General features: G+C 72.0%; 53 protein-coding genes (1 of these 53 running past the window's edge). 19 read left to right on the top strand and 34 right to left on the bottom strand.

Annotated elements, in window-relative coordinates; genetic code table 11:
* Nucleotides 1-55: 55 nt before the first annotated feature.
* Nucleotides 56-1,492: an adenosylhomocysteinase gene (gene ahcY / locus KUV85_RS01680; RefSeq protein ID WP_219961486.1), complete on the bottom strand. Its 1,437-nt coding sequence runs from the start codon at nt 1,490-1,492 to the stop codon at nt 56-58.
* Nucleotides 1,493-1,831: 339 nt separating this feature from the next.
* On the opposite strand from ahcY, the gene KUV85_RS01675 reads away from it, so the two are divergent.
* Nucleotides 1,832-3,166, top strand: a complete 1,335-nt coding sequence (locus tag KUV85_RS01675; RefSeq protein WP_219961485.1) for an HNH endonuclease signature motif containing protein — start codon at nt 1,832-1,834, stop codon at nt 3,164-3,166.
* 79 nt (nt 3,167-3,245) lie between these two features.
* Here the strand turns inward: KUV85_RS01675 and KUV85_RS01670 are convergent, their stop codons facing one another.
* From KUV85_RS01670 to KUV85_RS01645, 6 genes are all read right to left on the bottom strand, one after another.
* Nucleotides 3,246-4,184 carry a DUF808 domain-containing protein gene (locus KUV85_RS01670; protein WP_219961484.1) on the bottom strand — a complete coding sequence of 313 codons (939 nt, stop codon included), beginning with the start codon at nt 4,182-4,184 and terminating at the stop codon, nt 3,246-3,248.
* A gap of 63 nt (nt 4,185-4,247) precedes the next feature.
* Entirely contained in the window at nt 4,248-5,312 is a 1,065-nt protein-coding gene (locus tag KUV85_RS01665) for an acyltransferase family protein (RefSeq protein ID WP_219961483.1), read from the bottom strand.
* 37 nt (nt 5,313-5,349) lie between these two features.
* Nucleotides 5,350-6,375: an SIS domain-containing protein gene (locus tag KUV85_RS01660; RefSeq protein ID WP_219961482.1), complete on the bottom strand. Its 1,026-nt coding sequence runs from the start codon at nt 6,373-6,375 to the stop codon at nt 5,350-5,352.
* Entirely contained in the window at nt 6,372-6,548 is a 177-nt protein-coding gene (locus KUV85_RS01655) for a Trm112 family protein (RefSeq protein WP_237690181.1), read from the bottom strand. The genes KUV85_RS01660 and KUV85_RS01655 overlap by 4 nt, the downstream gene beginning before the upstream one ends.
* Complete coding sequence (locus tag KUV85_RS01650; protein ID WP_219961481.1) at nt 6,545-7,918, bottom strand: phosphomannomutase/phosphoglucomutase; 1,374 nt, start codon at nt 7,916-7,918, stop codon at nt 6,545-6,547. Before KUV85_RS01650 ends, KUV85_RS01655 begins: the two co-directional genes overlap by 4 nt.
* 30 nt (nt 7,919-7,948) lie before the next feature.
* Nucleotides 7,949-8,308, bottom strand: coding sequence for a DUF3499 domain-containing protein (locus KUV85_RS01645; protein ID WP_219961480.1), 360 nt, complete (start codon nt 8,306-8,308; stop codon nt 7,949-7,951).
* A 50-nt stretch (nt 8,309-8,358) separates the two neighbouring features.
* Between KUV85_RS01645 and KUV85_RS01640 the strand changes: the two genes are divergently transcribed.
* The gene (locus KUV85_RS01640) at nt 8,359-8,811 is read left to right on the top strand and encodes a metallopeptidase family protein (RefSeq protein WP_219961479.1); all 453 of its coding nucleotides are present in this window, start codon (nt 8,359-8,361) and stop codon (nt 8,809-8,811) included.
* 28 nt (nt 8,812-8,839) lie between these two features.
* Here the strand turns inward: KUV85_RS01640 and KUV85_RS01635 are convergent, their stop codons facing one another.
* The 3 genes from KUV85_RS01635 to KUV85_RS01625 form a co-directional block, all read right to left on the bottom strand.
* Nucleotides 8,840-10,216 carry a DUF5719 family protein gene (locus tag KUV85_RS01635; protein ID WP_219961478.1) on the bottom strand — a complete coding sequence of 459 codons (1,377 nt, stop codon included), beginning with the start codon at nt 10,214-10,216 and terminating at the stop codon, nt 8,840-8,842.
* Complete coding sequence (locus KUV85_RS01630) at nt 10,213-13,080, bottom strand: glycosyltransferase (protein WP_219961477.1); 2,868 nt, start codon at nt 13,078-13,080, stop codon at nt 10,213-10,215. The genes KUV85_RS01635 and KUV85_RS01630 overlap by 4 nt, the downstream gene beginning before the upstream one ends.
* Before the next feature lie 95 nt (nt 13,081-13,175).
* The gene (locus tag KUV85_RS01625; protein ID WP_237690180.1) at nt 13,176-13,436 is read right to left on the bottom strand and encodes a WhiB family transcriptional regulator; all 261 of its coding nucleotides are present in this window, start codon (nt 13,434-13,436) and stop codon (nt 13,176-13,178) included.
* Nucleotides 13,437-13,632: 196 nt separating this feature from the next.
* On the opposite strand from KUV85_RS01625, the gene cofD reads away from it, so the two are divergent.
* From cofD to KUV85_RS01610, 3 genes are read left to right on the top strand one after another with little or no spacing between them, the layout of a single operon-like run.
* Nucleotides 13,633-14,646, top strand: coding sequence for a 2-phospho-L-lactate transferase (cofD, locus tag KUV85_RS01620; protein WP_219961476.1), 1,014 nt, complete (start codon nt 13,633-13,635; stop codon nt 14,644-14,646).
* Complete coding sequence (gene cofE / locus KUV85_RS01615) at nt 14,643-15,590, top strand: coenzyme F420-0:L-glutamate ligase (RefSeq protein ID WP_219961475.1); 948 nt, start codon at nt 14,643-14,645, stop codon at nt 15,588-15,590. The genes cofD and cofE overlap by 4 nt, the downstream gene beginning before the upstream one ends.
* Before the next feature lie 43 nt (nt 15,591-15,633).
* Nucleotides 15,634-16,533 (top strand): DUF3105 domain-containing protein, encoded by a 900-nt coding sequence (locus KUV85_RS01610; RefSeq protein WP_219961474.1) that lies wholly within the window; start codon nt 15,634-15,636, stop codon nt 16,531-16,533.
* A gap of 27 nt (nt 16,534-16,560) precedes the next feature.
* Here KUV85_RS01610 and KUV85_RS01605 read toward each other — a convergent pair whose 3' ends face one another.
* A complete protein-coding gene (locus KUV85_RS01605; RefSeq protein WP_219961473.1) occupies nt 16,561-17,646 on the bottom strand; it encodes a mannose-1-phosphate guanylyltransferase in 1,086 nt (361 codons plus the stop codon).
* A gap of 54 nt (nt 17,647-17,700) precedes the next feature.
* Here KUV85_RS01605 and KUV85_RS01600 point away from each other — a divergent pair, with 54 nt between their 5' ends.
* Nucleotides 17,701-18,423: a TIGR03089 family protein gene (locus KUV85_RS01600; protein WP_219961472.1), complete on the top strand. Its 723-nt coding sequence runs from the start codon at nt 17,701-17,703 to the stop codon at nt 18,421-18,423.
* 28 nt (nt 18,424-18,451) lie between these two features.
* On the opposite strand, the gene KUV85_RS01595 is transcribed toward KUV85_RS01600, so the two are convergent.
* The 7 genes from KUV85_RS01595 to KUV85_RS01565 all read right to left on the bottom strand — a co-directional run bounded on the left by KUV85_RS01595 (nt 18,452) and on the right by KUV85_RS01565 (nt 27,440).
* The gene (locus tag KUV85_RS01595) at nt 18,452-20,575 is read right to left on the bottom strand and encodes an N-acetylmuramoyl-L-alanine amidase (protein WP_219961471.1); all 2,124 of its coding nucleotides are present in this window, start codon (nt 20,573-20,575) and stop codon (nt 18,452-18,454) included.
* A 152-nt stretch (nt 20,576-20,727) separates the two neighbouring features.
* The gene (locus KUV85_RS01590) at nt 20,728-21,492 is read right to left on the bottom strand and encodes an ABC transporter ATP-binding protein (protein ID WP_219961470.1); all 765 of its coding nucleotides are present in this window, start codon (nt 21,490-21,492) and stop codon (nt 20,728-20,730) included.
* On the bottom strand, nt 21,493-22,416 hold the full coding sequence (locus KUV85_RS01585) for an ABC transporter permease (RefSeq protein ID WP_219961469.1): 924 nt from the start codon (nt 22,414-22,416) through the stop codon (nt 21,493-21,495).
* The gene (locus KUV85_RS01580; RefSeq protein WP_219961468.1) at nt 22,409-24,400 is read right to left on the bottom strand and encodes a glycosyltransferase; all 1,992 of its coding nucleotides are present in this window, start codon (nt 24,398-24,400) and stop codon (nt 22,409-22,411) included. The genes KUV85_RS01585 and KUV85_RS01580 overlap by 8 nt, the downstream gene beginning before the upstream one ends.
* Nucleotides 24,397-25,617 carry a UDP-galactopyranose mutase gene (gene glf, locus KUV85_RS01575; RefSeq protein ID WP_219961467.1) on the bottom strand — a complete coding sequence of 407 codons (1,221 nt, stop codon included), beginning with the start codon at nt 25,615-25,617 and terminating at the stop codon, nt 24,397-24,399. Before glf ends, KUV85_RS01580 begins: the two co-directional genes overlap by 4 nt.
* 6 nt (nt 25,618-25,623) lie before the next feature.
* A complete protein-coding gene (locus KUV85_RS01570) occupies nt 25,624-26,508 on the bottom strand; it encodes a glycosyltransferase family 2 protein (protein ID WP_219961466.1) in 885 nt (294 codons plus the stop codon).
* On the bottom strand, nt 26,505-27,440 hold the full coding sequence (locus KUV85_RS01565; protein WP_219961465.1) for a glycosyltransferase family 2 protein: 936 nt from the start codon (nt 27,438-27,440) through the stop codon (nt 26,505-26,507). Before KUV85_RS01565 ends, KUV85_RS01570 begins: the two co-directional genes overlap by 4 nt.
* 35 nt (nt 27,441-27,475) lie before the next feature.
* On the opposite strand from KUV85_RS01565, the gene KUV85_RS01560 reads away from it, so the two are divergent.
* Nucleotides 27,476-28,240, top strand: coding sequence for an inositol monophosphatase family protein (locus tag KUV85_RS01560; protein WP_219961464.1), 765 nt, complete (start codon nt 27,476-27,478; stop codon nt 28,238-28,240).
* A gap of 9 nt (nt 28,241-28,249) precedes the next feature.
* Here the strand turns inward: KUV85_RS01560 and KUV85_RS01555 are convergent, their stop codons facing one another.
* Nucleotides 28,250-29,731: an LCP family protein gene (locus KUV85_RS01555; RefSeq protein WP_219961463.1), complete on the bottom strand. Its 1,482-nt coding sequence runs from the start codon at nt 29,729-29,731 to the stop codon at nt 28,250-28,252.
* 95 nt (nt 29,732-29,826) lie between these two features.
* On the bottom strand, nt 29,827-30,765 hold the full coding sequence (locus KUV85_RS01550; protein WP_219961462.1) for a threonine ammonia-lyase: 939 nt from the start codon (nt 30,763-30,765) through the stop codon (nt 29,827-29,829).
* An 84-nt stretch (nt 30,766-30,849) separates the two neighbouring features.
* Here KUV85_RS01550 and KUV85_RS01545 point away from each other — a divergent pair, with 84 nt between their 5' ends.
* Nucleotides 30,850-31,743 carry a LysR family transcriptional regulator gene (locus tag KUV85_RS01545; RefSeq protein WP_219961461.1) on the top strand — a complete coding sequence of 298 codons (894 nt, stop codon included), beginning with the start codon at nt 30,850-30,852 and terminating at the stop codon, nt 31,741-31,743.
* 21 nt (nt 31,744-31,764) lie between these two features.
* On the opposite strand, the gene KUV85_RS01540 is transcribed toward KUV85_RS01545, so the two are convergent.
* Nucleotides 31,765-32,274, bottom strand: a complete 510-nt coding sequence (locus KUV85_RS01540; protein ID WP_219961460.1) for an acyl-CoA thioesterase — start codon at nt 32,272-32,274, stop codon at nt 31,765-31,767.
* Nucleotides 32,275-32,299: 25 nt separating this feature from the next.
* On the opposite strand from KUV85_RS01540, the gene KUV85_RS01535 reads away from it, so the two are divergent.
* Nucleotides 32,300-33,430, top strand: coding sequence for an LCP family protein (locus KUV85_RS01535; RefSeq protein WP_219961459.1), 1,131 nt, complete (start codon nt 32,300-32,302; stop codon nt 33,428-33,430).
* Complete coding sequence (locus KUV85_RS01530; RefSeq protein ID WP_219961458.1) at nt 33,427-34,302, top strand: crotonase/enoyl-CoA hydratase family protein; 876 nt, start codon at nt 33,427-33,429, stop codon at nt 34,300-34,302. The genes KUV85_RS01535 and KUV85_RS01530 overlap by 4 nt, the downstream gene beginning before the upstream one ends.
* 34 nt (nt 34,303-34,336) lie before the next feature.
* On the opposite strand, the gene KUV85_RS01525 is transcribed toward KUV85_RS01530, so the two are convergent.
* The 6 genes from KUV85_RS01525 to purE all read right to left on the bottom strand — a co-directional run bounded on the left by KUV85_RS01525 (nt 34,337) and on the right by purE (nt 38,930).
* Nucleotides 34,337-34,480 carry a DUF1059 domain-containing protein gene (locus KUV85_RS01525; RefSeq protein ID WP_219961457.1) on the bottom strand — a complete coding sequence of 48 codons (144 nt, stop codon included), beginning with the start codon at nt 34,478-34,480 and terminating at the stop codon, nt 34,337-34,339.
* A 54-nt stretch (nt 34,481-34,534) separates the two neighbouring features.
* Nucleotides 34,535-35,095 (bottom strand): LPXTG cell wall anchor domain-containing protein, encoded by a 561-nt coding sequence (locus KUV85_RS01520; RefSeq protein ID WP_219961456.1) that lies wholly within the window; start codon nt 35,093-35,095, stop codon nt 34,535-34,537.
* Between the two features lie 105 nt (nt 35,096-35,200).
* A complete protein-coding gene (locus KUV85_RS01515) occupies nt 35,201-35,941 on the bottom strand; it encodes a class E sortase (protein ID WP_219961455.1) in 741 nt (246 codons plus the stop codon).
* Nucleotides 35,942-36,017: 76 nt separating this feature from the next.
* A complete protein-coding gene (locus KUV85_RS01510) occupies nt 36,018-37,193 on the bottom strand; it encodes an acyl-CoA dehydrogenase family protein (protein WP_219961454.1) in 1,176 nt (391 codons plus the stop codon).
* 10 nt (nt 37,194-37,203) lie between these two features.
* On the bottom strand, nt 37,204-38,403 hold the full coding sequence (locus KUV85_RS01505) for a heparan-alpha-glucosaminide N-acetyltransferase domain-containing protein (protein ID WP_219961453.1): 1,200 nt from the start codon (nt 38,401-38,403) through the stop codon (nt 37,204-37,206).
* A 2-nt stretch (nt 38,404-38,405) separates the two neighbouring features.
* Nucleotides 38,406-38,930, bottom strand: coding sequence for a 5-(carboxyamino)imidazole ribonucleotide mutase (purE, locus tag KUV85_RS01500; RefSeq protein ID WP_219961452.1), 525 nt, complete (start codon nt 38,928-38,930; stop codon nt 38,406-38,408).
* A gap of 54 nt (nt 38,931-38,984) precedes the next feature.
* Here purE and KUV85_RS01495 point away from each other — a divergent pair, with 54 nt between their 5' ends.
* A complete protein-coding gene (locus tag KUV85_RS01495) occupies nt 38,985-39,731 on the top strand; it encodes a hypothetical protein (RefSeq protein WP_219961451.1) in 747 nt (248 codons plus the stop codon).
* Between the two features lie 5 nt (nt 39,732-39,736).
* On the opposite strand, the gene KUV85_RS01490 is transcribed toward KUV85_RS01495, so the two are convergent.
* The 3 genes from KUV85_RS01490 to KUV85_RS01480 are packed head-to-tail and all read right to left on the bottom strand — an operon-like array spanning nt 39,737 to nt 42,729.
* On the bottom strand, nt 39,737-40,918 hold the full coding sequence (locus KUV85_RS01490) for a 5-(carboxyamino)imidazole ribonucleotide synthase (RefSeq protein WP_237690179.1): 1,182 nt from the start codon (nt 40,916-40,918) through the stop codon (nt 39,737-39,739).
* A gap of 6 nt (nt 40,919-40,924) precedes the next feature.
* Nucleotides 40,925-41,890: an adenylate/guanylate cyclase domain-containing protein gene (locus KUV85_RS01485; protein WP_219961449.1), complete on the bottom strand. Its 966-nt coding sequence runs from the start codon at nt 41,888-41,890 to the stop codon at nt 40,925-40,927.
* An 8-nt stretch (nt 41,891-41,898) separates the two neighbouring features.
* Complete coding sequence (locus KUV85_RS01480) at nt 41,899-42,729, bottom strand: biotin--[acetyl-CoA-carboxylase] ligase (RefSeq protein ID WP_219961448.1); 831 nt, start codon at nt 42,727-42,729, stop codon at nt 41,899-41,901.
* Between the two features lie 40 nt (nt 42,730-42,769).
* On the opposite strand from KUV85_RS01480, the gene KUV85_RS01475 reads away from it, so the two are divergent.
* Both KUV85_RS01475 and KUV85_RS01470 read left to right on the top strand, forming a co-directional pair.
* Complete coding sequence (locus KUV85_RS01475) at nt 42,770-44,398, top strand: acyl-CoA carboxylase subunit beta (RefSeq protein ID WP_237690178.1); 1,629 nt, start codon at nt 42,770-42,772, stop codon at nt 44,396-44,398.
* Nucleotides 44,395-44,658 (top strand): acyl-CoA carboxylase subunit epsilon, encoded by a 264-nt coding sequence (locus KUV85_RS01470; protein ID WP_219961447.1) that lies wholly within the window; start codon nt 44,395-44,397, stop codon nt 44,656-44,658. The genes KUV85_RS01475 and KUV85_RS01470 overlap by 4 nt, the downstream gene beginning before the upstream one ends.
* Nucleotides 44,659-44,672: 14 nt before the next feature.
* On the opposite strand, the gene KUV85_RS01465 is transcribed toward KUV85_RS01470, so the two are convergent.
* Complete coding sequence (locus KUV85_RS01465) at nt 44,673-45,941, bottom strand: HNH endonuclease signature motif containing protein (protein ID WP_219961446.1); 1,269 nt, start codon at nt 45,939-45,941, stop codon at nt 44,673-44,675.
* Nucleotides 45,942-46,188: 247 nt separating this feature from the next.
* Complete coding sequence (locus tag KUV85_RS01460) at nt 46,189-46,983, bottom strand: hypothetical protein (RefSeq protein WP_219961445.1); 795 nt, start codon at nt 46,981-46,983, stop codon at nt 46,189-46,191.
* 97 nt (nt 46,984-47,080) lie between these two features.
* On the opposite strand from KUV85_RS01460, the gene KUV85_RS01455 reads away from it, so the two are divergent.
* The 3 genes from KUV85_RS01455 to KUV85_RS01445 are packed head-to-tail and all read left to right on the top strand — an operon-like array spanning nt 47,081 to nt 50,496.
* The gene (locus KUV85_RS01455; protein ID WP_219961444.1) at nt 47,081-48,748 is read left to right on the top strand and encodes a DUF885 domain-containing protein; all 1,668 of its coding nucleotides are present in this window, start codon (nt 47,081-47,083) and stop codon (nt 48,746-48,748) included.
* Nucleotides 48,749-48,781: 33 nt separating this feature from the next.
* Nucleotides 48,782-49,864 (top strand): DNA glycosylase AlkZ-like family protein, encoded by a 1,083-nt coding sequence (locus KUV85_RS01450; RefSeq protein ID WP_219961443.1) that lies wholly within the window; start codon nt 48,782-48,784, stop codon nt 49,862-49,864.
* A gap of 32 nt (nt 49,865-49,896) precedes the next feature.
* Nucleotides 49,897-50,496, top strand: coding sequence for a Maf family protein (locus KUV85_RS01445; protein WP_219961442.1), 600 nt, complete (start codon nt 49,897-49,899; stop codon nt 50,494-50,496).
* Here the strand turns inward: KUV85_RS01445 and KUV85_RS01440 are convergent.
* The gene (locus KUV85_RS01440) at nt 50,482-51,693 is read right to left on the bottom strand and encodes an acyl-CoA dehydrogenase family protein (RefSeq protein ID WP_219961441.1); all 1,212 of its coding nucleotides are present in this window, start codon (nt 51,691-51,693) and stop codon (nt 50,482-50,484) included. The genes KUV85_RS01445 and KUV85_RS01440 overlap by 15 nt on opposite strands.
* Before the next feature lie 120 nt (nt 51,694-51,813).
* Here KUV85_RS01440 and KUV85_RS01435 point away from each other — a divergent pair, with 120 nt between their 5' ends.
* Nucleotides 51,814-53,592 (top strand): acetyl/propionyl/methylcrotonyl-CoA carboxylase subunit alpha, encoded by a 1,779-nt coding sequence (locus KUV85_RS01435; protein ID WP_219961440.1) that lies wholly within the window; start codon nt 51,814-51,816, stop codon nt 53,590-53,592.
* A 44-nt stretch (nt 53,593-53,636) separates the two neighbouring features.
* Here KUV85_RS01435 and KUV85_RS01430 read toward each other — a convergent pair whose 3' ends face one another.
* Complete coding sequence (locus tag KUV85_RS01430) at nt 53,637-54,332, bottom strand: TetR/AcrR family transcriptional regulator (RefSeq protein ID WP_219961439.1); 696 nt, start codon at nt 54,330-54,332, stop codon at nt 53,637-53,639.
* Nucleotides 54,333-54,459: 127 nt separating this feature from the next.
* On the opposite strand from KUV85_RS01430, the gene KUV85_RS01425 reads away from it, so the two are divergent.
* Together KUV85_RS01425 and KUV85_RS01420 are read left to right on the top strand one after the other, a co-directional pair.
* A complete protein-coding gene (locus tag KUV85_RS01425; protein ID WP_219961438.1) occupies nt 54,460-55,401 on the top strand; it encodes an NAD-dependent epimerase/dehydratase family protein in 942 nt (313 codons plus the stop codon).
* Nucleotides 55,402-55,481: 80 nt separating this feature from the next.
* Nucleotides 55,482-56,485: the beginning of a pyruvate carboxylase gene (locus tag KUV85_RS01420; RefSeq protein WP_219961437.1), read on the top strand. The gene runs 2,380 nt beyond the window's last position; only the first 1,004 of its 3,384 coding nucleotides appear in the window; it begins with the start codon at nt 55,482-55,484; its stop codon lies beyond the right edge, outside the window.

The raw sequence follows: 56,485 nt of genomic DNA, 5'->3' as shown, positions 1-56,485 counted from the left end.
GGAACAGCACGAACCGCCGCCCCGGTGGCCGGGACGGCGGCTCGTGCCGTGGTGCTCAGTAGCGGTAGTGGTCGGACTTGTAGGGACCGTCCACGGGGACGCCGAGGTAGTCGGCCTGCTCCTGGTTGAGCTCGGTGAGCTCGACCCCGAGCGCACCCAGGTGGAGCCGGGCGACCTCCTCGTCGAGGTGCTTGGGCAGCACCGTGACGCCGACCTCGTAGTCGGCGGCCTTGGTGAACAGCTCGATCTGGGCCAGCACCTGGTTGGTGAAGGAGTTCGACATCACGAACGACGGGTGGCCGGTCGCGTTGCCGAGGTTGAGCAGTCGGCCCTCGGACAGGACGAGGACCTTCTTGCCGTCGGGGAACACCCACTGGTGCACCTGCGGCTTGATCTCCTCCTTGACGATGCCCTCGACCTTCGCGAGACCGGCCATGTCGATCTCGTTGTCGAAGTGGCCGATGTTGCCCACGATGGCCTGGTGCTTCATCCGCTCGAAGTGCTCGACCCGGATGATGTCGAAGTTGCCCGTGGTGGTGATGAAGATGTCGGCGTCCTCGACGACGGACTCGAGGCGCTTGACCTCGTAGCCGTCCATCGCGGCCTGCAGGGCGCAGATGGGGTCGATCTCGGTGACGATGACGCGGGCACCCTGGCCGCGCAGCGAGTCCGCGCAGCCCTTGCCGACGTCGCCGTAGCCGGCCACGACGGCGACCTTGCCACCGATGAGGACGTCGGTCGCGCGGTTGAGGCCGTCGACGAGGCTGTGGCGGCAGCCGTACTTGTTGTCGAACTTGGACTTGGTGACCGAGTCGTTGACGTTGATCGCCGGGAAGAGGAGCGAGCCCTCCTTGAAGCGCTCGTAGAGCCGCAGCACACCGGTGGTGGTCTCCTCCGAGACACCCTTGATGCCGTTGGCGATCGTGGTCCAGCGCTGCGGGTCGTCGGCCAGCGAGCGGTTGAGGACGCGCAGCACCTCCTTGAACTCCTCGTTGTCGGTGCTGTCGGGGGACGGCGCCTCGCCGGCCTTCTCGAACTCCACGCCCTTGTGCACCAGCAGCGTGATGTCGCCACCGTCGTCGAGGAGCATGTTCGGGCCCTCGCCGTCGAAGTCGAAGACCTGCTCGGCCAGGTCCCAGTACTCACCGAGGGTCTCGCCCTTCCAGGCGAAGACGGGGGTGCCCTGGGGGTTCTCGGCGGTGCCCCCGGTCTCGGGACGGCCGACGACGACGGCCGCGGCCGCGTGGTCCTGGGTGGAGAAGATGTTGCACGAGGCCCAGCGCACGTCGGCGCCGAGCGCGACCAGGGTCTCGATGAGCACCGCGGTCTGGATGGTCATGTGCAGGGAGCCGGCGATCCGCGCTCCCTTGAGCGGCTGCGCGTCGGCGTACCGCTCGCGCATCGCCATCAGACCGGGCATCTCGTGCTCGGCCAGGGCGATCTCCATCCGGCCGTAGTCGGCCAGGGAAAGATCAGCAACCTTGTAGTCCATGGAGATTTCCTCACTACATCGCTGTCGGTCTCTGCAGTGCGTCTGCACTTCTTCGGGGTCTCCCGCACAGGACGTTGAACAGGTTACAAAGTCCACGCCGCCCACGTGCAATCCTCGTCACGCGGGCTCCGCGTCGCACCCCGGGACGCACCACAGGAGTCGCGTCCTCTTGCAGGTCGAGCCGGCGCGGTGAGGGGCGCGGCCCCTTGTTGGTCGAGCCGGCGCCGCGAGGGACGAGCGGCGTCGAGTCGAGACCCCGTCGAACCGCTCCTCGCGACCCGTCCACAGGTCCTTGTTTCATCGGGTCGAGATGTCGGTGGCCGGTGATCTACTGAACCCATGACCACCCACCCGCACCCGCACCGCTCCACCGCGGAACTGCTGGGCTCGGTGCGGGCCGAGGCGGCGCTACGGCGGGACTCCGAGGTCCGCGAGGCCCGCGACATCGTGGCCTGGGCCGGACTCAACACCGTCCAGGAGTCGGCGGATGCGGCCACGATCAGTGATGGGTACGTCGACACCGGCGTGCCGATCGCCGGCGAGGGTGCACCGTTGGTGAGTGAGTTCGCGTTGATGGAGCTGTGCGCCGTACTGGGCCGCTCGACCGTGGGTGGGCGGGACTACGTGGGGAAGGTCCTCGAGACCGCCCACCGGCTGCCCTCGATCTGGGAGGCCGTGCTCGCGGGACGGGTGCCGGTGTGGCGAGCACTCAAGATCGCCGAGGGCACCCGACTGCTCCCGGCAGACGCTGCGGCCCACGTCGACCGGCACCTGGCCACGTTCGCCGCGACCTGCACCTTCGCCCAGGTCGACCGGCTGGTCGAGGAGGCACTGGCCCGGTTCGACCCCACCGCCGCCGAGCAGCGACGCCGGGAGGCCGCCGACGGGCGCCGGTTCGACGTCCACACCCACGACGCCGGGACTGAGGGCACCGTCGCCGTCGACGGGATCCTCGACACCGCCGACGCCCTCGACCTGGACGCCGCGATCAGCGACCGCGCCCGAGAGCTCGCCGACCTGGGCTGTGACGCCTCACGCGACGTACGCCGCTCCATGGCCGCCGGCGACCTCGCCCGCGGCAACCAGCCCCTGGGTCTCGACACGCGCTCGCTCGTCCCTCACGAGCACGGCTCGACCACCAAGGACCCCACCTCCAGGAAACGCCGCACGGTCGACCTGCACGTCCACGTCACCGACACCGCCCTCACCACTGACGGCGAGACCATCGGACGGTTGGGCAACACCCGCAGTCCCGTCACCACCGGGCAGGTCCGCGACTGGTGCGGCACCCCGGGCACCACCGTCATCGTCCGGCCCGTCATCGACCTGACCGGCCACGAGCCTGTCGAGGCCTACGAAATCCCCGACCGCCACCGCCGCCACGTGCAGCTCCGCGACCCCCACTGCGCCTTCCCCCACTGCCAACGCCGCGCCACGCGTTGCGATCTCGACCACGCCACACCCCACGCCGCGGGTGGCTCGACATGTCCCTGCAACCTGGTCCCGCTCTGCCGCAGTCACCACCGGGCCAAGACCCACTCCACCTGGGGCTACACCGTCCTCGACCCCGGCCAGTACCTCTGGACCAGCCCCCACGGCCACCAATTCCTCGTCGACCACCACGGCACCTGCACCCTCGACAGGCTCGACCACCGGCAGACCCACCGACGATGACCCCGCCACCACACCCCGCCCACGAGCGGGGCCAGTGGCCTGCCGAGCGGAGTCACGCCGACTCGGCGACGGCGGTGGGTCAGTGCTCCTTGCGGAACGGCAGCAGGTGCATGACGACCACGACCACGGCGCCGACCGCCAGGCCGATCAACGCCGAGACGAGGGTGTTCACGCACCAGGCGAGGAACCCGCCGATGCCGGCCACCGCGTGGTGGATGTCCTCCTCCAGGTGGTGCACCCAGTCGTACGGCGCCTCCCACCAGCCGAGGTCGTGGACGTTGACCAACAGGAGGTGACCGCCGACCCAGAGCATGGCGACCGTGCCGACCACGGTGATCACCGCCAGCACCCGCGGCATCGCGGCGACCATCCCCCGGCCGAACCGCTCGCGGAACCCGGTGGCGCCGTCGGCCAGGGCGAGCCCGATGTCGTCCATCTTCACGATCAGCGCCACCGCCCCGTAGACGCCCGCGGTGATGACGACGGCCACCACCAGCAACGTGAACAACTGGAGCCAGAAGCCGCCGTCGTCGGCGATCGTCGACAGCGCGATCACCATGATCTCCGCGGAGAGGATCAGGTCGGTGCGGATCGCCCCGGCCACCATCCGCTTCTCCGCCTCCGGACCGACCTCGGTCACCGGAGCGGCGTGGGCGTCGTGGCCGGCGAGCTTGCCCCAGATCTTCTCGGCGCCCTCGAAGGCGAGATACGTGCCGCCGAGCATCAGCAGCACGGGCAGTGCCGCGGGCAGGAACGCCGACAGGAGCAGCGCCGCGGGCAGGATGATCAGCAGCTTGTTGCGGATCGACCCGATCGCGATCTGCTTGATGATCGGCAGCTCGCGCTCGGCGGCCAGCCCGTGGACGTACTGCGGCGTGACGGCGGCGTCGTCGATGACCACGCCCGCGGCCTTGCCGGTCGCCCGGCCCGCGGCCGCGCCGACGTCGTCGATCGACGCCGCGGCCAACCGGGCGATGGCGGCCACGTCGTCGAGCAGCCCGAACAGTCCCGCGCTCATGGCGACGAGGTTAGAGCATCACCGGCACGAGCACGCGCCGCCCGACCCGTCGCGTCGACGAGGTCAGACGCGCTCGGCGACCGGCGCCCCTTCATCGCGCTCCGGCTCCCGGCGGGCCTCGCGCCGGCGGGTCCGCAGGCGTTGCCAGGACCCGACGGGATCGACGAGGACCTCCAGCCGCCGGGTGACCGGCGACCAGGCCAGGAACAGGGCCACGAGGATCGCGCCCGCGGTGCCCAGCAGCAGGCCGAGCCACGGGTGGCTCTCCGACCAGCCGCCGAAGCCGGCGTACACGGCCGTCTTCACTGCGAACCCGTGCACCAGGTAGACCACGATCGAGGCCGACCCCATCCGGGCGAACCAGCCGTCGCGCCGCGGCATCAGCGCCAGGCAGGCCAGCGCACCCACCAGGCCGATGCCCAGCAGGGCCAGTCGGGTGAGCATGCCCTGGTCGTCCGCGGCGCCCATGTCGTCGTACGCCGTGCGGTAGTAGAGCCACTCGGTGCTCGCGAAGCGGTCGGTGTTGGCCGAGACGAGTGCGATCGCCGCGAACGCCACCAACGCCAGGACCCGCGGAGCCTGCCCGCGCAGCGCCTCGAACCGCTCCGGCGTGGCCACCAGCCCGATCACGAAGAAGGGCAGCAGGCCGAAGATGCGGGCGACATCGAGGGTGTCGCTGGAGGCCCACATGCCCGCACTGAGGCTCAGCAGGACCGCCACCGGGACGGCGCCCGGCATCGAGCGGAACACCGGTGTCATCAGTCGCCAGCAGAACAGCGCCACGAGGAACCACATCGGCCAGTGCGGGTCGAGGAAGAGGTTCTCCATCTCCTCGCCACCGACCTGGGTCCGGTAGAGGGCGAGCAGGCCCTCGAAGACGAGGTAGGGCACGGCCACGGTCCGCACCAGCGCACGCAGTCGGCGCGGCGAGTAGTCGAAGGACCGCGACAGGTAGCCCGCCACCAGCACGAACGCCGGCATGTGCCACAGGTAGACGAAGTCGTAGAGATTGCGCGTGAGCGCGGTCTGCGGCAGCACCGCCCAGACGTGGCCGATCACGACCAGCGTGACCAGGGCCATCTTGGCGTTGTCGAACCAGGGGTCCCGTGAGGCAGTGGGGGCAGACATGACCCCGTTGATACCGAATCGCGCCAAGGAATGCGATTCAGGAAGGCACCAACCCCAGGCCCAGGTACTGCGCCGCATAGGTGCCTTCCAGCAGCAATGAGGCGTATCGGGCGACATCACCCTCGGCGTCGGACGTGATGGATTCCACACGTACGTCGTGGTCCCGAGCGGCCTCGAGCAGCACCGAACGCTGCTCGGCGACCACCGGGTCGTCGTCCCGGTCGTCGAGCAGCACCAGCACCGGTCGCCCCTCCCCGACCTCGTCGGCGAACGGGTCGGCGAAGACGTCGCGCGGCCGAGCGGCCTCGATCACCGGCAGCAGGTGCTCGGCGTCGCCCGCGAGCGCGGTGCGCCCGGCCGAGCGCCGGATGTTCTCGGCGACCCGCCGTGCCGCACGCGCGGCCAGCACCGACCCACCCCACAGCAGTGGACTGGCATCGGCGAGGGAGATCGCGAGCATCTTGCCCTGGTTGATGGAGATGTCGCGGTGGGGCGAGCAGTCCATCGCGACCGAGTCCAGGGAGGCGGCGACCTCGGCCGGCTGCGCCTCGGGGCCAAGTGCGACCTGGTGGAGGAACCCGAGCATGACCACGGCCGTGGCGAGCTGGTCGCCGGTGACCGTCGGCAGGACCGTGCTCCAGCGCCCGGCGGCGTGCTCGGCCACCATCGACGACGCCGGACAGGCGACCACCACCTGGCAACCGCGCCGCACCGCCTCGGCCACCGCCGACGCAGCACCGGCGTCCGCGCCCTCGGGCGCCAGCACGACCACGAGGTCCAGGCTGCCCGCCCAGCCGGGCAATCCGGGGTTGGGCCAGGCGACGAAGGGCACCGGGCACCACGGCTCGAGCACGGCCCGCAACAGGCGGGAGTCCGGGCCCGCGGCGATCACCGCGCGCGGACGTGCGTCCGACGCCCGCGCCACGGCCTCGCCCAGTGCCTCCTCGGCGGCGGCCGCCTCACGGCGTACGCGCGACCCGGACTCGGCCAGGGTGCGGAGCCGGAGGTCGACCGTGCCCAGCGCGGTCTCGTCGTCGAGGCGGGACTCGTCGAACCAGTTCATGGGGTGGGGCGGGTCGCCTCGTCGACGAGGAGGACCGGGATCTGGTCCCGGATCGGGTACACCAGGCCGCAGCCGGTGCAGGTCAGCGTCGAGGGGGCGGGGGTCAGGGCACCGTGGCAGTCCGGGCACACGATGATGTCCAGCAGCTCCTGGGGCAGCACGGACTCGCTCATCGGCCACTCCTGATGATCGCCAGCGCCTCGTCGCGCACCTCGGTCATGGTCGCTTCGTCCTTCCCCTCCGCGTTGAGCCGCAGCAGCGGCTCGGTGTTGCTGGCCCGCACGTTGAGGGACCAGTCGGCGTGGCTGATACTGAGCCCGTCCAGGTGGTCCAGGCTGACGCCGTCACGGGCACCGTAGGTGGCCTCCAGTTCGGTCAGGACCGCCTGCTGGTCCTCGACCTCGGAGTTGATCTCGCCGCTCATCGGGTACCGCTCGTACTCCGCGAGCAGGGCCGACAGCGGCAGGTCGCCCTCGGCCAGGGCCGCGAGCGCGTGGAGCGCGGCGAGCATGCCGGAGTCCGCGCGCCAGAAGTCGCGGAAGTAGAAGTGTCCGCTGTGCTCGCCACCGAAGACCGCGTCGGTCTCGGCCATGGTCGTCTTGATGAAGGAGTGGCCGACCCGGGTGCGGACCGGTGTGCCGCCCTGCTCGGCGACGATCTCCGGTACGGCGCGCGAGGTGATCAGGTTGTGGATCACCGTGGCCCCGGGCTCCTTCTCGAGCTCGCGGGTCGCGATGAGTGCGGTGAGCGTCGAGGGCGACACCGCGCGACCCCGCTCGTCGATGACGAAGCAGCGGTCGGCGTCGCCGTCGAAGGCCAGACCGGCGTCGGCGCCCTCGGCGACCACCCGCTCCTGGAGGTCGACGAGGTTGGCGGCCTCGATGGGATTCGCCTCGTGGTGGGGGAAGGTGCCGTCGAGCTCGAAGTACATCGGGACCACCTCGATCTGGTCCGCGATGCGCTCGAAGACCGCGGGCGCGGTGTGACCGGCCATGCCGTTGCCGGCATCGACGACCACCTTGAGCTGGCGTCCCTTGATCGGGGCCAGCGAGAGCAGGTGTGCGGCGTAGGCGTGCAGCACGTCGTGGGACTTCACCGACCCGGTGCCGGCGACGGTCGGGGCCTCCCCCGCCGCCATCCGGTCGCGGATCTCGGCGAGGCCGCTGTCCTGCCCCACCGGCTGGGCCAGGGCACGGCACAGCTTGATGCCGTTGTACTGCGCCGGGTTGTGGCTCGCGGTGAACATGGCTCCCGGGAGCTCCAGGTGCCCGGAGGCGAAGTACAGCTGGTCGGTCGAGGCCAGGCCCACCATGGTGACGTCGGCGCCGGCGGCCGTCGCACCGTCGGCGAACGCCCCGGCGAGGTCCGGCGAGCTCGGGCGCATGTCGTAACCCACCACGATCGCCGGCGCCTGCAGGACCTGGACGAAGGCCGCGCCGGCGGCGCGCGCGAAGTCGTCGTCGAGTTGGTCCGGGACGGTGCCGCGCACGTCGTAGGCCTTGAAGACGGCCGCGAGGTTCTCCGGGGAACAGGTCGACGCCATGGGGGGAGCCTAGACGATGGTGACCCCGGCTCAGTCGGAGGTCAGCACCCGCAGGTGACCCTTGCGGGCCACCTCCCGACCGGTCTCCCGGACCGGCGGCGGGGGCGGCTCCTGGATCGGCCGCGCCGCCTCGCGCACGGCGTTGGCCAGGGCCAGCAGGTCGTCCTCGCTGGGCTCGGGCTCGCCGGAGTCGATCGCCAGCCGGAGCACCTCCCAGCCACGCGGTGCCGAGAGCCGCTCGCTGTGGGTCTCGCACAGGTCGTAGGCGTGGGGCTCGGCATAGGTGGCCAGCGGACCCAGCACCGCGGTCTTGTCCGCATAGACATAGGTCAGGGTCGCGATCGCGGGACGTGCACATGCCGTCCGGGAACACCGTCGGGCCAAACTCACGCGGGCGACGCTACCGTCCGGTGCCCGACGTGGCCGATAGGCTCGCGGGCGTGCAGCCGGACGATTTCGACGCCACCGACCACGTCCGGCGGGTCCGACGCGACCGGCGGGCGCGCGGCATGCGGGGCCCCGCAGTGCTCCCCCTCCGCCCCGGTCACCGGCCGCCGCGCCCACGCGGCAGCCGCGAGTACTTCGACCAGCTCGTGCTCGACGTCGTCGCCGAGGTCGACGGCCAGTGGTCCGAGGAGCTGGGGCTGGTCGAGTACGCCGTCGAGGACACCCCGCAGCTGCCCGACGACTGGACGACGCGCTCCGTGCCGCTGTCCTCGCTGGTCCGCGGCACGGGGGCGCGACCGACCCGGCTGGTGGTCTTCCGCCGCCCGATCGAGCGGCGGGCCCGCGATCGCGCCGACCTGGAGGCGATGGTCCTGACGGTGGTCGTCGAGCAGGTGGCCGAGCTGCTCGGCATCCCCCCGGAGCGGGTCGACCCGCGCTACGGCTGAGTCGGTCCCCACCGATCCGGCCGGAGCCCTACCGGGCAGGCCGGACGTCGGGGACCTCGGCCTCGACAGGTGCCGGCGCCAACCGCACGGTGCCCCTGCCCCGTCGGTCGTCGACCAACACCGTGGCGGCCACCGGCGTCCGCCGACCGACCACCTGGACCCGCACCGCCGGGTCCGGGAGCTCCACCCGCAGGGCCTGGTCGGCGGCGATCTCGAACCGCTTCCCGTCCCAGATGGTGCGTCCGTCCGCCGCGGTCGCGGTCACCCGGACGACGCCGGTCCGGCTCGCGCCGCCGGCGATCAGCGTCTTCTGGCCGGTGGGCACGACCGCCGTCATCGGCTCGTCGTACGCCGTCGCGGGCCCGACCGCGACGAGGTCCCGGTCGACCAGGCCGCGGGCTCCCGCGACGACGGGCGCCGTGGACTCCACCAGCAGCCCGAGCGCACCCTCGGCGGCATCGGCGTCGAGCAGGTCGGCCAGCGGGAACTGGACGTGGGCACGCGGTGGCACCGTGATCCGTTCGGTCCCGCTGGGCACCAACGTCGACTGCTCGGTGACGATCCGCACCGTCGCCCGTACCTCGTCGTCGCCGGGGTTGGCCAGGAACAGCGACCGCTGCGCGCCCCGCGTCGGTACGCCGAGCAGCAGGTTCTCCTCGGCGGGCTGCTGCTGGGCGTGGAGGTAGTCCGTCGTGGCCGTGCCCTGGCCCAGCCGGTCGAAGGTGTGGCGCGCGAACGCACGCACCCGGCCCTGGTCGACCTGGACGTGCGCCGCGATCGCGCGGCGTGCCGGGCGCTCGGCGAGCCGGACCCACCGCACGCCGTTCCCGGGCACCGTGACCCCGCTCCACGAGGCGTCCTCGATGGGGCCGGTCGGGCCGTGGACGTCGATGTTGACCACGGCCGCCGACGCGTCGGGGTTGACCAGCTCGATCACGGTCGCCTGCCGCGCCGTTGCACCGGCGCCGACGAACCAGTCGTCGTACCAGGGGCTGCGGCACTCCGGCACCGCGCCGGCCTCGTCGCGTCCGGCGACCAGGCCCGGTGCCGCGTCGCCGCGACCGGTGGCCACGGCGGCCCCGCCACTGTCGGGAGCCTCGGTGACGCCGTCGTCCACACGGACGCGGTCGCGGGACTCGAGGCGGTCGTCGCGGTTGACCCGCAGCTGGACGGGCCCATCGCCGCCACCGGCTCCCCGGGTGAGTTGGAGGTCCCCGGCCGGGCGCTGGACCGGGGTCGGGCAGGCGACCGAGAGTCGGTTGAGCGCTGCCGAGCTGGGTCCGGTGACCGTCTGCTCCGGGGCGGTCGGCTGCAGCAGCGCGACGCTGAGCAGCGCGAGCAGCGGCAGGAGGACCGCCAAGGCGATCACGGGGTCGAGCCGACGGGGTGCGCTGCGGCCGGTCATGGGCGGGCCCTCCGGATCGTGGGCAGGCTGAGGACGACGACCACCGGCAGCGCGAGGCCCTGCAGCAGCAGGAGCGCGGTACGGGAGGGCGAGCCCTCTGCGACGACGGCGTCGGCCGCGGGTTCGTCCAGCAGGCGCCAGGCGCGGGTGGACCGGTCCTCGGCGCTGGCGCGGCGTACGCCGCCGGTCGCGTCGATGCCCACCGCGACGGTGCCGTCCACCGGGGCGGGCATGACGATGAAGGCGATGCCACGCTCGGCCAGCTGGCCGATCACCTCGCGGTTGGGGGCGGTGGCCAGCTCGGTGACCATCGCGGTGACCTCCGGGTCCTCCGCGGTGAAGGCGGCGACCTGGTCGCGGCCGAGGGTGAGACCCTCGTCGCGGTACACCCGGTAGGTGACGCCGTCGGCGACCGAGCCCTCCACGACCAGCACGCCGTACTGGTCACCGGACTCCGCACGCTCGGCCATGTACGCCGGGATGTCGGTGGGACGCTCGTCGCGCAGCTGTGCGCCACCCCAGCCGACGAACCAGGCGGCTCCCAGCGCCGGCGCGGCCAGGCCCAGCACCACGCCGCCGATCAGGACGCCACGACCGATCGCGGGCAGGCGGGTCGTGAGCAGCGCGTGGCCGGCGAGCACGGCGGCGGCGACCCAGCTGGCGTGTGCCAGCAGCATCGGGACGCCCAGGCCGGGCTGCTGGTCCAGCGGCGCCACGCGCAGCGAGCCGAGGGCGAGCCCGGTGACGAGCGCCAGCGTCGCCACGACCCAGCACAGCAGGACCGGGAGGCGGGTGGGACGCGGCACGAGGGCGAGCAGCGCGAGGACCGGGGCGACGAGGCCGAGCCATGCCGGGGCGCCGCTGTCGCCGAACCGGCCGAGCCCGAGCCCGGTGCCGGTCAGGTCCGGCGTCGGCCAGCGACCGACGTCGAGCAGCAGCAGGCCGGCGGAGTCGGTGACCAGTGCCGGCAGCCACCACGGGGCGAGGAGCACCGCCGGGACCAGCAGCGCCACGACGGGCGGCAGCCACGCGGTGCGGTCGGCCAGCACCGGTCGCGCCGCCGTCGCGACGACGACCAGTGCCACCACCAGCAGCAGGAGCCAGCACCACCACAGCACCGGCGCCGCGGCGGCGCCGACGGCCAGCACCAGGCCGCACCGCCAGCCGGCCTGGTGGCGCCGGTCCGGGGCGGGGTCGGCGAAGCCGAGGGCGGCGTGGGCGAGCCACGGCAGGAGCGCGGCCACCACGACGATCCCGAGTCGACCGGTGTCCCAGGCGCCCGAGACCAGCGGCAGCACCGCGTAGCCCAGCGAGCCGCCGAGCAGCATCCAGCGCGGCGCGCCGTAGCGGCTGAGGAAGCGGGTCCCGACCCGCAGGAAGCGCCACGCGCCCCACAGTGCGATCGGCACCGAGAGCAGGAACGTGAGCGACACCGCGGCGGCGGGGCCACCGGTCACCGTCGCGAGCACGGCCAGCAGGGGCACGTGCGCGGGTGCGGGCACCTCGCTGCCGAACTCGACGGGGTGCACGGCCGAGGTGTGCAGCTGCCACCAGGCACCGGTGTCGGTGGGCGCCGCTGACAGCGCCTGACCGACCACGGGACCGAGGACGTCCCGCGCACCGACGAGGTAGGCCAGGCCGAGCACGGCGAGGAGCACCGCGATCGGGTCGGTGAGGAAGCGCACCACCCAGCCGGAGTCGACGAGGTCCTCCTCGTCGCTGCTGTGTCGGGGCGCCTGTTTGGCGGGGTCGCGCTCGGCCGCGGCGATGCGGCGACGCTCGGCCACGTCGGCCGCCTGGTTGGAGGCGGCCGCCACGAGGTCGACGACGAAGTCCAGCCCGTGGCGGTAGGGCAGCCACCACGGAGCGAAGAGTCGTCGGACCCGGTCGAGGTCGGGCGGGGCGTCACCACGGGCACGACGTCGTGCCCGGCGGCCGGCGAACACCTGTCCGGGGCGGGCGTAGACCGCGGCCAAGGCCGCGAGCTCGTCGGCGGCCTCGCCCGGGGACCGGACGACCAGGAATCCGAGCACCCGCAACAACGAGGCGAGCACCAGGCGTACGGCGCGCCACCAGAACCGCCAGCCGTGGGAGTTGACCAGCAGCGTGTGGAGTGCGGCCCGTCGTTCCTGGAAGTGGGTGTGGCGGCCGGTGAGCGGGGTGGAGCGGATGCCGCGATGGGCGGCCTCGGCGTGGAAGACGACCGCGTCGGGGACCGCGAGCGTGGTGTGGCCGGCCGACGCGGCACGCCAGCCCAGGTCGAGGTCGTTACCGAAGATCGGCAGGTGCTCGTCGAAGCCGCCGAGCTGCTCCAGCACCCGGCGCCGGACGAGCATGCCGGCGGAGTGGACCGCGAAGACCTCGCGGACCTCGGCGTACTGGCCCTGGTCGTACTCGCCGCGCTCCAGGCCGGTCTCGCGCCGACCCGTGCCGCTCATCGTCACGCCGAACTCGAGCAGGCGGCGCAGCGAGGGCCACTCACGGAGCTTGGGACCGAGCAAGTCGGCGTCGGGCCGGTCGGCGGCGGCCGCGAGGAGGGCCGCCAGGGCCGTGGGCGCCGGGCGGGAGTCGTCGTGCAGCAGCCACACCCATTCGGGCTGCTCGCCCTGCTCACGCAGGTGGGTGAGGGCGGCGTCGACGGCCTCCGGGTAGGCGGTGTGGCGCTGGACGCCCAGCACCGAACCCGGGTGGGCCTCCTCCAGCAGGCGGCGACTGTCGTCCTTGCTGCCGGTGTCCACGGCGACGACGCCCGACGGGGCGTGCGTCTGCTCGGCGAGGCCCGCCAGGACCGAGGGCAGCCACGTCGCCCCGTCGTGGCTGACGAGGATCGCCACCACGTCGGTGGCAGGTACGGCGGCGGACACGATCGGCCAGCCTACCGACGCGACCCCATGCCTCCTCCATCCCCGGGTGACGTGGTCCTGCCCGGGGGTGGGGGAAGCACGTGGTCAGCGGCGCATCAGACCGCGGTGGCCTGCTTCTTCAGCTTGCGACGCTCACGCTCGGACAGGCCGCCCCAGATGCCGAACCGCTCGTCGTTCTCCAGTGCCGCCTCGAGGCACTCGATGCGGACCTCGCAGGTCTGGCAGACCTTCTTCGCCTCGCGGGTGGACCCCCCCTTCTCGGGGAAGAACGCCTCCGGGTCGGTCTGCGCGCACAGTGCGCGCTCCTGCCACCCCAGCTCTTCGGTGCCGTCCTCGACCAGAAAAAGTTCCCTCACGGCTGTGCCCCTTTCGACCCCGTTGTGTCGTCCGATGACGGAACGACATGTGTGAAATTACATGCATGTCATACCCCTCCCGTCAAGTGGTCATCTGGTATGGGATCGCACGACGGGAGGAGACGGGCGCCCCCGCGTCCGGGCGCGTCCCCCGGCCGCCGGTTCCGCGCCCCGCCTCCTGAGGCAGAGTGGCCCCATGGTTGGCACCGTGCAGAAGTTGACCGTGCTCTCCGGCGGGATGGGCGGCGCGAGGTTCCTCGAGGGACTGCGCCACGGCGTCCGGGCGGGCACCCTACCCGGCGTCGCCAGCGACGCCGAGGTCACGGTGGTGGCCAACACCGCCGACGACTGGTGGATCCACGGCCTCAAGGTCTGCCCCGACCTGGACACCGTGATGTACACCCTCGGCGACGGCATCGACCCCGAGCGTGGCTGGGGACGCCGTGAGGAGACCTGGAGCGTCAAGGGCGAGCTGGCGGCGTACGGCGTGGAGCCGACGTGGTTCGGGCTCGGCGACCGCGACGTCGCCACGCACCTGGTGCGCACCCAGATGCTCGACGCGGGCTACACGCTCTCGGAGGTCACCGAGGCGCTGTGCCAACGCTGGCAGCCCGGCGTCCGGCTCCTCCCGATGACCGACGACCGCGTCGAGACCCACATCGCCATCGCCGACCCGGACTCCCCCAGCGGGCAGCGCGTCGTGCACTTCCAGGAGTACTGGGTGCGGCTGCGTGCGCAGGTGACCGCCGAGACCGTCGCGGTCGTCGGCCTGGACCGTGCGACGCCGGCGCCCGGCGTGCTCGAGGCGATCACCGGAGCCGACCTGGTGATCGTGCCGCCCTCCAACCCCGTCGTGTCGGTCGGCACCATCCTGGGTGTGCCCGGGATCCGCGACGCCCTCCGCAGCACCCCGGCGCCGGTCGTGGGCATCTCCCCCATCATCGGCCGCCGCCACGTCCGCGGCATGGCCGAGCAGATGCTCAACGCCGTCGGCGTCGAGGTCAGCGCCGCCGGCGTCGGCACCATGTACGGCGCCCGGTCGGCCGAGGGCATCCTGGACGGCTGGCTGGTCGACGAGTCCGACGCCGGGGACGTCGCGACCGTCACCGAGGCCGGCATCGCCTGCGCCGCCCGTCCGCTGCTGATGGCCGACCCCGAGACGACCGCGGCGATGGCGGCGGACGCGATGGCCCTCGTCACCACCCCATGAACCTCACCGTCCACGCTCCCGACGGCGTCCCGGAGGTCGGCCAGGGCGACGACCTCGCGGCGCTGCTGCTCGCGGTGACCGACCTCCGCGACGGGGACGTCGTCGCCGTCACGAGCAAGGTCGTCAGCAAGGTGGAGGGACGCGTCGTGGCCGGCGACCGTGACGACTGGGTCGCCGCGGAGACCGCTCGGGTGGTGGCGACGCGCGGACCGACCCGCATCGTGCGCAACCGCCTCGGCCTGACCCTCGCCGCGGCCGGCGTGGACGGCTCCAACGTGCGTCGCGGCTCCTCACTGCTCCTCCCCGAGGACCCCGACGCCTCCGCCCGGCGGCTTCGCAAGGCACTGCACGACCGCACCGGCGCCACCGTGGGGGTCCTGGTCACCGACACCGCGGGACGGCCCTGGCGCAACGGCCAGACCGACATCGCCATCGGGGCGGCCGGCGTACGGGTCGTGGAGGACTTCGCCGGGCGCCACGACCCGCAGGGCAACGAGCTGGCCGTCACCGCACCGGCCGTGGCCGACGAGCTGGCGGGCGCGGCCGAGCTCGCGTCGGGCAAGCTCGGCGGCCGGCCGTTCGCGGTGCTCCGGGGGCGCCCCGACCTGGTCCTGCCCGCCGGCGAGGACGGCCCCGGCACCGCTCCCCTGGTCCGGGCCGTCGGCGAGGACCTCTTCGGCTACGGCGCCCGCGAGGCCGTCGTCCGCGCCGTGCGGGCCGACGCCGAGGACGCCGCGCCGTTCGGGCACCCCGTGCCGGCCGCCGAGATGGCAGCCGTGCTCCGGCGCGCCGGTCTCGGCGAGCCCACGAGATCGACGGACGGGTCGTTGGAGGTCGCCACCACCCGCGAGGACGCGCTGGCCGCCGTCGCATTCGCGCACGGGTGGGCGATCACGGGACGCGCGCAGGGCTCCGGTCACCGGTTGCTCCCGCGCACTCCGTAGACTCGGCCCGATCGATCGCAACCGACACGAGGTACCTCCCACCGTGGCCAAGTCCAAGAAGCCGGCGCGCAATGACCGTCAGAAGGTCATCGACGACATCCGACGCAAGCAGAAGCGCACGGAGAACCGCCAGGGTGCGATCATCATCACCGTCTGCGTGGGCATCGCGCTGGTCATCGTGCTCGCCGCGGCCTGGGGCCCCGCCTCCGCATGGTTCCGCAAGCAGACGATCTCGGCGGACTCGCTGGCCGACATCGGCGCGGCGCCCTCGGTGTGCGAGGACCGCATCACCGAGTCCCAGGAGGGCAACACCCACGTCGACCAGGGCCAGCAGGTCCAGTACCAGACGGCGCCTCCGGCCACCGGCGACCACTGGAACGTGCGCAACGTGGCCCCGGTGCCGATCACGCAGCGGTTCTACGACGTCGACGACCGTCCCGAGCTCGAGCAGCTGGTGCACAACTCCGAGCACGGCTACACCATCCTCTGGTACGACCCCGACGCCGTCGACGGCGGCGACGTCGCCGAGATCCAGAAGATGGCGGACTTCCTCAACGACAACGACACGAACTTCCGGTTCAAGTTCAAGGCCGTGCCGTGGACCCAGGCCGACGCCGAGGAGGTCGCGACCAACCTCGACCGGGCCGTCGCCAGCGCCGAGTCCCAGGTCGAACAGGCCCAGACGGCAGTCGACGAGGCCAAGCCGAAGGACGAGCAGTCCGCGCAGCAGCAGCTGACGTCCGCACAGGAGGCCCTCGAGTCGGCCCGGGAGAAGGCGGAGAAGGGCGGCGAGCTCCCCGAGGGCACGCCGTACGTCTTCACCCACTGGACCGCCGACGCCGAGGGCGTGTGGCAGTACTGCTCCGAGCCGAGCGGCGAGGCGCTGCAGGAGTTCATGTTCGACTACCCCTACTCCGACTCCCCCGAGCCGTACGCGATGTGACCGCGCCGGCCGACGGCCGGTGCCGGCTCAGGTGAGGTCGTCGCGGCCGCGCTCCTTCAGCGCGGCCACCACCTGCTTGACGTCCTGCGCGCGTTCGCGCGTGGTCACCAGCAGGGCGTCGGGGGTGTCGACCACGACCACGTCGTCGAGCCCGATGAGTGCGATGGTGCGCCCCGACGCGGGTACGACGACACCGCTGGCGTCGCGTGCGAGGACGGCGTCGCCGTCCCCGAGGACCTGCACCCGGTCCTGGTCCCCCAGCAGCGAGCCGAGGGCGTCGAAGTCACCGACGTCCTCCCAACCGAAGTCGCCCGGCACCGTCGCGACCCGCCCCGCCGCGGCGGCCGGCTCGGCCACCGCGTGGTCGATCGCGATCCGCGGCAGCCGCGGCCAGAGCTCACCGAGCCGGTCGGGCTCGGCGGCGATGGCCCGCAGCGTCGCGGCGAAGTCCGGGTCCTGCTCGGCGAGCAGGTCGAGGAGGACCTGCGGACGAGCCACGAACATGCCCGCGTTCCAGCGGTACTCCCCCGAGGCGACGTACTCCTCGGCCACCGGCACCGACGGCTTCTCCACGAACTGCCGGACCCGGTGGGCACCGGCGCCGCCCGGCAGCGGCTCCCCCTGCTGGAGGTAGCCGAAGGCCGGGCTGGGGAAGGTGGGCTCGATGCCGATCGTCACCAGCCAGCCCTCCCGCGCGGCCGCGGCGGCGCGACGTACGGCGTCCTGGAAGATGTCCGGCTCGGTGATGACGTGGTCGGCGGCGAAGGACCCCAGGACGAGGTCCTGGTCGTGCTCACGGGCCTGCCGCTCCAGGTGCGCGGCCGCCAGTCCGATCGCGGCCATGGAGTCCCGCGGGGAGGGTTCGGCCAGCACGGCCTCGGCGGACAGGTCGGGCAGCTGCGCGCGCACCGCCGCCCGGTGGCGCTCGCCGGTCACGACCAGCACCCGGTCCTCGGCGAGGGGCGCGAGGCGCTCCCGGGTCTGTTCCAGCAGGGTCCTGCCCCGGCCGGTGAGGTCGTGCAGGAACTTGGGGGAGCCCGATCGCGACAACGGCCACAGGCGCGTGCCTGCGCCCCCCGCCGGCACGACCGCCCAGAAGCCATCGATGTGCATGGCCGACCACCCTAGACGAGGCCGCGCCACCCGCCGGAACCTATCCTCGGCCGTGTGAGCACCACCTTCACCGAGATCCTCGCCCGCCGCCTGCGGTCGGACCCCGCACAGCCGCTGGTCACCTTCTATGACCACACCAGTGACGAGCGCGTCGAACTGTCCGTGGCGACCTACGCCAACTGGGTCGCCAAGGCCGCCTCGTTGCTGGTGGACGAGCTCGACCTCGAGCGGGGCGACCGGATCCGCATCGACCTGCCTCCCCACTGGCTCAGCACGGTCTTCCTGGGCGCGGCCTGGACCGCCGGCCTCGTCGTGACCGACGAGGACGACCCCGACGCCGTGGTGTGCGGCCCCGCCGGGTTGGCGACGTGGGCGCCGCAGGCAGCGGAGCGCGTCGTGCTGGCGTGCGCGCTGCTGCCCCTGGGCGTGCGGTTCCCCGAGCAGGTGCCGGCGGGCGTCCACGACGTCGGGGTGGAGATCTGGTCCCAGCCCGACGCCTTCACCCCGTGGGACCCGCCGGAGCCCGACGACGCCGCACTCGCGCGGGCCGGGATCCGGCTCACCCAGGCGGACCTGGGAACGGGACCGGCGGCCGCCGAGCCGGTCGTCCCGGTCGGCGGCCGCCTGCTCACCACCGCGAACCCGGCCACGGAGCCCGCGGTGTTCACCGACCCGCTCCGCCAGGAGGGGTCGGTCGTCCTGGTCGCTCAGGCCGACCGGGACCGGCTCGAGGCGACGTACGCCGCCGAGCGGGCCACCGTTCGCTTCCCCGCCTGAGCGACCAGGCGTCGGTGTGACCGCGTGATCAGCTGATCTTGCGGTAGTCCGCGAGCTTCTTCCCCAGCTGGATGCGGCTCTTGAACGAGCCGCTGTAGCTGGCCGGGATGAAGTACAGCTCGTGAGTGCCCTTCTCCCGCGCGATCACGTCCGAGTGCGGACCCTTGCCGAAGTTGTGCACCCCGACGAAGGCGTTGTAGCGGCTCGGGTCGAAGTTGACGTTGCGGCGGGCGACGTAGCCCCCCGGCCCGTTGCCGAGGTAGGCCGTCAGGCTGCTCCCGTTGCGCAGCAGCACGTCCGGCGCGCCGCCCCGGTTCCACCGGCCGATCGGCACCGGCGAGCCGCTCACGGCGCGGTAGATCCGGTAGCCGGAGTGGACGCCGTTCATCCCGTTGCCGCGGTAGAGGTTGACCTTGCCCGCGCCCCACGGCTTGCCGATGAGGTCCGGCCGGCCGTCACCGTCGAAGTCGCCGACGGCGGCGAGCTTGCCGATGCGCTGGAAGCCGCCCGCGATCACCGTGGCACCGGAGAACTTGCCCTTGCCGTTGCCGCGGTGGAGGTAGAGCTTGTCGTCGCTCTTGCGGCGGATGATCAGGTCGCCGTGGCCGTCGCCGTCCCAGTCGCCCACCTTGAGCACGTCGCGGGCGTTGCTGAAGCTCACGCCGGTGTTGATGGGCGAGCCGGCGTAGTACCGGGTCTTGGTGCGGTGCAGCGGCAGGACCATGCCCTGGCCGTCGCTCTTGCGCATCATCACCAGGTCCGGCGCGCCGCCCCCGGCCAGGTCGGAGTCGAGGTTCCGGCCGCCCCAGCCACTCTGGTAGGAGCGCGCCTTGTTGCGGATCTGGTCCAGCTGCGCGTAGAGGTACCGGCCCGGGCACGCGGTCGAGCCCGCGTCGCGGTGGCCGCTGATGGCCTGGAACCGGTCCCCCGCGATCCAGACCTTGTTGGTCTTGGCATTGACGCCGTGCAGCGACAGCTTCCAGGCGAACAGCCGGGCGAAGGCGTCGATCATCTTCCCCGACGGCCGTCCGCTCTCGAAGTTGCCGATCGCGGAGCCGGCGAAGGAGTGGGAGTTGTAGCCCAGCGTGTGGGCACCGACGACCGGACGGTCGACACCGCCGGCGCGGCCCTCCCAGATGCGGCCGAACTTGTCGACCAGGAAGTTGTAGCCGATGTCGCTCCAGCCGCGCGACCTGGTGTGGTACGCGTAGATCGAGCGGATGATGTCGTCGACCTGGTTGGCCTTGTAGTTGTTGGAGTTCACCGTGTGGTGGACGAACCCGCCGTGCACCTCGTAGTAGCTCAGCGACCCGCGGTCACGCAGCTCCTCGTTGGCGCCCCACTGGCGGCGCGAGAAGATCTTGGGCTTCGCGGTGGTCGCGGCTGCCAGCTCGACGGCGTCGGTGTCGGTGTCACCCTCCTCGCCGGCGTCGCCCTCGCCCTGCGAGTCGTCGGTGGTGGCGGCGGTCCGGGCGGTGTCGATGCTCGGGGCCTGGTCGACGGTCTTCTTCTCGGTGCCGGGGTCGATGACCGCGACCTTGAGGTCCTCGGGGGCGCTGCCCTTGGCGTCGACACGCACCTGCACGTCGTCCACGTCACCGACCACGACGGGCTCGGTGCCCGGACGCGTGCCCGCGCCCTCGGCCGAGTCAGGGTCGGGGCCGTGCTCGTCGTGGAAGGGCACCTCGCTCCACGCCGACCACTCGCCGTCGACACGGCTGCGGACCTGGAAGCTGGCGTCCTCCTCGTGGAGGTCGGCCTTGCCGTCCCAGGTGACGCCGATGGTGGCGTAGCCCGTGGCCGACATGGGCTTGCTCTCGACCCGCTGGACGCCCTTGACCCGGGAGACGTCGGCCCGCAGCGCGGTCCGACCGCGTACGCCGGCGGGCGCGGTCAGCGGGACCTCCTCCACCGTGGACTCCACCTCGCCGGCGGGGACCTCGGAGGTGCCGCCGGTCTGCTGCAGGCCGGCGTCGGCGGTCGCGGCGCTGTCAGGGCCGCTGGGGCGCACGTCGAGGGAGATCGTGCGCGCGGCGGGGGTCAGGACGGTGGCGACCACGGCGAGCACCAGCAGCTGCTGGCACAGGGTCACGAACCGGGTGCGGCCGTGGTGGTCTTCGGTCAGGGGGGCGTCGCCCGAGTGGCTGTCCATGCCGGTTTCTCCAAACGCGAGTGTGCGGGGAAGTTGTCACACGAGCAGCAACTTTCACATGCGTCACAGCGGTTGGGAAGGGTTTCTGAGTAACTACAAACGTGTAATTTCCACTCGACACGCCGAGGTGATCCCGAAACCTCCGACGAGGCTCAGATGTCGTCGCCCGTCTCCTCGTCGGTGACGTCCTCGTCGCCGTCGTAGTGGAGGTAGGCGATGCCCTCCTCGACCTCGCCGTCGAAGGCGAGTCGGCCCTCCTCGAGGACCAGGACCCGGTCACACATCTTGCGCACCTGCCCGGCGGCGTGGGTGACGTAGAACATCGTGCGACCCTCGGCGCGAACCTCGTTCATCTTCGCCAGGCACTTCTTCTTGAAGGGCTTGTCCCCCACCGCGAGCGCCTCGTCGGCCAGGAAGATGTCGGAGTCGACGTGGATCGCCACCGAGAACCCGAGCCGCGCCTTCTGCCCGGACGAGTAGTGCCCGACCTCGGTGTCCAGCCGGTGCTCGAGGCCGGAGAACTCCACGATCTCGTCGAACTTGCGCTGCGTCTCGGCCTCGCTCATGCCGAGGATGGCGGCGTTGAGGATCAGGTTCTCGCGGCCAGAGAGCTGGGGGTGGAAGCCCGCACCGGTGGCGATCAGGCCCGCGATGGTCCCCCGGGTGAGCACCTCGCCGGAGTCGGGCCGCATCACGCCGCTGATCATCTTCAGCAGCGTCGACTTGCCAGAGCCGTTGAGGCCCATCAGCCCGATCGACTCCCCCTCCTCGACGGTGAAGGAGACGTCGTCCACGGCCGGGAAGGTCTCGGCGATCTTCTGGCGGCGCGCCAGCGCCACCGTGACGTCCTTGAACGTGCGGTGGTACTGCTGCGTGAACGTCTTGGTCGCGTTCTCGAGCTGGATCGTGGTGACCATCTAGAGCCGCTCCGGGATGCGTTGTTCGAGTCGGGTGAAGATCAGCTGGGCGATGACCAGCAGGATGGCGCTGAGGGCGATGAAGAGCAGGCCGCGCTCGAGGAGGTAGGACGGCAGCTCGGTCTCGGCCAGGTTCTCCTCGGGTGCGGTGCCGGTCCAGAAGGCCCGTTGCACCAGCAGGACCGCGTTCGCGAGCGGGTTCCACAGGTAGAAGTCCGAGCCCGGATGGCCGAAGACCTCGAAGTCGAAGCGGTCCTCCACCATGCTGTAGGGGTAGATCATCGGGACGCTGAAGCGCACGAAGAGCTGCATGACGTTGACGATGTTGCCGAAGTCGCGCAGGTAGACGTTGGCCACCGAGAACATCAGCGCGGACGCGGTCCCGAGCAGCACGATCATGGTGATCGCCAGCAGCAGGGCCAGCAGGCCGATCGGGTCCGGTACCCATCCGACCGCCAGGCAGGCCACGAGCAGGATCACCAGCTGCGGGCCCATGTGGTAGAGCGAGGTCAGCATCGTGGCGACCGGGAACATCTCCCGTGGCACCGGCATCCGGTTGACGATCGAGCCGTTGCGCACGATCGACCGGGTGCCGGCACCGAAGGTCTCGGTGAAGAAGCCCACCACGACCAACCCGGCGAAGAGGTGGATGCCGTACCACGGCAGGTCGCGCAGGTTGATGATGATGCCGATGACGACGAAGTAGATGAAGAACTGCGCCGCCGGGTTGATGTAGGACCACATCAACCCGAGGAACGACCCGCGGTAGCGCGCGCTGATCTCGCGACGCACCAGCAGGCGGAGCAGGTAGCGCTCCCGGAAGACCGCGGCCAGCCCCTTCCCCGCCGTCGGCGGCGTCAGCGGGATGGTGGAGAGGTCGCGCCGCTCCCGGGCGGGTTCGGCGGGTTCGGCCGCCTCACTCATCGGCACCGCCGCCCGGCAACCACGGCGCCAGGGTGCGCTCCCACGCCTCCGGCGAGGTGACGTCGGAGAGCTGGGCCCGGTACTCCGCCGCCAGGCGCGGCCACTCCCGGAGCAGCTGCTGGTGCAGCTCGGTGCTGCGCCGCATGAGTTCGCGGAACTGCTCGGGACGGCGCTGGTACATCGCCGCCGAGGTGCCGTCGTTCATCGAGACCACCGCGGAGTCGAAGCGGCCCAGGCGGTACCACTTGGCATCCATGGCCGCGACCTCCGCCTCGGGGTACTCCCGCGACAGCGGCCGGGGCTTGCGCACCTGGCGCAGCGGCATCAGCGCCGCGCTCACCAGCTGCGCGGACCGGCTCGGCACGTCGGTCTCGTCCTTGCGGCTCGGCTTGCGCCGCCGCACCGGCGGGAAGGCCTCCCGCTCGGTGGCGAGCTGCGCATCGGGGAACTGCTTGACGAACTCGCGCACCTCGCCCAGCTTGGTCGGCAGGGTGTCGTGGAGGCCCTCGGGGCCCGCCAGCACCTCCTCCATCGCGCGCAGCCGCAGCTCGGCGGTGGAGTACTGCATCGAGACCAGGTGCATGATCTGGTGGTACATGCTCTCGCGGACCATGCGGCCACCGCGCGGGTACGGCGAGTGCAGCAGTGCCGCGACGAGCCGGTTGCGGTGGTGGAAGTAGGACTGCCAGTCCACGGCGTCGTTCTTGTCCGTCCACGGCACGTGCCAGACCGCGGCGCCGGGGAACGTCACCGTCGGGTAGCCGGCCTCGCGGGCCCGCAGTCCGTACTCGGAGTCGTCCCACTTGAGGAACAGCGGCAGCGAGAGGCCGATCTCGGCGATGACCTGCCGCGGGATCAGGCACATGAACCAGCCGTTGTAGTCCACGTCGATGCGACGGTGCAGCCACCGCGTCGAGCGCAGGTTGCGGGCCCCGAAGTCCCAGTCCTGCAGCACGCCGGGCGCGGACTGCCACCAGAACCGCCAGGACTTCACGACCTCGCCGAAGCTGTGCAGGCGCGACCGGCTGTAGATGTTGAACATGTGGCCGCCGACGATGCTGGGCCGCTTGGCCAGGTCGCCGAACGTCACCGCGCGGATGATGCCCTCGGGCTCGCAGACGACGTCGTCGTCCATCATCAACGCGTACGTCGCCGTCCCCTTGCGCAGCGACTCCAGCTGCCCGCGGGCGTAGCCGCCCGACCCGCCGAGGTTGCCCTGCTCGAGGACCTGCAGCGTGTCGCCGAGGGCGTCGCGGGCGGCGTCGAAGTGGGTGGAGTCGACGACCTTGTCGGTGCCCTGCTCCATCACGAAGACGGTGTCCAGGTAGGGCCGCAGGCCCTCGTCCTCGGCGATCTGGCCCAGCAGCTTGGCGCAGAAGTCGGGCCGGTTCATCGTCGTGATCGCCACGTCGACGGTGCCGTGGGCGAGCCGGTCCTCGGGGACCTCGGCGGTCCACTCGGCCGACTCGACGACCACGTCCTCGTCACCGGCCAGGACGTCGTACCAGTACCAGCCGCCGTCCACGAACGGCTTGAGCGTGAGGTCGAAGGTGAAGGTGCCGCCGTCGTCCTCGCCGGTCTCGGCCGACCCCACCCGCTGGGAGTGGCCCGCGGCCATCGACTTGTGCACCACCACGCTGGCGCCCCGGCCGCGCACCGTGATGGTCAGCGTGACCGCGTCGACGATGGTGTGGCGGCGCCAGTAGGAGGCGGGGAAGGCGTTGAAGTAGGTGCCGAGGCTCAGGTGCTCCTGGGCCGGCACCCGCAGCGCCGTGCGGGACTCGATCTGGTCGGGGTGGAACTGGCGTCCGGTCGTGGTCGACTGGCGCATCGCCGCGTGGTTGAGCTCCTTCGCGGCACGGCTGCCGCCCACGGAGTACTTGTCGGCGTCGAGGACGGCATCCTCGACGTCGACGTAGAGCGGGACGACGTCCAGGTCACGGTCGAGCGGCAGGATCTGCCGCTGCAGCAGTCGGGTGCTCACTGGTCGACTCCTCCACTCTTCAACGGCTCCCCCTCGGCGAAGTGGGGCTTGAGCTTGTTGTCATACATCGACAGCGCCGACCCGATGGCCATGTGCATGTCGAGGTACTTGTAGGTGCCGAGCCGGCCACCGAAGAGGACCTGCGGCTCCTTGGCCGCCAGGTCGCGGTACTTCAGCAGCTTCTCGCGGTCCTCGGCGGTGTTGATCGGGTAGTACGGCTCGTCGCCCTCCTCGGCGAAGCGGCTGTACTCGTGCACGATCACCGTCTTGCCGGGCAGGTGGGTCTTCACGCGCTCGGGGTGGAAGTGCTGGAACTCGATGATGCGGGTGTAGGGGACCTCTTGGTCGTTGTAGTTGACCACGCCGGTGCCCTGGAAGTCGTCGACGTCCTCCACGCTCTCCTCCAGGTCCACGGTGCGCCATGACAGGCGCCCCTCGCGGTGACCGAAGTACTCGTCGACGGGTCCGGTGTAGACGATCGGGACCCGGCCCTTGACCTCGTCGACGCTGAACTCGTGGCCGGCCTCGAAGAAGTCGGTGTCGAGCCGGACCTCGATGTTGGGGTGGTCCGCCATCCGCTCCAGCCAGGCCGTGTAGCCGTCGACCGGCAGGCCCTCGTGGGTGTCGTTGAACCACCGGTTGTCGAAGGTGTAGCGCACCGGCAGCCGGGTGATGATGTCGGCGCTGAGCTCGGTCGGGTCGGTCTGCCACTGCTTGGCGGTGTAGCCCTTGATGAAGGCCTCGTACAGCGGGCGACCGATCAGGCTGATCGCCTTCTCCTCGAGGTTGGTCGCCTCGTCGGTGTCGAACTCGCTGGCCTGCTCGGCGATCAGCGCGCGCGCCTCGTCCGGGGTGTGGGAGTGCCCGAAGAACTGGTTGATCAGCGCCAGGTTCATCGGCAGCGAGTAGACCTGGCCCTGGTACTTGCCGAAGACCCGGTGCTGGTAGTTGGTGAAGGAGGTGAACCGGTTGACGTACTCCCACACGCGCTCGTTGGAGGTGTGGAACAGGTGCGCGCCGTACTTGTGCACCTCCACCCCGGTCTCGGGCTCCTTCTCGCTGTAGGCGTTGCCGCCGATGTGGGAGCGCCGGTCGATCACCACCACCTTGAGGCCGAGCTCGGCGGCGCAGCGCTCAGCGACGGTGAGGCCGAAGAAACCGGCACCGACCACGAGCAGGTCGGGTCCTGACGAGGGGGTAGCAGCAGGGGTGGACACGGTGGGTCAGTCTACGGATGGGGACGGCAGGGACCGCATCTGGCGCGCGTCGCGATGGGCGCGGATCACGTTGTGGGCTTCGGCACGTCCGCCGCGGACCGGGCTGAGCAGCACCACGACCAGCATGATCAGCAGGGGCTTGAGCCGCACCAGGGCGTTCTCGCCGTAGCGGTGGTGCACCGCGAACAGGTTGCGGTACATGTAGTAGCCCTTCCACCCGGCGAGGTCGTGCTGCTGGTCGAAGTCCAGCTGCCGCACCAGCACCGCGTCGCGGACCGCGACGATCGGGAACCCGGCGCGACGGGCGCGGAGCGCGTAGTCGCAGTCGTCGTAGAAGATGAAGAAGCTGTCGTCGGGCAGGCCGATCCGCTCCACGACGCGGCGACTGACCATGAAGCCCTCGAAGGCGACGTTCTCCAACGGCACGGTGGCAGGCATCGCGGCCCGGTCGGGGTAGGTGTCGACAATGCTCGCGGTCTTGGGCTTGATCGCCCAGGGCCGGGTGAGGTCGAAGCGGGTGGCGGCGTACTCGGCCAGGCGGCCGTGGGCGTCCTCTCGCACCGCCATCAGGCAGTCCTCCTCGCGCTCCAGCAGCACGCCGAGGCAGTCCGGTGCCGGGACGACGTCGTCGTCCATCAGCCAGATCCGGTCGAACCCCTGCTCGTAGGCGGTGCGGACCCCGAGCCGGAACCCGCCCGCGCCGCCGAGGTTGTCCTCGCTGCGGATCGCCTGGACGTCCGCCGCCGCCAGCACCTCCGGCGTCCGGTCCGAGCTGGCGTTGTCCACCACGATCACCGAGTCGGCCGCCGGCTGCAGTCGCGCCAGCCCGGCCAGCATCGTCTCCAGCAGGTCGGCCCGGTTGTGGGTGACGACCACGATCGCCACGCTCATCGCAGGTACCTCTCGTGTCCGGTGAAGTCGCCCCGCAGGCCGTCGTACGCCGCCCGCGCGCTCATCGTGATCCGTCGCGGCTGGCGCCGGGTCAGTAGGTAGAACCACACCGTCTTCAGCCAGAACAGCAGCACGTGCGGCCACCCACGGTAGTCGCGCAGGTTGAGGGTGTTGTTGCGGGCCATGCAGTAGTGCTTGAGGTCGCTGGGGCTGTGGTTGTAGGTCGTGCGGCCGCCCATCATCGGCGAGCCGAGCTCGCCGATCGAGGGGTGGTGGACCCGGGCGCCGACGACGGTGGCGATGCGGGCGCCGGCCCGCTCGGCGCGCAGCCGGTACTCGTGGTCGTCGCCCCAGATGAAGAACTCCTCGCGCGGCAGGCCGATCCGCTCGACGAGCGCGCGGGTCAGCAGCACCCCGTTGAACGGGATCACGATGTCCTCCAGCACGCCCCCGGTGGCGACCGCCTCGGCACCGGCGACGTCGCGCACGACCTCGGTGCCGCCGGGCATGCGGATCGGGAAGACCAGTCGGTCCGGCTGCTGCTCGTCGACCACCAGTGGGCCCCAGAAGTCCGCCCCCTCGTGCGCCAGCAACGTCGCCAGGCAGTCCGGCGCCGGCAGTCCGTCGTCGTCCATCAACCAGACCAGGTCGGTGCTCGTCCCCTCGGCGTCCGCCGTGTCCTCCACGGCCCACTCCAGGCCCCGGTGGAACCCGCCGGCGCCGCCGCGGTTGCGGTCGAGCGTCTCGGCGCGGACCCGGGCACCGGGCGCGGCGTCGGCCGCGACCTCCTGCAGCCACTCCCCCGTGCCGTCGGTGGAGGCGTTGTCCACGACGAGGACCTCGGCGACCCCGTCGGTCTCGCGCAGGCGCGCGACGAGGCGCTGCAACAACGGCAGCCGGTTGAACGTCACCACGACTGCCACGACCCGCACGGCGGCGATCCTACGCGTCGCCGTAGGCTCGCCGTGTGGAGACCGCGGCCGTGTTGGACCTGCTCGCTGACGTGGCCGCCGAGGTCATCACCCCGCGCTTCCGCGCCCTGGCCGAGCACCAGGTCTCCGAGAAGAACCCGGGCGATCTCGTCACGGTCGCCGACCACGAGTCCGAGGTCCTCATCACCGAGGCCCTCCGGGCCGCCCATCCCGACGCCGTCGTCCTCGGCGAGGAGGCGCAGGCGCAGGATCCGGCGCTGCTGGACCGCTTCGCGGCCGCCGACCACGCCTTCACCGTCGATCCCGTCGACGGCACCAAGAACTTCGTCAACGGCTCCCCCGACCACGCCGTCATGGTGGGTGAGGTCCGCGACGGCCTCGTGGTGCGCGGCTGGATCTGGCAGCCCCAGCACCGGGCGGCGTACGTCGCCGAGCGCGGTGGCGGGGCCTGGCTCAACGGCGAGCCGCTCACCTGGACCGCTCCCGGGGACAGCCCGGTGCGCACTGCACGGCGTCGTTGGGTCGGCTCGACGTTCCCCGGCCTGGGGCGGCTCGAGCTGACCTGGGCATGCTGCGGGGTGGACTACCCCCAACTGGTGCACGGCCACGCTCGGGCGATCGCCTACCACCACTCCAAGCCGTGGGACCACGTGCCGGGCTCCCTGCTGGTGCAGGAGGCCGGCGGCCACGTGGGCTTCCTCGACGGCAGCGAGTACGACCCGCGCACGGTGGGCCCCGGTGTCGTGGGTGCCCCGGACCGCGCGACGTTCGACGCCGTCGTGGCCGGGTTCGCCGCCTGACCGGTCCGGTCAGCAGGCGGCGGCGACGTCGTCGGTGTCGTTGGCGGCGTAGCCCTCACTGAGGGAGCCGACCGAGCCGCCGGTGACCGAGCGGTCCGCACCCGCGCCACCGGATCCGTTGCCACCGCCGCCGGAGCCGTTGCCGCCTCCGCCGGAGTTGCTCGGGGCGGGCGCCTTGCCCTCGGCCTTGTCGATCGCCGCCTGGATGCGGGCGCGCACCTTGTCGATGTCGGGGTCGCCGGTGTTGATCGCGGGCGGGACCAGGGAGACCGAGGCGATCTTCTGCGACTTCGCCTTCAGCGCCAGGTCCAGGAAGCGGTCGACCTCGGAGGTGGGCACGTTGGTCGCGACCATCTCCGCCGAGGCGCGGGTGAGCTCCTGGAAGTTGCGCAGGGCCTGCTGCGGGCTGACCTGGCGCAGGAACGCGTTGAGCACGCACTTCTGCCGCGCCATGCGGGAGTAGTCGTCGGAGTCGTGGCGGGCACGGGCGAACCAGAGCGCCTCGAAGCCACTCAGCTCGCGCTCGCCGGGCTGGATGTGGTCGTAGAAGTCGTCCGAGGGCAGCCCGATCGGGATCGGCCGGCGCACGTTGAGCGTGACGCCGCCGACCGCGTCGACGAGGTCCTTGAAGCCCTGCAGGTTCACCGAGGCCCAGTAGTTGATGTCGAGCCCGGTGATGCCCTCCACGGCCATGATGGTGGCGTCGGTGCCGGCCGTCTCGGGGTCGTCGAAGAGGTCGGTGTGGTCCTGCGCCCACGTGCTGACGCCGTTGAGGTAGTCGGCGTCGAAGCCGTCGGGGAACTGCTCGTCCATCACCGACCCGTCGGCGAAGGGGAAGTTTTTCATGTTGCGCGGCAGGCCCACCAGGACGGTGCGCCCGGTCTCGGCGTCGATGGAGGCGACGTGGATGGAGTCGGGCCGCATGCCCCACCGGCTCTGGCCCGCGTCACCACCCAGCAGCAACACGTTGTAGCGGCCCGCACTCGCGGCGGAGGCCTCGCCGTCACCGAAGACGCTGATGATGAAGTCGCGCTGGACACCGACCACGTGGGCGCCGAAGAGGAGGGTGCCGACGACGCTGAAGCACAGCACGCCGTTGACGCCGATCACGGCCCGGCGGTGCGGCAGCTGCAGGCTCAGCGGGCGACCGATCCGCCAGGCGTCGACGAAGAGGTAGGCCCAGCCGATCGCGCCGGCGAAGAGCGCGAGACGCGCGAGCAGCAGCAGGGTGGTCTGGGACACGAGCCAGAACCCGAGTGGGCGGTGGACCAGCACCAGCAGCAGCGTGAGGGCCCCCAGTCCGAGCAGGGTGAGCCACGCGCGCAGTGCGATGCGGCCGACACGGCGGTTGCCGGCGAGCAGCTGGGCCGATCCCGGCGCCAGCAGCGTGAAGGCCATCAGGGTCAGCGCCCGTCGGAAACGCACCCGGGCGGCGCGGTCACCGACGTCGGTCAGCGGATGGGAACGGAGTGGTCCCGGGTAGTCGACCATGGCGCGTTGTCGCTCCTGCTGGGGGAAGTGAGCAGATGACCTGCCAAGTATCACCAGTCACACCCGTCACAGGGGCGACGACACACCGGCGGACCTCACGCGGCCAGGCGTGCGATCTCCTCGGTCGAGGCGTTGCCCCCGGAGGCGACGACCACCGCCGCGCCCCCGGGGCGCCGGGGGTCGGCCAGCAGGCCGGCCAGCGACGCCGCGCCCGCACCCTCGACGAGGGTGTGCGCCCGAGTGGCCAGCAGCCGGGCGGCGTCGTCGATGTCCTCGTCGGTGACGAGGACGAAGTCGTCCAGGCGTTCGCGCAGGACCTGCTGCGTCAGCGGGTACCCGGTCGTCGTGGCCAGGCCCGACGCGCGGGTCGTCGACGTCGCCGTCTCGATGCGGCCCGTGCGCCAGGAGCGCCATCCTGCCGGCGCCGCCGAGGACTGCACCCCCACCACGCGGCACCCGGGTCGCAACCGGTCGCGGACCAGGCAGGCACCAGCCGCGCCCGTTCCGCTGCCGATCGGCACGTAGACCACCGCCGGGTCGAGGGCGGTGAACAGCTCGAGGTAGGCCGTGGCGTGGCCGAGCACGATGCGCGGGTCGGTCGGGTCGACGTACGACGCCCCGGTGGCCTCGGCGTGCGCCCGCGCGTGGGCGGCCGCCTGCGCGAGGTCGGTCCCGTGGCGCACCACCTGCGCCCCGAGCGCCTCGACGGCCTCGGCCTTGCACTCCGGTGCCCCCTCCGGCATCACCACGCAGGTGGGGACGCCCGCTGCGCGACCGGCGTGGGCGATCGACTGCGCGTGGTTGCCGGTGGAGGCGGTCACCAGCCCGTTGCGGGACTCGGCCGCCGCCAGGTTGGCCGCGAGGTGCACCCCGCCGCGCACCTTGAACGACCCGGTGGGCAGCACGTGCTCGTGCTTGACCAGGACCTCGGCGCCGACCGCGCGGTCCAGCAGGGGGTGGGACACCAGCGGCGTCGGGGCGAGTGAGTCCGCGACGATCCGCCCGGCCTCGGCGATGGCATCGAAGGTGAGCACGGGCCGAGCATCCCTCGCGGAGCATTCATCGGTCCAATGGTTCTTCTCGCGGCTTCCGATCGATGATGCCGATACGATGGCCGCGTGCTCGACCTGCACCGACTCCGCGCCCTGGTGGCGCTGCACCACACCGGCACGGTGTCCGCGGCCGCGGCCGAACTCGGCTACGGGCAGCCCACGGTCTCCCACCACCTGCGTCGCCTCGAGGCCGAGACGGGGAGCGTGCTGCTCCAGCGCGTCGGCCGCGGGGTGCGCCTCACACCCGACGGCGAGCGGTTGGCCCGACGGGCCGAGGAGATCCTCGCCCTCGCCGGGCGGGCCGAGACCGAGCTGCACGCCGCGACCGGACTCCGCGCCGGCCGGGTCCGCCTGGCCGCGTTCCCCTCCGGTGCCGCCACGCTCGTCCCCGCCGCACTCGCCCTCCTCGACCGGCACCACCCCGACCTCACCGTGGACCTGACCGAGGCCGAGCCGCCCGAGGCGGCGGACCTGCTGCGCGCCGGTCGGGTCGACGTCGCGCTGACCTTCACCTATCCCGGCCAGCCGGCACCGGACCAGGTCACCTCCTCGACCGTGCTGACCGATCCGCTCCACCTGGTCGGACGCGACCTGCCCGCCGGCGACGCCGATCTCACCGCCCACGCCGAGGGCCGCTGGATCAGCGGCTGCGAACGGTGCCGCACCGAACTGCTGAGCCTGTGCGCCACGGCGGGGTTCGACCCCCACATCGGGTTCGCGAGCGACGACTACGTCGCGGTGCAGGCGCTCGTGGCCAGCGGCTTCGGCGTCACCGTGCTGCCCGGGCTGGCACTGGTCGCCCACCAGCACCCGGGCGTCGTACGCCGGCCGGTGCCGGGAGCGACGCGGGCCGTCCAGGTCTCCACCCACGGCTCTCCCCCGCACCCACCGGCCATCGGTGCGGTCGCGCGGGCGTTGGCCGAGGCCGCAGCGAGCCCGGCCGACCACCGGGTGACCTGAGGCCGGCCCACGCTGGGCGGGTCAGTCGCGGCTGCGGGCCGCGTCGATCTCGGCCTTGCGCGCCAGGCGGTGGGCGCGACGGATCTCGGCCTCCCGCATCCGGCGCTCGTCCTCGGCGTTCTCCAGCCGCAGCGGCGGCACCTCGCGGGCGGCACCCGCGGCGTCGATGGCCACGAAGACGAAGTAGGCGGATCCGACGTGCAGCACCTCGGTCGTGGGGTCGTCCCACGGCTGGGTCTCGATCCGGACGCCGATCTCCATCGAGGAGCGTCCGGCCCAGTTGACCTGGGAGTAGGTGCGCACGATGTCGCCGACGCGCACCGGGCGCAGGAAGGCCATCTCGTCCAGGGCGGCCGTGACGGCCGGCCCGCCGCTGTGGCGTTGGGCCACCACGCCGGCAGAGGAGTCGGCGAGCTTGACGACCTCGCCGCCGTGGATGTTGCCCAGCAGGTTGGCCTGGGCACGGGAGGTCACGGTGGCGAGTTCGATGCGCGAATAGGTCGGCGTGCGCGCCGCGAGGGATGCAGACACGCTGCAGACGGTAGCGTCATCTGTCATGGCAGACCGTCCCCGCGCCGGTTCCGGCGACGACCCCGACTACGACTGGATCTACGGCCAGGACCAGGGCCGCTCCTCCGGTGCGGATCCCGAGCCGACGCGCATGATGCCGGTGACCCCACGGTCGCCGGCGCCGCAGGACCGTCGCCAGCAGCCACCGGCCTCGCCGCCGCCGGCGACCCCGCGGCGCAGCCGACGGATGCGTCCCCGGTCGTGGCGCCGCGTGGTGCTGGCGCTCCTCGCCCTGTGGTTGATCTTCCTCGTCGCCGTGCCGATCTTCGCCTGGAGCCGGGTGGAGAAGATCGACTTCGAGCCCGACGGCGAGCGCCCGGGTGAGCAGCCGGGCACCAACTACCTGATGGTCGGCAGCGACTCCCGCGCCGGCCTGTCGAAGGAGGAGCGGCGCGAGCTGAGCACGGGCAACGCCCAGAGCAGCCTCGCCGACACGATCATGGTGCTCCACGCCGGCTCCGGGCCGGACGTGCTGGTCTCCTTCCCCCGCGACTGGACCGTGGACGGCCGCAAGATCAACGGCTACTACGACCCCGGCGACCCCACCGAGCTCGTCGCCGCCCTGGAGTCCCAGACGGGCATCCGCATCGACGAGTACGTCGAGATCGGCCTCGGCGGCGTGGCCGGTGTCGTCGACGCCGTGGGCGGCATCGAGATCTGCCCCGAGGAGGCCATCAAGGACCCCAAGGCGGGCCTGAACGTGAAGAAGGGCTGCCAGGAGGCCGACGGCACGACGGCCCTGGGCTACTCCCGCACCCGCGCCACGACACGGGGCGACCTGGACCGGGTCGGACGACAGCGTGAGGTCGTCGGCGCGATCGGCGAGAGCGTGCTCTCGCCCTGGACGGTCCTGAACCCGTTCCGCTGGTGGGGCCTGAACAACGCGGTCCCCGACTTCTTCGGCTTCGGCGAGGGCACCAGCCAGTTCGACGTGGGCCGCTGGGCGCTGTCGATGACCCGGATCGGTGACGGCCGGACCTGCACCATGCCGGTCACCGACGGCTCCGCCACGGTGATGGACACCGAGCGGGCCGAGGGGTTGTTCAGTGCCATCATCGAGGACCGCACCGACGACATCACTCGGGCGCAGTGCACCCCGGCAGGAGTTGCCCCATGACCTACCAGACCCTCACCTGCGACGTGGACGAGGACGGGGTCGCCACGCTGCGCCTCGACCGCCCCGACGCGCTCAACGCCTTCGACCTGACGATGGCGCGCGAGCTCGAGGCGTTCTTCACCACCGACGCCCACGACGAGGCGATCCGGGCGATCGTCGTGACCGGTGAGGGCAAGGCGTTCTGCGCGGGGATGGACCTCTCCGCCGAGGGCAACGTGTTCGGCCTCGACGAGTCGGTCGCGCCGACGCCGGAGGAATTCCGCGCGGCGTACGACCGGGCGCCGCACCAGGACGGCGTGCGCGACACCGGCGGCAAGGTGACGCTGGCCATCCATGCGCTGCCCAAGCCGGTGATCGCGGCGATCAACGGGGCTGCCGTGGGCATCGGCGCGACGATGACCCTGGCGATGGACATCCGGCTCGTCTCGACCCGTGCCCGGGTCGGGTTCGTCTTCGGCCGGCTCGGCATCGTGCCGGAGGCTTGCTCGAGCTGGTTCCTGCCCCGCCTGGTCGGCCTGCAGCAGGCGCTGGAGTGGGTCTACTCCGCCGACGTCCTCGACGCCGAGGCCGTGCACGCGGGTGGGCTGGCGCGCAGCATCCACGAGCCCGAGGACCTGGTGCCGGCGGCCCAGGAGTTGGCACGGTCCTTCGTGGTAGACCGCTCGCCGGTGGCGCTGGGGCTGGCCAAGCAGCTGCTGTACCGCAACGCGGCCGCCGACCACCCGCTCGAGGCGCACCTCACCGACTCGCTGGCGATGTACTACACCTCGCTGGAGGACGGCAAGGAGGGCGTGGCGGCGTTCCGCGAGAAGCGGGCGCCGCACTTCACCGGCAGCGCCTCCCGACTCCCGCGGATCTTCCCGCAGGACTGAGGCACGGCGCGCGCCGCGCACTCCATCCACCCCACTACATCGCGAGGAAGAGGATCTCCTCGCGGGTGTACTCGCGGCCGGGGTGCTCGGCCGCCAGGTGCTCGTTGACCCTGGCGACCAGCTCGTCGTCGTCCTCGCCGCGGATCGTGACGTCACACGGACAGCGCAGGCTCGGCATGTCTCACCTCTCCTCGGGTGGTGTGCTCGACGAGGCTACGTCGCCGCGGTCGGCTCAGGCGGAGGCGACCGACCGACGACGGCCCGCGTGGACGACGCCGGCACCGCCGGCGACGAGCAGGCTGCCCAGCAGCAGCCACCACACGGCGGGGCCACCGGTGTTGGGCAGGATCCCGCCGGCGCCGTCGTCACCGGGACCGCCGGTCCGGCCGCCGACAACCCGGTAGGTGGCCGTGCCGGTGGAGGGCAGGTAGACGCTGCCGGCGTCGGGGGTGAAGCTGGCCGAGGTGGTGTAGTCGCCGATCGGCTGGCTGCCGAGGTTCACCGTGATCGGGGTGTCGGCGTAGTCGCGGGTCTGCGCGAACGTGCGGTCGGCGGCGTCGGAGGAGCCCGGGGCCCCGTTGATGGCCAGCGTGCCCTCGATGGGGCCCTCGTCGGAGTTGGCCCGCACCGAGTAGGTGATGACCACGTCGTCGCCGACGCGGATCTCGTCGTCGACCTCGATGGCGACCGCGGTCGGCACCTGGGGTCCGTAGCCGTCGGCGGCCGCCGACGGAAGGGGGGCGATCAGGGTCACGGCGATCAGCGTCGCGATCGCAGCGAAGACTCGAGCCATGGGTGTGGCCTTCCTCGGGAGCAGCAGTCACCGGTGCAACGAAACAGTGGGGAGCACGGTTACGCGGGTGGCTGCAGCAGCACGATAGCAGCGCGCGGGCCCGGCTCAGCCGGTCTTGTCGCGCCGGTCCACCAGGTGGCCGAACACGATCGACCGGTCGTCGGTGTGGAAGATCTCCGAGCAGGTGAGCAGCGTCAGCAGGTGGTCGCCCGCGGCCGCGGGCGGCTCGACGCCACCGTCGGGGTTGGTCGGCGACGGATCCAGCACCCACCCGGCGGTGAACGGCAGCCGCAGTCCGTCGCCCGGCGTGTCGAGCTCGTAGGTCAGGATCTCGTCGCGCGTCTCCACCTGGACGATGTCACCCGGTTCGAGCCCCAGCAGGTCGGCGAACGGCTCGCCGTGCGTCACGCGGTGGCCGGCCAGCACGTAGTTGCCCCGCTCCCCCGGCGCGGTGTCGCCCATGTGGCCCACGCCTGCGGCGAGCACCTCGTCCGTGGCGCCCTCCAGCACCGGGACCATGAAGTCGGCGCCGAAGTGCGGCACCCGCAGCAGCGCCGTCGCCTCGCCCCAGTCGGTCCGCGCCACCGGCTCGCCGGTGGTCCAGCCGTCGCGCAGCGAGTCCGCGACATCGCCGTGACGCTGCTGGGACTGCCAGTTGGTGCCCCAGAACTGCCAGGCCACCCAGCCGAGGACCACGAGCCCGGCGAGGATCAGCGCGAGTCCCGCGGTCAGTAGCGAGCGGCTGCGCAGGTCACGCGGTCGGTGCCGTCTGCCGTGCCCACGCCCGCGCCGCCGGCGTCGTCGGCTCGACCCGACGGTGGACTCCGGCGCGCTGAGTTCGGTCATGGCTGCATCCTCCGCACCTCCACCGACTCAACGCGCCCCGACCGTCGGCGTCACGCCGTCGGTGGTGCGGACCGCCTCACAGGTCCGACTGTACGCCGGCCAGCAGCTGGCGGGCCGCGACGATGCGCTGCACCTGGTTGGTGCCCTCATAGATCTGGGTGATCTTGGCGTCGCGCATCATGCGCTCGACCGGGTACTCGCGCGTGTAGCCGTAGCCGCCCAGCACCTGCACGGCGTCGGTGGTGACCTGCATCGCCACGTCGGAGGCGAAGCACTTGGCCGACGCACCGAAGAAGGTGACGTCGTCCTCGTGGCGCTCGGAGCGGGCCGCGGCGGCGTAGGTCAGCTGTCGGGCGGCCTCCACCCTCATGCCCATGTCGGCCAGCAGGAACTGCAGGCCCTGGAAGTCGGCAATCGGCTTGCCGAACTGCTCGCGCTCCTTGGCGTAGCCGAGCGCGTAGTCCAGGGCGCCCTGGGCGATCCCGACGGCCTGCGCGGCGATCGTGATGCGGGTGTGGTCCAGCGTGCGCATCGCGATCTCGAAGCCCTCCCCCTCGGCGCCGATGATGCGGTCGCCGGGGATGCGGACGTTGTCGAGGTAGACCTCACAGGTGGGTGAGCCCTTGATGCCGAGCTTCTTCTCCGGCGCCCCGAAGGAGACGCCCTCGTCGGACTTCTCCACCACGAACGCCGAGATGCCGCCGCGGGATCCCTTCTCGGGATCGGTGGTGGCCAGCACGGTGTAGTACTCCGAGACCCCGGCGTTGGAGATCCAGCGCTTCACGCCGTTGAGCACCCAGTCGTCGCCGTCACGGACCGCACGCGTCTTCTGGTTGGCCGCGTCGGACCCGGCGTCGGGCTCGGACAGGCAGTAGGAGAACCCGCCCTCGCCCCGGGCCAGCGCGCCGAGGTACTTCTGCTTCAGCTCCTCCGAGCCACCCAGCTGGATCGGCAGCGAGCCGAGCTTGTTGACCGCCGGGATCAGCGAGGCGGACGCGTCGGCGCGCGCCACCTCCTCGATCACGATGACCGTCGCGAGCGCGTCGGCGCCGGCGCCGCCGTACTCCTCGGGCACGTGCGGGGCGTAGAAGTCCGCGGCCAGGAGCGCGTCGTGGGCCTCCTGGGGGTAGCGCGCCTCCTCGTCGACCGAGGCAGCGGCGGGGGCGACCTTGTCCGTGCAGATCGCGCGGACCGCCTCCCGCACGGCTCGGTGCTCGTCGGGCAGCGCATAGACGGAGAAGTCGGAGCTCATGCCCCAGATCCTAGGACGTCCAACCATTTCCGCTGCCGCGGTGTCCATCCGCGGACACCGCACGCTCCCGCGACCAACGGGACGGGGCACCGACCACCGTCTCCAGGGGGCCCCGCCGCCCCGCTGCGACCGTCACCGCGCCCACTGCCAGGACGACGAGCACGTGCCAGACGTAGGCGTCGGACTCCTCGGGCGGCCAGAGGCTCGGGGTCAGCATCAGCACGTGGAGCGTGTAGAGGCTCAGCGTCATCGTCCCCGCACCGAAGAGCACCACCAGCACCCGTCGGCCGGGGGCCGGCAGCCACTCGGCGAGGAGCAGGCAGCCGCCGAGGACCAGCAGGGCACAGCCGATGGTGTGCACCAGGTCGAACGGCGTCGCCGAGTGCGGCGCCACCACCAGCAGCCACGACCAGCCGCCGTCGACCGGCGGCGAGCCGCCGGTGCCGTCGGCCAACAGGTTCCGCAGCCCGGCGTGGTCGAGGTCGGGGTACCCGAGTCCGTCCCGCACCGCGGGCAGGGCGGTCAGCGCCCTCGACACGGCGTACGCCGCCGCGGCCGCGAGCGCCCCACCCACCAGCAGCGCCAGCGCCCGGACCGGACGGCGCAGGTCGGTGCGGCCCACCGCGAGCCCGGCCAGCACGAACCCCAGCCAGGGCAGCACCGGGTAGGTGCCGGTGACGGCGAGCTCGCCGAGCAGCCGGCCCGGGTCGGCGAGGTCGCCGAGCTCGGGGCTCCGACCGTCGAACTCGGGGAACCGCGGGAGGAGCAGGTGCAGCAGGACCGGCGTGAGTAGGACCCAGCCGACGGTCAGCGCCGCGAGCGACCGCGCCCGCAACGACAGGAAGGGCAGCGCGAGCAGGAACAGCACGCCGTAGTGGGCCAGGATGATCGCGATCCCGCTGTCCAGGCCGCCCAGCGCCAGGCCGAGCAGCGCCACGAGACCGGCGCGCGCTGCCAGGCCGAGTCGCGCGCGGCGGAGCTCCGTGCCGACGATCGGCTCGGTGCGGCCGGTGGCGAGGGCGAGGCTCACGCCGGCGAGGACGGCGAACAGTGCCGACGCCCGCCCACCGGCCAGCGCGTAGGCCCAGGTGAGGTCTCCGTCGGGCGTCCGCTTGCCCACGACGTGGGTCGCCATCATGCCCAGCAGCGCCAGGCAGCGGGCGACGTCGACGGCGACCAGGCGACCCGGCCGGAGGACGTCGCCGGGCACGCTCACTCGATGACCGGCGGGAGCCCCGAGGACTCCCGGACGGTGGCGCCCTTGGCCTCGGCCGCCGCCTTGAGCTCGCCCTGGAAGGCACGCATGCGCTGCTGGAGGTCCGGATCCGTCGCGGCGAGGATCCGCACCGCCAGCAGGCCCGCGTTGCGGGCCCCGCCGACCGCGACCGTCGCGACGGGCACCCCGGCCGGCATCTGCACGATCGAGAGCAGCGAGTCGAGCCCGTCGAGGTACTTCAACGGCACCGGCACCCCGATCACGGGCAGCGGCGTGACCGCGGCGAGCATGCCGGGCAGGTGGGCCGCACCGCCGGCGCCGGCGATGATCACCGACAGGCCGCGGTCGGCGGCCTGCTCGCCGTAGGCGAGCATCTCGGCAGGCATCCGGTGGGCGGAGACGACGTCGGCCTCGTGGGCGATGCCGAACTCCGCCAGCGCAGCGGCCGCGGCCTCCATGGTCGGCCAGTCGGAGTCCGATCCCATCACGATGCCGACCCGGGGCGCTGCCTTCTCGCTCATGGGCCGGAGCCTAACCAAACCCCCGGTCGACCCGTTCGGGTATGCATGGGCACCATGACCGCGCACCTCGCTCGTCCGGCACGCCGCAGCGCCGGCGTGCGGGCGGTGCTGGCCGGCGTACTCCTCGCGCTCACGGCGTGCTCCTCCCCCGGCTCCGCCGGGCCGGCGCCGGCCCCCTCGAGCGACGCGGCGGACGCGCCGACCTCCTTCGCCGCGGTGCGACCGGACCTCTCCCCGCGGGGGTACGCCGCCCTGGGCTGCAGCCTGCACGGCGCGCTCGCGACGGTCGATCCCGAGGACCTGGTGAACCGGCGGGATCCCGACGAGGCCACCTACGCCGCGAGCAGTGCGCTGCTCGTGACCGCCGGGCTCCGCGACGAGGCGGCGTACGGCGCGCTGGTGGAGCCGGCGAGCGCGCTGCAGTTCGCCCACGTCCAGGGCGCCTGGGAGCGCGTGGCGGCCCGGCGCAGCGAGCTCACCCGGGCCTGCCGCGAGATCGCGTCCGTGGCGAGTGGCGTGCACGTGCACGCCGCCTACGCGTGCGCCGTGCTGGACCGGCTGCGCGACACCGCCCCCTCGGTGGGCGACCTGGTGCCCGACCGCCTCACGCCGGCGGTCGACGAGCTCGAGGCGTCGCTCGCGCTGGCCCGGGCCGCGGGCGCCGCGGACGACGGCTACGCCCGGCTCGCGCGCCGCGCGGGTCGGCTCGAGCAGGACCTCGCCGCCGGCGCCCGCGCCGCGGAGTACACCGCCGCCCGGGACCGGGTGCTCGCGACGTGCCGTGACCTGGCACGCGCCTGAGCGCGCTACTCGCTCTCGTTGCCGAGGTCGCCGCGGAACCAGGCCGCCGCGTGGCGCGCCCGCTCGAGCACCTCGTCCAGGTCCTCGCCGTAGGCGTTCACGTGGCCGACCTTGCGGCCGGGGCGCAGGTCCTTGCCGTAGAGGTGGACGCGGAGCCGTGGGTCACGGGCGAGGGCGTGGGGGTAGCCGTCGTAGAGCCGGCCGACGTCGGGATCCGGGCCACCGAGCACGTTGACCATCACCGTCCAGGGGACGCGCGGCTCGGGCGAGCCCAGCGGCAGGTCCAGCACGGCACGCAGGTGGTTCTCGAACTGGGAGGTGACCGCGCCGTCCTGGCTCCAGTGGCCGGTGTTGTGGGGGCGCATCGCCAGCTCGTTGATCAGGATGCGGCCGTCGCTGGTCTCGAACAGCTCGACCGCGAGGATGCCGGTGACGCCGAGCTCGCCCGCGATCCGCAGCGCGAGCTCCTGTGCCTCGCCGGCCAGTCCCGGGTCGAGGTCGGGGGCAGGGGCGATCACCTCGTGGCAGATGCCGTCGAGCTGCGTCGTGGCGACCACCGGGTAGGTCGCGGCCTGGCCGCTGGGGGCGCGGGCGACCAGCGCGGACAGCTCGCGCCGGAAGGCGACCAGCTCCTCGGCGAGGAGCCGTACGCCGCGCTCCTGCGCGACCCGGAGGGGCTCCTCGACGTCGGCGGGGTCGCGGACGACCCAGACGCCCTTGCCGTCGTACCCGCCACGGCTGACCTTGAGCACGCAGGGCAGCCCGAACTCCGTCACGTCCTCGGCCGAGGCGACGGTCGCGTGCCGTGGCTGGGGTGCACCGAGTGCCGTCATCCGCTCCCGCATCACGACCTTGTCCTGGGCGTGGACGAGGGCGTCGGGACCGGGTCGCACCGCGACGCCGTCCTCCTCGAGGGCGTGCAGGTGCTCGGTCGGCACGTGCTCGTGGTCGAAGGTGACGACCTCGCAGCCGTCGGTGGCACGCCGCAGCGTGGCGAGGTCGCGGTAGTCCCCGACGAGCTGGTCGGGCACGACCTGGGCGGCCGAGACCCCCTCGCCCTCGGCGAGCAGGCGGAGCGGGATGCCGAGCATCACCGCCGGCGGGGCCATCATCCGGGCGAGTTGGCCGCCGCCCACGACGGCGATGCGAGGGGCTGCTTCGGACACGCGCCGCACCCTATCGGTCATGCGTTGCTAGAGCCGACGGGCGGCCAGGGGCTCGACGATGCCGAACCCGCGCACCGGGCGCTCGGGCAGCGCCCGCGTCTCGATCTCCTCCGACGGCAGCAGGGCCGCGGTCGCGTGGTCGACGATGATGCGGTTGCGGCGCGCCACCCCGGTCAGCCGGGCCGCGAGGTTGACCGGTGGCCCGAAGACGTCGCCCAAGCGCATCACCACGAGCCCGCTGGCGAGGCCGAGGCGTACGTCGGGCATCCGCTTGTCGCGTCCGATGACACGGATGATCCCCTCGGCGATGCGGAACGCGGCCTCGGCGTCGTCGGTGCTGAAGAGGACCGCGTCGCCCATCGACTTGATGAAGCGCCCGCCCTGGTTGGCCACCACGTCGCCGCAGCGGACCTCGAAGACCTCCACGAGGTCCCCGATCCGGTCGCGGCTGAGCTCGTTGGACAGGCTGGTGAAGTTGACCAGGTCGGCGAAGCCGACCGTCACGTGCGTGGTGCCGGGGTCCTCCTCGATCGCCATCGCGGCCTCCATCCGGGCCACCGCGGCGATGACGTGGCGCCGCCACGCATACGACAGCAGCCGGTCGAAGGTGTCGCCGTAGCGCTCGACGAGCTCCTGCGCGACCCGCCGCCTGCTGTCGGGGCCCTCCTCGCCACGGAACCGCTCCTCGGCCGGCTGCACGATGGCGCCGACCTCCCAGTCGGCCAGGCGGGCCATGCTCAGACCGAGCCCGCGGGTGATGTTGAGCGCGAGGTCGAGGTCGATGACGCCGTCGCCGACGACGCTGGACAGGTCGACCAGTGCCTCGGCGTCGGCGGTCGTGAAGGCCCGCTGGTCCCCGCCCTCGGCGAATCCCAGGCTGCGCCACAGCCGCCGGGCGTCCTCGACCGACACCCCGGCACGGCGCGCGATCTCGTCGACGGTGAGGTCGGGCTCCTCCCCGAGGAAGACGCGTTCCAGACTGGGCTCAGGCACGGGGCCGATCATTCCACCTCGGTGTCGGGCGCCGGACGGACGTGCACCACGTCGCCGGCACCGACCCGCTCGACGCCCCCCGCGGTCTCCACGACCAGCATCCCGCTGGCGTCGACGTCGACGGCGCGACCGGTCAGGTCCCCACCTCCGGGGAGGGAGACCCGGACGGCGCGGCCCACCGTGTCGCAGGCGGCGGCGTACTCCGCCGCGAGGCTGGTCGTGGCCGTCGCGTCCCCGCCGTGCCAGGCGTCGTAGCGGTCCCGGAGCGCGCGGACGATGCCGGCCAGCAGGTCGGCCCGGTCGGATTCGAGGTCGGGGCGCGCCAGCAACAGCGACGTCGCCGTCGGCACCGGCAGCTCGTGCTCGGCGATGCTGACGTTGAGGCCGATGCCGAGCACGGCGGCCGGTCCCGTGGGGGTGGCGACCCGTTCGACCAGGATGCCGGCGACCTTGCGCTCGGGCAGCAGTACGTCGTTGGGCCACTTCACCCGGGCGTCGTACCCGAGGTCCACCAGCGCCCGCGTGACCGTGAGCCCGGTCAGCAGGGGCAGCCACGGCCACCCGTGCGGGGGCAGGTCCGGGCGGAGCACGAGGGAGAAGCTGAGCCCGGCGCGGGGCGGCACCGACCAGCCGCGGTCGAGCCGGCCGCGTCCGGCCCGTTGGTGGTCGGCGACGACCAGGGTGCCGTCGGGGGCGCCCTCCCGCGCACGGTCGGCGGCGACGGCGTTGGTGGAGTCGGTCTCGTCGAGGAACTCCGGTCGCAGGCCGTCGTGGTCGTCGAGGGCGGCCACCAGTCGGGCGGTGTCGAGGGGAGGGCGAGGGGCGGGCGCGGAGGTCACGGGACTACCCTGTCGGAGCAGACCCGAGGAGGCCAGTGCAGTGACGGCAGAACCGACCAACCCGGGCGAGGGCACCGACGTCCCCGCCGACATCGACGTCCACACCACGGCCGGCAAGCTCGCCGACCTGGACCGCCGCCTCGACGAGGCCGTCCACGCCGCCTCGGCCAAGGCAGTGGAGAAGCAGCACGCCAAGGGCCGCCAGACCGCCCGGGAGCGCATCGCGGCGCTCTTCGACGAGGACTCCTTCGTCGAGCTCGACGAGCTGGCCCGCCACCGGTCGACCGCCTTCGGCCTGGACAAGACCCGCCCGTACGGCGACGGCGTGATCACCGGCTACGGCACCATCGACGGTCGTCAGGTGTGCGTGTTCTCCCAGGACTTCACCATCTTCGGCGGCTCGTTGGGCGAGGTCTACGGCGAGAAGATCACCAAGGTGATGGACCTCGCCATCAAGACCGGTTCCCCGATCATCGGCATCAACGAGGGGGCCGGCGCCCGCATCCAGGAGGGCGTGGTCTCGCTCGGCCTCTACGGCGAGATCTTCAAGCGCAACGTGCACGCCTCGGGCGTCATCCCGCAGATCAGCCTGATCATGGGCTCCTGCGCCGGCGGCCACGTCTACTCCCCCGCCGTCACCGACTTCACGATCATGGTCGACGGCACCTCCAACATGTTCATCACCGGTCCCGACGTCATCAAGACCGTCACCGGCGAGGACGTCAGCATGGAGGAGCTGGGCGGTGCGCGGACGCACAACACCAAGTCGGGCAACGCCCACTACATGGCCACCGACGAGGACGACGCGCTGGAGTACGTCAAGGCGCTGCTGAGCTTCCTGCCGCAGAACAACCTCGACGAGCCGCCGTCCTACGACGAGGTCGTCGACCTCGAGCCGAGCGAGGACGACCGGGCGCTGGACACGCTGATCCCCGACAGCCCGAACCAGCCCTACGACATGCACACCGTGATCGAGTCGGTCGTCGACGACGGCGAGTTCCTCGAGGTGCAGCCGTTGTTCGCGCCGAACATGCTGATCGGCTACGGCCGCGTGGAGGGCCGCTCGGTCGGTGTCGTCGCGAACCAGCCGATGCAGTTCGCGGGCACGCTGGACATCGACGCCTCGGAGAAGGCCGCACGCTTCGTGCGCACCTGCGACGCGTTCAACATCCCGGTCCTCACCTTCGTCGACGTGCCCGGCTTCCTTCCCGGCGTGGACCAGGAGCACACCGGCATCATCCGCCGCGGCGCCAAGTTGATCTATGCCTACGCCGAGGCCACGGTCCCGCTGGTCACCGTCATCACCCGCAAGGCCTACGGCGGCGCGTACGACGTGATGGGCTCCAAGCACCTCGGCGCCGACCTGAACCTCGCGTGGCCGACGGCCCAGATCGCGGTGATGGGCGCGCAGGGCGCGGCCAACATCGTGCACCGCAAGACGCTGGCGGCGATCGAGGAGGAGGGCGGCGACGTCGAGGCCCGGCGAGCCGAGCTCATCGACGAGTACGAGACCACGCTCGCCAACCCCTACATCGCTGCGGAGCGGGGCTACGTCGACGCGGTGATCACGCCGCACGAGACCCGTGCCGAGGTCACCCGGTCGCTGCGGATGCTGCGCACCAAGCGCGAGACGCTGCCGCCCAAGAAGCACGGGAACATCCCGCTGTGACCGACGACAACACCACCGACTCGGAGGTCGGGGCCGGGACGGCGGAGGCAGAGTCCGTCGCCGCCCCGACCCTGCGCGTGCTCACCCCGGACGCGACGCCGGAGCAGGTGGCCGCCGTGGTCGCGGTGTTCTCGGCCATGGGTGGCGCCGAGGAGGGCGAGCCGGCGCCGAGGTCCCAGTGGGCCTCCCCCGCTCGCGGACTGCGGCAGCCGCTCCACCCCGGTCCGGGTGGCTGGCGCGCGAGCGGCCTGCCTCGCTGAAACGACGCCGCGTCCTACAGACGCCGGTGGAAGCGAATCGCGCCGGTGGGCATGACATCGGTCCGGTAGGCCCGCTCGTGGGCCCGGTGGTGATGGTGGCTGCAGAGAAGTACGCCGTCCGCGAGGTCGGTCCTCCCACCTGAGGACCAGGGGTCGAGGTGATGCGCCTCGGTCCAGGTGGCGGGCACCTCGCATCCCTCGGCCCGGCAGGTCCGATCCCGGAGCCGCATCGCCCTGCGCTGCGCGGCAGTGAAGAGGCGGCGTGAGCGTCCCTGGTCGAGGATCTCGGCGTCGCCGCCGAGGACGACGGGGATGATTCTCGCCGTGCAGGCGAGCCGGCGGGCTTGGTCGGCAGTGAGGTTGGGACCCGCGTCGAAGTCGCCGTCGATCAGTCCGGCGGTCGCCAGACCGCTGCGTAGCTGGTCGATCCCAACGGTCACCATGACCGCGGTGGCGTCGCCGCCGTGGTGGGGCAGGTTGGCCGGGTCGAGGTGTTCGAGCAGCATCGCGAAGGCGTGGGCGTACTGCCGGCGTCGGGGTTGCTGGTCCTCGGGCGGGAGCCCGAACGGGCCCGGAGCACCCTCGCGCTGGCGCGGTGAGGTGAAGGCGTGCAGGTAGGTCTCGAGCCGGTCGGCGACGTGGTCGGACAGCAGGCCGGCGATGCGGGTGGTGCCGTCACCGATGCGCTGCAACCGCAGGCTGGCCCTCTCCTGGGCGCGCTTCTCCTGTTCGGCGAGAATCTTGGCCGCTTCCTCGTCAGCGACCTCGGGGGCGACGACGTCGAGGATGCGGCGCCCCAGTCGGCGCAGTTGTCCCGGCCGGAAGTGGCTGGCGTAGTCGACCAGCTGCGCCTCCGCCTTGGTGGTGATGTCGGGACCGACATCACGGGGGAGCTCGTCGATGGCGCGGGTGATCACCCGCGCCTGGGCCGTCGACACCTGACCTGTCCGCATCCCACCAGCGACGGCGCCGCAGTAGCGGTCCAGGTCCTTGGCGAGGTCGAGGTCGGCGCGCATCGCGCGCGGCTCGGCGTTGATCTGATGCGCCAGCCAAGCAGCGACGTCATGGGCACCGCGTTCCGTGGCAACGTCGTCGGCCGAGGCCATCACGCGCAGCCGGAGTTCAGCCAGTCGGGACTCGGCCCGGGCCAGCTGCTCCAATGCGGTCACCTTGTCGGAGGTGGCCATGTAGACCGGCTCCACATGCGCCACGCTTTCGAGAGCCGCGTGCACCGTCTCGGCACAGGCCACGATGGGGTGGGTGGGAACGAGGGTGGTGACCATCGAGACCTCCCAGGGGCGAGCGGACAGCAGATGTTCTCTGTCGCCCCGCCGGAGGCACCACCGGTGCAATTACTGACCTTCGAGACTGGTCTGACCGCCTCCCCGTCCCCGGTCATCTGGTTGGGGGCACTGGCCGTACGACCTGTGGCTCATCGTACACCTGTTCGAATACCATGGCAAGGTCAAGGCCGTGGCGAACCAGCCAAGCATCAGTACCCACACGAAACGGACCGCGCGTGTGACGGACCTACCCTCGGTCGTCGTCGAGGACCTTGGGTGACCGCCTCCAGTGATCGCTTCCGAAGTGGAAGAGGTCGCCCACTGACCAGGTGCTCATGAACCAGACGTCGGTGATTCCCTCGGGCAGGGCGGGCGCCACGTCCGGCAGGGGCCCGTCCGGACGCATGAGGACGTCTGACGCGATGAAGGGCGCGGTCGTGAATCCCGGAAGCAGCACGAACAGATGCTTCTGATCACGCGCAGACACGCGAAGCTTTCTCAGATTGTGCTCTTGCGCTTCGCCGCGAACCCATTCATCAAACCACTTCACCAAGCCGTTGCCAGTCGTCGGCACGACACCGCCGGTCCGGACCGGATCCTGCTCGACCGTGACATAGATGCTTCCACGGATGCTCGTATCGCCGTGATGCGCAGCATGGACCCCCAATGCGCCCAGTTCAGCGACCGCCCACTCTCGCTCAGACCCGTCAGTTGGGGTCTCTAACGTGCGGAGAAGTTCAGGCAGTTGCTCCTTGAGTCGTTTGACCTTGGCCGTGGGTGCGACCGAGATGAACCAGCCCCCGGCCAGGTCGGACTCGACCCATCGACGTCCAGACCCATTGATCAGGTTCCAGAGCTCAATTGGATCGGCATCTGCAGCCGCGGTGACTTCCATCGCACCGAATGCTGCGCCATTTCGAATGAGGTCGAGGTCATACATGCTTGGCCGAGAACCATCATCGTGCTGATGGACACGGGTCCCGACCAACGCGCGTTCGACGCACTTGGCCACCCACCTCTCCTCGCTGCGCATCGTCGACATAGTGCCAATTGTGTGAGCCCCTCCGAAGTGAAAGTGCCTCCATGCGACCTCGCCGCACCTGCGTCGTTGGCGCTCCGCTCCGTCGTAGGTTGGGCCCATGACGCGCAGCATCGACCAGCGGTCCGATCGACACGTCACCGAGATGGCGGCGCTGGATCCGCTCAGTGCGACCTTCGCCGGCATCCCGGGACACGACCATGAACTGCCCGACCTCTCCCCCGACGGCCACGCCGCCCGGGAGCAGCTCCAGCGCGACGCGCTCGCCGACGTCAGTGCACTGACACCCACCGACGACCGCGAGGCGGTGGCGCGCGACGCCTTCCGTGAGCGGGTCGGTCTCGAGGTCGAGATGGTCGACGCCGGCGTGGTCCGCTCCGAGGTCTCGGTGATCGGCAGTGCGGCCCATGGCCTGCGCGAGTGCTTCGACCTGATGGCCACCGAGACCGACGAGGACTGGGACGCCGTCGAGGCCCGCCTCGCCGGCATCCCCCGCGCACTGGAGGACTACCGCACCACGCTGCGCGAGGAGGCCGCAGCCGGCCACGTCGTCGCACGGCGCCAGTACCTCGAGGTCGCCGAGCAGGTGAAGGGCTGGACCGGCGAGACCGGGTCGGCGGGTGACTTCTTCGGCGCGTTCGTCGCCCACGCGCCCGAGCAGCGGCGTACGCGCCTGCAGGAGCGGGCAGCTGCCGCGTCGGCGGCGTTCGCGGACTTCGGTCGCTTCCTCGTCGCCGACCTCGCCCCGCAGGGCCGCGAGACCGATGCGGTCGGCCGCGACCACTACGCGCTGGCCAGCCGCTACTTCCTCGGCGCGGCCGTCGACCTCGAGGAGACCTACCGGTGGGGCTGGGAGGAGCTTGCCCGCCTCGTGGCGGAGCAGCGCCGCACGGCCGAGGAGATCAAGCCCGGCGCGAGCATCGCCGAGGCGGTGCAGCACCTCGACGACGACCCGGCCAACTGGCTCGGTGTCGACGCCTTCCGCGACTGGATGCAGCAGACCTCGGACCGCACGCTGGCCGAGCTGGCGCGCACCCACTTCGACGTGCCCGACGAGATCCGGACCCTGGAGTGCTGCATCGCCCCGACCAACGACGGCGGCGTCTACTACACCGGACCCACCGAGGACTTCAGCCGTCCCGGCCAGATGTGGTTCTCCTTCGCCGAGGGCTTCGACGCGCGTACGCCGTGGCGTGAGCTGACGACCGTCTTCCACGAGGGCGTGCCCGGTCACCACCTCCAGGTCGGCCAGGCCGTCGCCCAGGCCGACACCCTCAACCGTTGGCAGCGACTCATGTGTTGGGTGTCCGGGCACGGCGAGGGGTGGGCGCTCTACGCGGAGCGGCTGATGGACGAGCTCGGGTGGTTCGCCGACCCGGCGGACCGGATGGGCTTCCTGGACATGCAGGCATTCCGTGCCGCGCGCGTCATCGTCGACATCGGGCTCCACCTGCAGCTGCGGGTGCCCGACCCCAACCCGTTCGGGTTCCACCCCGGGGAGACCTGGACGCCGGACCTGGTCGCGGCGTTCATGCGCCAGCACTCGAGCATGGACGACGGCCAACTGGCCTTCGAGGTCAACCGCTACCTCGGCTGGCCCGGCCAGGCGCCGTCGTACAAGGTCGGTGAGCGGATCTGGCTGGAGGCCCGGGCGGACGCCGAGCGTCGCCACGGTGCCGACTTCGACCTGCGTGCCTTCCACCGGTCGGCGCTCGACCTCGGGGCACTCGGCCTGGACCCACTCCGGGACGCATTGGCCCGACTCTGAGGCGATGTCGGTGCGCCGCCGTAGGCTCGCGTCATGCTCCGGCTCGAACGTGGCCAGGCGCGCCGCATCGCGGTCCGCGCCCAACTGCTCGACGCCTACCGCCCCGAGTCGCTGGTCGCCCTGGTCGACCACCTGACCCTGCTCCAGCTCGACCCCACCAAGGCGGTGGCCCCGAGCGCGGACCTGGTGGCGTGGAGCCGGTTGGGCGCGGACTACGCGCCGACCGACCTCCGGTTCGCATTGGAGGAGGAACGCTCGCTGGTGGAGTTCGACGGTCGCGCCCGCCCCATGGCCGACATCGGGCTCTTCCTCGCAGGGGCCGAGGAGTGGCCGCCGTGGCAGCGCGCCCGCGACTGGCTGGCGACCAACGCGCCCTTCCGTCGCGACGTCCTCGACCGCCTGGCCGACGAGGGACCGCTGACGGCGCCCGACATCCCCGACACCTCGGTCGTCCCGTGGCAGTCCAGCGGCTGGACCAACGACAAGAACGTCCAACGCATGCTGGACATGCTGCAGATCAGGGGCGACGTGGCGGTCACTGCCCGGCGCGGGCGCCACCGGGTCTGGGACCTCGCCGACCGCGTCTACCCCGACGAGGTCTCCATCCCGTCCGTCGCCGAGGCCGAGCAGGAGCGCAACCGGCGCCGCCTCACGGCGCTGGGCGTCGCGCGGGAGCGCACCCGCGAGATGCCCGGCGAACGGGTCGACGTCGGCGACACCGGGATCGAGGCCGAGATCGAGGGCGTGGCCGGGCGGTGGCGCATCGACGAGGACGCCCTGGGCGAGGAGGACTTCGACGGCCGGTGCGCGCTGCTCTCCCCGCTGGATCGCCTCGTCTTCGACCGCGACCGCACACTGGAGCTCTTCGACTACGAGTACGTGCTGGAGATGTACAAGCCCGCCGCCCAGCGGCGCTGGGGCTACTACGCGCTGCCGATCCTCCATGGCGACCGGTTGGTCGGCAAGCTCGACGCGAGGGCCGACCACCGCGCCGGGGTCCTGCGCGTCAACGCGATCCACGAGGACGTGCCCTTCACTCCCGAGGTCGCCGACGACGTCGACGCGGAGATCGCCCAACTGGCCGCGTGGCTCGGACTGTCGGTCGCCCGCGCCTGACCGACGGCGCGACCTGCGTAGGGTGCGACCCCGTGACGACCTTCGTGCTCGCCTCCGCCTCCCCCGCCCGCCTGGCCACGCTGCGCAACGCGGGCATCGACCCGGTCGTCATCGTGTCCGGCGTCGACGAGGAGCAGGTGCAGGGACTGGCTCCCGCCGACCTCGCCCAGGAGCTCGCCCGCCTGAAGTGCGAGGCCGTCGCGGACCGCACCGAGGTCCCCGCGGGCTCCGTGGTGCTCGGGTGCGACTCCGTCCTCGAGCTCGACGGCGAGGCCCTGGGCAAGCCCGGCACGGCCGAGGAGGCCACGCGCCGGTGGCAGGCGATGCGCGGCCGCACGGGCGTGCTGCACTCCGGGCACTGCCTGCGGGCGGGCACGCGGGTCGCGACGGCCACGGCCTCGACCGAAGTGCGATTCGCCGACATCAGCGACGCCGAGGTGGCGGCCTACGTCGCCACCGGCGAGCCGCTGCACGTCGCCGGCGCGTTCACCGTCGACGGGATCGGCGGCGCCTTCGTCGAGCGCATCGTCGGCGACCACCACAACGTCGTCGGCGTCAGCCTGCCGCTGCTGCGGCGACTGGTGCACGAGGTCGGCCACGAGTGGACCGACCTGTGGTCACTCGACCGGTAGTCCCAGCCCGCGGGCGATGAGCATCCGCTGCACCTCCGAGGTGCCCTCGCCGATCTCGAGGATCTTGGCGTCGCGGTAGAACCGCGCGACGGGGTACTCCTCCATGAAGCCGTAGCCGCCGAAGACCTGGGTCGCGATGCGGGTGGCCGTCACCGCCGACTCCGAGGCGTGCAGCTTGGCGATGGCCGCGGCGTGCTTGAACTCCGCCGTGCTGGGGCCACCCGGCTGCCCCATGGCGTCCTTCATGGCCGCGGCACGGTAGGTCAGCAGCCGCGAGGAGTGCAGCATCGTCTCCAGGTCGGCGACCTGGAAGGCGACACCCTGCTTGCGGCCGATCGGGCCGCCCATCGTCTGGCGCTCGGCGGCGTACGCCGCGCACTGCTCCACGCAGGCCTGGATCAGTCCGACCGCCAGGGCGGCGATCGCAACCCGGCCGTCGTCGAGGATCGAGAGGAACTGGGCGTAGCCGCGTCCGCGATCACCGAGCAGGTTGGCCTCGGGCACCCGGCAGTCCTCGAAGCTCAGCGGGTGGGTGTCGGAGATGTGCCAGCCGAGCTTGTCGTAGGACGGCTCGACGGTGAACCCGGGCGTGCCCGAGGGGACGATGATGGCCGAGATCTCGGGCTTCTCCTCGCCGCTCGCGCTGGTGCGCGTGCCGGTGCGTGCGGTGACCGTGACCAGGCTGGTGATGTCGGAGCCGGAGTTGGTGATGAACTGCTTCGCGCCGTCGATGACCCACTCGCCGGCGTCGAGGACGGCCTTGGTGCGCGTCGCCCCGGCGTCGGACCCGGCGCCGGGCTCGGTCAGGCCGAAGCCGGCGAGCCGCTCACCGGCCAGCAGGTCGGGCAGCCACTGCTGCTTCTGCTCCTCGGTGCCGAAGGTGAGGATCGGGTTGATGCCCAGGCCGACGCCGGCCTCCAGCGTCACGCCGAGCGACTGATCGACGCGTCCGATCTCCTCGATCGCCAGGCACAGCGAGGTGAAGGGACCGTCCTCGGCCCCGAGCCCGGCGCCGCCGTACTCCTCCGGCGCGGTGAGGCCGAACAGGCCGAGCTTGCCCATGCGGTGCACCACGTCGACCGGGAAATGGTGCTCGCGGTCCCACTGCGCGACGTGGGGCGCGATCTCGGCCTCGGCGAAGTCGCGCACGCTGCGGCGGAACTCCTCGTGCTCGCGGGAGAGTTCGAAAGCGCTCATGCCGGCCACTGTAGCCCGGAATGGTTAACGACCGTTAACCCCCGGGATGGGGTCGCACGCCGGGCCGGGGTCCGGTGGCCCTAGACTCCGAGCGTCGATCCGAGTACGAGGAGTAGTGCCGTGCCCAAGCCTCTGCGCAAAGTCCTGATCGCCAACCGTGGCGAGATCGCGGTCCGCGTGATCCGTGCCTGCAAGGACTCCGGCATCGGCAGCGTTGCCGTGTACGCCGAGCCCGACCGTGACGCCGTGTTCGTGCGGCTCGCCGACGAGGCCTACTCGCTGGACGGCGCGACGCCGGGCGACTCCTACCTCGACATCAACAAGATCATCGCGGTGGCCCAGGAGTCCGGTGCGGACTCGGTCCACCCCGGCTACGGCTTCCTCGCCGAGAACGCCGAGTTCGCCCAGGCCGTCCTCGACGCCGGCCTGGTCTGGATCGGCCCCTCTCCCGACGCGATCGACAACCTGGGCGACAAGGTCAAGGCCCGCCACATCGCCGAGAAGGTCGGCGCGCCGCTGGCCCCCGGCACCAAGGACCCGGTCGAGTCGGCCGACGAGGTCGTCGCCTTCGCCGAGGAGGTCGGCGTCCCCATCGCCATCAAGGCCGCCTTCGGTGGCGGCGGCCGTGGCCTGAAGGTCGCCCGCACCATGGAGGAGGTCGCCGACCAGTACGAGTCGGCGGTGCGCGAGGCGGTCGCGGCGTTCGGCCGCGGCGAGTGCTTCGTGGAGAAGTTCCTCGACCGCCCGCGCCACGTCGAGACCCAGTGCCTGGCCGACCAGCACGGCAACGTCGTCGTCGTCAGCACCCGCGACTGCTCGCTGCAGCGGCGCCACCAGAAGCTCGTCGAGGAGGCCCCGGCGCCGTTCCTCAGCGAGGAGCAGCTCGAGCAGCTCTACTCCTCCTCCAAGGCGATCCTGCGCGAGGCGGGCTACGTCGGCGCCGGCACGTGCGAGTTCCTCGTGGGCCGCGACGGCACGATCTCCTTCCTCGAGGTCAACACCCGCCTGCAGGTCGAGCACTGTGTGTCCGAGGAGGTCACCGGGATCGACCTGGTCCGCGAGATGTTCCGCGTGGCCGCGGGCGAGGAGCTCGGATTCGACGACCCCGAGATCCGTGGGCACTCGATCGAGTTCCGCATCAACGCCGAGGACGGCGGCATGAACTTCATGCCGGCCCCCGGCACGCTCACCGAGTGGGCGCCGCCGCAGGGCCCCGGCGTCCGCGTCGACGGCGGGTACGAGAAGGGCCAGACCATCCCCGGCTCCTTCGACTCCCTGATCGCCAAGCTCATCGTCACCGGCTCCACGCGCCAGCAGGCGATCGAGCGGTCGCGCCGCGCACTGGACGAGTTCGTCGTCGACGGCATGCCGACCGTGATCCCCTTCCACCGCGTCGTGCTGGACGACCCGGCGTACGTCGGTGCGTCCAACCCCAGCGGCGAGGGCGACTTCACCGTCTACACCACCTGGATCGAGACCGACTTCGACAACCAGATCCAGCCCTACGGCGGCGAGGCCGGCGAGGGTGAGGAGCCCGAGGAGCGGCAGCGGGTCACGGTCGAGGTCGGCGGACGTCGCCTCGACGTGGTCATCCCGGCCGGTCTCGGTGGCCTCGCCGGTGGCGGCGGTGGCGCCAAGAAGCCCAAGCGCAAGGCGGGCAAGAAGGCCGGCGCCGCGGTGAGCGGCGACTCGGTCACCAGCCCGATGCAGGGCACGATCGTCAAGATCGCCGTCGAGGAGGGCCAGGAGATCGCCGAGGGCGACACCGTGGTCGTGATCGAGGCGATGAAGATGGAGCAGCCGCTGAAGGCGCACAAGTCCGGCACCGTGACCGGACTCAGCGCCGAGGTCGGCGCGACCATCGGCAACGGCGACGCCGTCTGCGAGCTCAAGGACTGAGCCGAGGAGCGCCCGCGGAGGTGGCGTGAGGAACGAGCCGCCCTTCAGGCCAGCCCCATCCCCTCGGCGAGCCGGGCCAGATGGCGCTCGAAGAGCGTGGCGGGGTCGCCGAAGGCGTCGGGACCGTACTGGCCGAAGAGCTCGAAGCTGACGCAGCCGAACAGCGACGCCCACACCAGGACGCCACGACGGAGTGCTGCGTCGGGGAGCTCGAACCCGAACTGCTCACGGATCCCGTGGAGCCCGGTACTGAGCGCGCCGCCGGGGTCCTCGTCCGGCTCCGACGGTAGCGCCAACTCCCCCGCAGCATGGGCGTCGGCGGCGATGCCGAGCATCGCGGCGGGCACCCGGGTGCCCGGGGCGACGGTCCGCTCGGCCGGCGCGGCGTAGCCCGGCACGGGCGAGCCGAAGAGCAGCGCGTACGTCGCGGGCTCGGCCAGCGCCCACTCCCTCACGGCACGCCCGAGGGCGAGGAACCGGTCGCGGTGCCCGCCGGGCTCGCCCTCGAGCGCCGCGTCGACCGCGTCGCCGAGCTCGTCGTACCCGTCGACCACCAGCAGCGTGAGCAGCGCGTCACGGTCCGCGACGTAGCGGTAGACCGCCGAGGAGACGACGCCGAGCTCGCGGGCGACCGCCCGAAGCGACAGGGCGGCGGCGCCGTGGTCGGCGAGCTGGGCGCGCCCGATCCGGACGATGTCGCGCATGGTCTGCTCGCGGGCGCGCTGTCGCGGGGTCGTCATCGGCCCATCGTCGGTGTGATGCGGAGCGGTGTCAACATTAGTGAGCACTGCTCTTGTTTTTCGGAGCGGGTCCCTCCAGAATCGATGAGAGAGCACCGCTCTCCCCCACCGATCCGCAGGAGGAACCATGACCCCGATCCACGTCGTCACCGGCGCCGGCCCCGTCGGCAGCACCGTCGCGACCCAGTTGGCCGAGCAGCACCACCGGGTGCGACTGCTGACCCGCTCCGGCAACGGCCCCGAGCATCCCCTGATCGAGCGACGCCGCCTCGACGTGTCCCGACCCGACGCGCTCGACGAGGCGTTCGACGGCGCCGTCGCCGTGCACCACTGCATCCACGCCTCGCGCTACGACGCCGCGGCCTGGCGCGCCGAACTGCCCGCCACCGAGCAGGGCGTGCTGGCCGCGGCGGGGCGCGCCGGTGCCGTGGCCGTGTTCCCCGAGAGCCTCTACGCCTACGGCGAGGTGGACGGGCCGATCACCGAGGACCTCCCCCGCACCGCGACCCGCGGCAAGCAGGGAGTGCGTGCCGCGCTGCTCCGCGCACGGGAGGCCTCGACGACACCGACCGTCAGCGTGGCGGCCTCGGACTTCTTCGGCCCACGGGTCATCACCGCCCACGCCGGTGAGCGCATGGTCCCGACACTGCTCGCCGGCAAGCGGCTGTGGGTGATCGGCAGCCAGGACCAGCCGCACTCCTTCACCTACGTGCCCGACCTCGCCGCCGCGATGATCCGTGCCGCCGCCACGCCGGACCTGTGGGACTCCTTCCTGCACGCCCCAACCGGGCCCCCGGTCACCCAGCGGGAGCTGGTCGAGGCGTTCGCGGCTGCCGCGGGTGCGCCGAGCCCTCGCGCCAGCGCCGCCCCCGGTTGGTTGGTGCGCGCCCTGGGGTCGGTGCACCGCGACACCCGCGAGGTGGCCGAACTCGCCCACCAGTTCACCGGACCGTGGGTGCTGGACTCCTCCCGGAGCGAGCGGCGCCTCGGCCTGCAGCCCACGCCGTTCGCGGACGCCGTCCGCGCGACCGTCGCGTGGTGGCGTGACCGGGAGCCCACCGCTGCCTGACCGCTCCGCCGGTGGCCGGGTCCGGCCGTCGCACGGTGGAGGACACACGGGTGACACAGGTCTCTCCTAGGCTGGCGGGCATGTTCTCCAAGGTGCTGGTCGCCAACCGTGGCGAGATCGCCATCCGCGGGTTCCGTGCTGCCTACGAGCTGGGCGCGCGGACCGTGGCCGTCTTCCCGCACGAGGACCGGTGGTCCGAGCACCGGCTGCGTGCGGACGAGGCGTACGAGATCGGTGAGCGCGGCCACCCGGTGCGCAGCTACCTGGACCCGCAGGCCATCGTCACGACGGCGGTGCAGTGCGGGGCCGACGCGGTCTATCCCGGGTACGGCTTCCTCTCGGAGAACCCCGAGCTGGCCGAGGCGTGCGCGGAGGCGGGCCTGACCTTCGTGGGGCCGTCGGCGGAGGTGCTGACCCTGACCGGCAACAAGTCGCGCGCGATCGCGGCGGCACGGGAGGCCGGCGTACCGACGCTGGAGGGGGTCGACCCGACCACCGACGCGGAGGCGCTGACGCGGGAGGCCGCCGAGCTGCCGTTCCCGGTGTTCGTCAAGGCGGTCGCCGGTGGCGGTGGGCGCGGCATGCGCCGGGTGGAGGACCCCGCCGACCTGCGCGAGGCGATCGAGGCCTGCATGCGCGAGGGTGAGGCGGCGTTCGGTGACCCGACGGTCTTCGTGGAGCAGGCGGTCGTGGAGCCGCGGCACATCGAGGTGCAGGTCCTGGCCGACGGCACGGGCCCCGACGGGGTGGTGCACCTGTACGAGCGGGACTGCTCGGTGCAGCGGCGCCACCAGAAGGTCGTGGAGATCGCGCCGGCTCCCCACCTCGACGCCGACCTGCGGGACCGGATCTGTGCGGACGCGGTGAAGCTGGCGAGCGCCATCGGCTACCGCAACGCCGGCACGGTGGAGTTCTTGGTGGACTCCTCGGGTCGCCACGTCTTCATCGAGATGAATCCCCGGATCCAGGTCGAGCACACCGTGACCGAGGAGGTCACCGGCATCGACCTGGTGCAGGCGCAACTGCGGATCGCGGCCGGTGCGAGGTTGGCCGACCTCGGGCTGGCCCAGGCCGACATCACGCT

This window comes from Nocardioides panacisoli (genome assembly GCF_019448235.1).
GTDB classification, from domain to species: domain Bacteria; phylum Actinomycetota; class Actinomycetes; order Propionibacteriales; family Nocardioidaceae; genus Nocardioides; species Nocardioides panacisoli_A.
This window is presented reverse-complemented; position numbering and strand designations above follow the sequence as displayed.

Bases quoted from the DNA above. Each gene is read 5' to 3' on its own strand.
- ahcY (WP_219961486.1), bottom strand. From the start codon at position 1,492: ATGGACTACAAGGTTGCTGATCTTTCCCTGGCCGACTACGGCCGGATG.
- KUV85_RS01675 (WP_219961485.1), top strand. From the start codon at position 1,832: ATGACCACCCACCCGCACCCGCACCGCTCCACCGCGGAACTGCTGGGC.
- KUV85_RS01670 (WP_219961484.1), bottom strand. From the start codon at position 4,184: ATGAGCGCGGGACTGTTCGGGCTGCTCGACGACGTGGCCGCCATCGCC.
- KUV85_RS01665 (WP_219961483.1), bottom strand. From the start codon at position 5,312: ATGTCTGCCCCCACTGCCTCACGGGACCCCTGGTTCGACAACGCCAAG.
- KUV85_RS01660 (WP_219961482.1), bottom strand. From the start codon at position 6,375: ATGAACTGGTTCGACGAGTCCCGCCTCGACGACGAGACCGCGCTGGGC.
- KUV85_RS01655 (WP_237690181.1), bottom strand. From the start codon at position 6,548: ATGAGCGAGTCCGTGCTGCCCCAGGAGCTGCTGGACATCATCGTGTGC.
- KUV85_RS01650 (WP_219961481.1), bottom strand. From the start codon at position 7,918: ATGGCGTCGACCTGTTCCCCGGAGAACCTCGCGGCCGTCTTCAAGGCC.
- KUV85_RS01635 (WP_219961478.1), bottom strand. From the start codon at position 10,216: ATGACCGGCCGCAGCGCACCCCGTCGGCTCGACCCCGTGATCGCCTTG.
- cofD (WP_219961476.1), top strand. From the start codon at position 13,633: ATGGTTGGCACCGTGCAGAAGTTGACCGTGCTCTCCGGCGGGATGGGC.
- cofE (WP_219961475.1), top strand. From the start codon at position 14,643: ATGAACCTCACCGTCCACGCTCCCGACGGCGTCCCGGAGGTCGGCCAG.
- KUV85_RS01605 (WP_219961473.1), bottom strand. From the start codon at position 17,646: ATGCACATCGATGGCTTCTGGGCGGTCGTGCCGGCGGGGGGCGCAGGC.
- KUV85_RS01595 (WP_219961471.1), bottom strand. From the start codon at position 20,575: ATGGACAGCCACTCGGGCGACGCCCCCCTGACCGAAGACCACCACGGC.
- KUV85_RS01590 (WP_219961470.1), bottom strand. From the start codon at position 21,492: ATGGTCACCACGATCCAGCTCGAGAACGCGACCAAGACGTTCACGCAG.
- KUV85_RS01585 (WP_219961469.1), bottom strand. From the start codon at position 22,416: ATGAGTGAGGCGGCCGAACCCGCCGAACCCGCCCGGGAGCGGCGCGAC.
- KUV85_RS01570 (WP_219961466.1), bottom strand. From the start codon at position 26,508: ATGAGCGTGGCGATCGTGGTCGTCACCCACAACCGGGCCGACCTGCTG.
- KUV85_RS01555 (WP_219961463.1), bottom strand. From the start codon at position 29,731: ATGGTCGACTACCCGGGACCACTCCGTTCCCATCCGCTGACCGACGTC.
- KUV85_RS01535 (WP_219961459.1), top strand. From the start codon at position 32,300: ATGGCAGACCGTCCCCGCGCCGGTTCCGGCGACGACCCCGACTACGAC.
- KUV85_RS01530 (WP_219961458.1), top strand. From the start codon at position 33,427: ATGACCTACCAGACCCTCACCTGCGACGTGGACGAGGACGGGGTCGCC.
- KUV85_RS01525 (WP_219961457.1), bottom strand. From the start codon at position 34,480: ATGCCGAGCCTGCGCTGTCCGTGTGACGTCACGATCCGCGGCGAGGAC.
- KUV85_RS01520 (WP_219961456.1), bottom strand. From the start codon at position 35,095: ATGGCTCGAGTCTTCGCTGCGATCGCGACGCTGATCGCCGTGACCCTG.
- KUV85_RS01515 (WP_219961455.1), bottom strand. From the start codon at position 35,941: ATGACCGAACTCAGCGCGCCGGAGTCCACCGTCGGGTCGAGCCGACGA.
- KUV85_RS01510 (WP_219961454.1), bottom strand. From the start codon at position 37,193: ATGAGCTCCGACTTCTCCGTCTATGCGCTGCCCGACGAGCACCGAGCC.
- purE (WP_219961452.1), bottom strand. From the start codon at position 38,930: ATGAGCGAGAAGGCAGCGCCCCGGGTCGGCATCGTGATGGGATCGGAC.
- KUV85_RS01495 (WP_219961451.1), top strand. From the start codon at position 38,985: ATGACCGCGCACCTCGCTCGTCCGGCACGCCGCAGCGCCGGCGTGCGG.
- KUV85_RS01490 (WP_237690179.1), bottom strand. From the start codon at position 40,918: ATGACCGATAGGGTGCGGCGCGTGTCCGAAGCAGCCCCTCGCATCGCC.
- KUV85_RS01465 (WP_219961446.1), bottom strand. From the start codon at position 45,941: ATGGTCACCACCCTCGTTCCCACCCACCCCATCGTGGCCTGTGCCGAG.
- KUV85_RS01460 (WP_219961445.1), bottom strand. From the start codon at position 46,983: ATGTCGACGATGCGCAGCGAGGAGAGGTGGGTGGCCAAGTGCGTCGAA.
- KUV85_RS01455 (WP_219961444.1), top strand. From the start codon at position 47,081: ATGACGCGCAGCATCGACCAGCGGTCCGATCGACACGTCACCGAGATG.
- KUV85_RS01450 (WP_219961443.1), top strand. From the start codon at position 48,782: ATGCTCCGGCTCGAACGTGGCCAGGCGCGCCGCATCGCGGTCCGCGCC.
- KUV85_RS01440 (WP_219961441.1), bottom strand. From the start codon at position 51,693: ATGAGCGCTTTCGAACTCTCCCGCGAGCACGAGGAGTTCCGCCGCAGC.
- KUV85_RS01430 (WP_219961439.1), bottom strand. From the start codon at position 54,332: ATGACGACCCCGCGACAGCGCGCCCGCGAGCAGACCATGCGCGACATC.
- KUV85_RS01425 (WP_219961438.1), top strand. From the start codon at position 54,460: ATGACCCCGATCCACGTCGTCACCGGCGCCGGCCCCGTCGGCAGCACC.